Origin of the sequence: Micromonospora sp. NPDC049274, from assembly GCF_040678875.1 — a bacterium.
In the GTDB taxonomy this organism is placed as follows: domain Bacteria; phylum Actinomycetota; class Actinomycetes; order Mycobacteriales; family Micromonosporaceae; genus Micromonospora.
In genome coordinates this window covers 1-55837 of sequence record NZ_JBFAQS010000017.1, presented here as the reverse complement: position 1 = coordinate 55837, position 55837 = coordinate 1, and the positions used below count along the sequence as shown (strand labels likewise).

Genomic DNA, 55837 nt, shown 5'->3' with positions numbered 1-55837 from the left:
CGGGCCACCCCGTCCGGGTCGAGTGCGTCGTCGGCGTCGCCGGAGTCTTCCCGGAGCAGGATCTGGTTGCCGGCGAGCATCCGCCGCTTCACCGGGGTGGGCCGACCGGGCTGGTTGACCGTACGGTCCCAGACACCGGCCCGGTCCAGACAGTCGTGCAGTTCGTCGCCGGCCACGTCCGCGCCGACCGGCGCCACCAGCACGGCCCGACCGCCGAGCGTGGCGACGTTGACGGCTGTGTTCGCGGCCCCACCGGCTGCGGAGATCCGTCGACGCAGGGTGAGGACCGGGGCGGGCGCCTCCCGGCAGAGCCGGTCGGAGTCGGCGAACCGCCACTCGTCCAGCATGGCGTCGCCGACGATGAGGACCGGGCGTCCGAGCCAGCTCTCCACGACGGTCGCGAGCCGGCGCTGTTCCGCTGCTGCTCCTGCCATGCCTCCCCGGGTCCCCAGCGGCCCTCGGGACAAACCTGCGCCGAGGACGGCTGCGCCGCAGGTCCGGCGGCCTTTCGTCCCGCCCTCGTCGACGCGGTGCCCGTCCTTACCGGCGTGGGGTGTTTCGCGCGTTGGGGGGCGGGAAGGACATTGAGGTACCCCGGAAAGGAGATGTACCGAGATGGCAGCGACATTGCAGGGCAAGAGGATCGCTTTCCTGGCCGCCGACGGCGTCGAGGAGGTCGAGTACGTCCAGCCGCGCGAGGCCGTCGAGAACGCCGGCGCGACGGCCGAGCTGGTCTCGCTCAAGCCCGGTTCCATCCAGTCCTTCAACCACCTGGACCAGTCCAAGACGTACGACGTGGACGTCACCGCGGACAAGGCGGACGCCGCCGGGTACGACGCGCTGGTGTTGCCGGGCGGGGTGGCGAACCCGGACTTCCTGCGTTCCGACCCGGACGCGGTGCGGTTCGTGAAGGCGTTCTTCGACGCCGGCAAGCCGGTCGGGGTGATCTGTCACGGCCCGTGGACGCTTATCGAGGCGGACGTGGTGCGTGGTCGGCGGATCACCTCCTGGCCCAGCCTGCGGACCGACCTGACCAACGCCGGCGCCACCTGGATAGACGAGGAGTGCGTGGAGGACGGCAACCTGATCAGCAGCCGCAACCCGGACGACCTCCCCGCCTTCTGCGCGAAGATCACCAAAACCTTCGCAGCCTGACCCCCGGCCCAGACCCCGTTGATCATGAAGTTATTGCCTCCCCGTTCGGCGTGTCGGGGCAATAACTTCATGATCAACGCATGTTCTGGGGTGGTCGGGAGCATGTTCTGGGGTGGTCGGGAAAGAGGGCTTGATGACCACCGAAGCCTCTGCCACGCCGGTACTGAATCGCCAGCAGATCCGGCTGCTCATGTTGGGCCTGATGACCGGCATGCTGCTGGCCGCCCTCGACCAGACCATCGTCGGTACGGCCCTGCCGACAATCGTCGGTGAGCTGGGCGGGATCAACCACTACTCGTGGGTCGTGACGGCGTACCTGCTCGCCTCGACCGCGTCGACCCCGCTGTACGGCAAGATGGCCGACCTGTACGGGCGTCGTCCGGTCTTCCTCTTCTCGATCGGCACGTTCCTGCTCGGGTCGCTGCTGGCCGGCCTGTCGCAGAACATGACCCAGCTGATCGTCACGCGGGGCATCCAGGGCCTCGGCGCCGGTGGTCTGCTGACGCTGGCGTTCACCATCATCTCGGACGTGGTCTCGCCCCGGGAGAGAGGCCGCTACCAGGGTCTCTTCGGGGCGGTGTTCGGAATCGCGTCGGTGGCCGGCCCGCTGGTCGGTGGGTACTTCGCCGAGACCGACTGGCGATGGATCTTCTACATCAACGTGCCGCTGGCGATCCTGGCCATCGTGGTCTGCTACCACGTGATGCGGCTGATCCCGTTCGAGCGGCGGGACCACGCGATCGACTGGCTCGGCGCCGGGCTGCTGGTGGCCGGGGTGAGCTGCCTCCTGCTCGCGCTGAGCTGGGGCGGCAACGAGTACCCGTGGAGTTCCGGGCTGATCATCGGCCTCTTCGTCGCCGGTGCGGTGCTGGCCGTGCTCTTCGTGCTCCAGGAGGCGCGGGTCGCCGAGCCGATCCTGCCGCTGCGGCTGTTCCGCAGCGCCACGTTCGCGCTCGCCAACTCCGCCGGCTTCGTGCTCGGCCTGGTGATGTTCGGGTCGATCATCTTCATCCCGCTGTACCTGCAGATCGTCAAGGGCGCCTCGCCGACCCGCAGCGGTCTGCTGATGCTGCCGATGATGGCCGGCATCATCGTGACCTCGATCCTGACCGGCCGGGCGATGAGCCGGATCGGCCGGTACAAGTGGTTCCCGGTGGCCGGGTCGGCGACCCTGCTGGTCGGCATGCTCCTGTTCACGAGGTTGCAGGTGGGCACGTCGCTCTGGGTGGCGTTCGGCTTCATGGTGGTCATCGGCGTCGGCCTCGGCCTGTGCATGCAGTCGCTGGTCCTCGCGGTGCAGAACGCGGTGTCCGTCCGCGACCTGGGCGCAGGCACCTCCTCGGCGACGTTCTTCCGGTCGCTCGGAGGTTCGTTCGGGGTGGCGATCCTCGGCACGGTGCTGTCGTCGCGGCTCAACTCGCAGCTCGCCGACCGGTTGCCCGGCGCGATCGCCCAGCTCCCGCCGGAGCAGCGGGCGGCGGTCGCGGCGAGCGGCGGCACGAACATCTCGATCAACGACCCGGCCACGATCATGGCGCTGCCCGGCACCGTCCGGGCGGCCATCCAGGCGTCGTTCGTGGAGTCGCTGCACCTGGTCTTCCTGACCGCAGGGCTCGTCGCCATCGTTGCGGTGCTTGTCACACTGGCGATGCCCAACAGCACGCTGCGCGGGGCCGGCCCCGAGGGCGCGACAGGCGGCGCCGACCCGCTGGGCGGCAAGGCAGCCGCCGCGGGCGGTAAGCCGCTGACGCGGGAGTCCAAGGAGGAGGCCGCCGCGGACATGGAATCCAAGTCCCAGACGATGATCTGACAGGTGCCTGCCGACCGCCCCGAACCGGGGCGGTCGGTGTCACCCGGCCACGAGACGTAGCGGCTGCGGGTGTTGGCCGTTGAGGCGGTCGAGCGCGGCGGAGGTCGCCGCGTCGGCGGCGGCCTGACGAAGCCGCCCGGCCGACATGATCGACTCGAGATCGCCGAAACCGGGGTATCCGAGCGCCGGGGACACCCCGACTTCGGCGATCTCGAGTCGATCAAGCAGCTCTACTTCTGAAACATCACTGAAGCGACGTCCGCCATGAGCGTGATGGCCCAATCGAGCTGCGGACAGTCGTCGCGACCCCGGCACTCCAGGCACCCACCTGCCCGCCACGGTCGGTCGAGTGCCCTTGACCAGTGAGCATCGAGAACCTGCTTCGCCACGAACAGTTCGGTTGCCTTGGACGCCGGTTCGTCGATCGGCATGGTCGGCACCTTCCCCCGGGTGGACGCGAGTGGCCCGCCCAGGGGGCAGAGTCCATGCGTCGTGCTCCCCAGGGCGGAGAGACTGGAGAAACTCCCAGGGTGCTGAAGTCCAGGAGCGGACCAGTCACTGTCTCACTGTATCTACTGTCTCACTGTAGTCAAGTTCTCACTGTAGCCACTCTGCTGGATTGTCGGGTTGTCTGAATCGGACCTGGGCTGGAAACATGATCTCCGCTGAAGTCCAGGAGAGCCGCCATGCCGACCAGGCCACCGCACTACCGCCGAGTTGCCGACGACATCGAGCAGAAGATCAAGTCCGGAGACTATCCGCCCGGCCATCAGTTGCCGTCGGTCTCCGAGATCGGCGAAATCTACAACGTCGCGCGCTCGACGGCCTATCGCGCCGTGAAAGAGCTGCACGAGCGGAACCTGGTCTACGGCCAGCAGGGACAAGGTGTCTTCGTGGCGGGAGCGGAATAGTTCGGAGCGCTACTTGAGGATCAGCCGGTTCGTCTGCTCGAAGACGTCCAGGTCGGCAAGGGTCTCCAACACCGAGCCGGAGAGTGGGGCGGGAAACCGGTCGCGGGGGAAGAAGCCGGCGTCGGTGGTTTCGTCGGTGATCCGGGTCAGTTGCCCGTCCCACTCCTCGACCTTGAACGCCGTGGTGAAGACCTGGTACGTGTGCCCGTACATGTTGGTGCTGGTCCGGTCCGGGCCGGTGTAGAGGGCGAACGCGCAGACCCGCAGTGCCCGCAGGCCGGTCTCCTCGCGGACCTCGCGGACCGCGCAGTCGGCGATCGACTCGCCCAGTTCCATCGCCCCGGCGGGCATGGCCCACTGGCCGTTGTCCGAGCGTCGGATGAGCAGGATGCGCCCCGCGTCGTCATTGACCACGGCTCGGGCGCCGACGAACATCAGCGTCCGGTCCCCGGCGAGCGCGCGTAACTGCCCCACGTACGAGTCGGCCCAGGAGATGCTCACCTGCGACAATTTACGGGGGTTCCCAACGTGTGACCGCCGACACTAGCTTGTTACCCATGCGTAGCACGATGATGGACGCCCCCCTGCAGGTCTCCCGGATCCTCGATCACGGCGCGGGGGTGCACGGCACGGCCGAGGTGGTCACCTGGACGGGCGGCGAACCTCGTCGGATGACGTACGCCGAGGTGGGTCGCACCGCCGCCCGGCTGGCCCACGCGCTGCGCGACGAGTGCGGGGTCACCGGCGACGAGCGGGTCGCCACCTTCATGTGGAACAACAACGAGCACCTGGTGGCCTACTTCGCGGTGCCGAGCATGGGCGCGGTGCTGCACACCCTCAACCTGCGGCTCTTTCCCGACCAGGTCGCCTACATCGCGAACCACGCACAGGACCGGGTGGTGCTCGTCGACAGCACGCTCATCCCGCTGCTGGCCCGGGTGATCGGCGAGTTGGCCACGGTGCGGCACGTGGTGGTGGTCGGCGGCGGCGACCCGGCGCCGCTGGTGGCCGCCGCCGGCGACCGGATCACCGTGCACCACTGGGACGCGCTGCTGGCCGATCGCCCCGAGGTCTACGACTGGCCCGAGGTGGACGAGCGGGACGCCGCGGCCCTCTGCTACACGTCGGGCACCACCGGCAACCCGAAGGGCGTCGCCTACTCGCACCGGTCCATCTACCTGCACTCGTTGCAGGTCTGCATGCCGGAGGGCTTCGGTCTCGGGCCCACCGACCGGGAGCTGGCCATCGTGCCGATGTTCCACGCCATGTCCTGGGGTCTGCCGTACGCGGCGTTCCTCTCCGGCGCGTCGTTGATCATGCCGGACCGGTTCCTCCAGGCCGCGCCGATCGCCGAGATGATCGCCGCTGAGCGGCCCACCCTGGCCGGGGCGGTGCCGACCATCTGGACCGACCTGCTGGCCTACCTGGACAGCCACGACGTGGACACGTCCTCGCTCACCGAGGTGATCGTCGGTGGCTCGGCCTGCCCGCCGGCGTTGATGCACGCGTTCGACGAGCGGCACGGGATCGACGTCATCCACGCCTGGGGGATGACCGAGATGTCGCCGCTGGGGTCGGTCTCGCGTCCGCCCGCCGGCGCGACAGGTGAGCAGGCCTGGCGTTACCGCTACACCCAGGGGCGGGTGCCGGCGGGCGTGCAGGCGCGGATCGTCGGCCCGTCGGGCGAGCCGCTGCCCGCCGACGGCACGGCCGTGGGCGAGTTGGAGGTCCGCGGGCCGTGGGTGACCGCGCGGTACGTCGGTGACGACACCCCGGACGAGGAGAAGTTCCGCGACGGCTGGCTGCGTACCGGCGACGTGGGCACGCTCTCCTCGGACGGGTACATCACGCTTACCGACCGGGCGAAGGACGTGATCAAGTCCGGCGGTGAGTGGATCTCGTCGGTGGAGTTGGAGAACGCGCTGATGGCGCACCCGGCCGTGCTGGAGGCGTGCGTGGTGGGCGTGCCGGACGAGCGGTGGGACGAGCGGCCACTGGCGACCGTGGTGGTCCGTGAGGGTGCGTCGGTGACCGCCGAGGAGCTGCGGGACTTCCTGGCTGGTTCGGTGGCCCGGTGGCAGTTGCCCGAGCGGTGGGCGTTCATCGACACGGTGCCGAAGACAAGCGTCGGCAAGTTCGACAAGAAGGTCGTCCGTTCGCGGTACGCCGACGGCGAGCTGACTGTCCGGGAGCTGACAGCGCCGTAACGTTTCACCGGGCACTGTCGCCTGTTGGCAGAGGAGTGCTCCTGACCTTCCTCCCCGGGGGCGGCCCCGGCGTTCGCACCGCGCCGGGGCCGCCCGCTCCACACGGGGTGACCCCGCACCGTCATTGTTGCGAAAATTGTTCGGGTCTGTCCCGATGACGGGGAAATCGGGTGTCCAGCGACCCGTTAGGCGTCGCTGGTGCTGATCAGGACCTTGCCGACCGCCGCGTCCTCGACCGCCTGGTGCGCCCCGGCCGTGTCGGCCAGCGGGTAGTGGTGCAGCGGCAGGCCGGCGTCCGCGCCGACCCGGACGCCGCCCTGGTTGGCGGCCGCCGCCACGTCGACCACACCCTGTGCCTTGGCCGCCTTCGGCTCCGTGTAGACCAGCACGAACTGCCAGCGGGCGTTCACCACGTACAGCGGGCGGATCGGGAGCGTCACCTCGGTGCCGCCGTTGTCGGCGTACACGCAGACCGCGCCGCCCTGCCGGAGCATCTGCACGTCCGCCGCCGCGTTCGCGGCCGGCGCGACCTCCACGATGGTGTGGACCCCGTCGCGGGCGATCTTGCCGACCTCCTCGACGACGTCCTGCTCCCGATAGTTGATCACGTAGGAGGCGCCGGCCGCCGCCGCGAGCTGTGCCTTCTCCGCGCTGCTCACGGTGGCGATCACCGTGGCGTCGGCCCAGCGGGCGAGCTGGATCGCCGCGTTGCCGACCGCCCCCGCCCCGCCCTGCACCAGCACTGTGTGGTCGGCCAGCGCGCCGGCGCGCAGCGCGTCGGGCATGAACTCGCCGGCCGTCAGACAGCGGTGCGCGGTGAGGAACGGAATGCCCAGGCTGGCACCCAACTCGAACGAGGCGTCGCCCAGGGGAACCGCCTGCCGCACCGGCACCAGCGTGTACTCCGCTGCGGTGCCCCACGGCCGCTGCCAGGCCGCCTCCCAGATCCAGACCCGCTGGCCGATCAGCTCGCGGTCGACGCCCTCGCCGACCGCCTCCACCACACCAGCACCGTCCTGCCCGGGGATCTGCCACCCGTCCGGCGGGAAGGCCCGCCGCGACTTCCAGTCCGTCGGGTTCACCCCCGACACCGCCAGCCGGACCAGCACCTCACCCGCCCCCGGCTCCGGCACCGGGCGGTCGACCAACTCCAGCACCGAGGGGTCACCGGTGCGCTCGTACACGATGGCTTTCATCAGTTGTTCCTTCCCCACTCTGCTCGCGTCAACCCAGACCCTCCACCAGCTCCGGCGTCAACTCACCGATCGACCCAAGCGTCACGGCCGCGAGCCCGGCGGCGTCCCGATCGAGGGGGTACGACAGGTGTGGCACCGCCACCACCCGCATCCCCGCCGCCGCGGCCGACCGCACGCCGTTGGACGAGTCCTCCACCGCCGCACAGCGGGTCGCGTCGACGCCGAGGCGAGACGCGACGCTCAGGTACACGTCCGGCGCCGGCTTGCCCCGCTCGGTCTCCTCGGTGGACAGGGTGGCGAGGAACGCGTCGGTCAGGCCGGTGGCGTCCAGCGCCGCCGCGATCAGCCGGGTCGGAGAGGAGCTGGCCAACCCCAGCGGCCACCGTTCGGCCAGCCGGCGCACCACCTGGTCGGCGCCGTCGATCAGGGGTACGTGCTCCCGGTAGCGCTGGGCCATCTCCCGCACCACCTCGTCGGCGACCTGCTCGGCGCTGCGCCGAACGCCCAGCTCACCGCTGAGGTAACGGGCCCACTCGCCGGTGCTCATGCCCATCAGCCGGCGCTGGGTGTCCGGCTGCCAGGCGCCACCGTGTGTCGCCACGTACGCCCGCCGGACCTCCTCCCAGACCGGTTCGGAATCCACGATCACGCCGTCCAGGTCGAAAACCACCGCATCCACCACGGGCCCATCCTGCCCGAGAGACCGGCCTCCGGTCAGCCGGGCAGCGCGGGCAGCATGATCGGGCTGTTCGGCGGGATCACCGTGTGGCAGGACCGGGCGATCGGTTCCAGCAGCTCACGCAGCCGGTCCGTGTCGTCCGGGCCGAGGGCCCGCCACGGATGCTCCGCAGCCAGGTCGGTGGCGTCCTCGATCGCCTGGAACCCGGCGCGACCGACGTCGGTGGCCGTACCGTCGGCGGTCAACCACCCGCGCTGCGTCAGCCGCTCGCGGGCGGCCCGCCACTGCTCCTCGGACCAGCCCCGGCCGAGCAGGTTCTCCGCCGACATGTCCACGGCGACCCGCCAGGCCAGCGTCTCCACCGGGTCCAGGCCGGCGGCCACCAGGGCGGCGTTGTGCCCGTCGCCGCGCAGCTCCCGCAGCGTGGTGGCGGCCTGCCAGAGGCGGGCCAGGGGGTATTCCCCGACCGGCAGCGCCGCGTTTGCCGCGCCGAGCACCCGGCCGGCGGTCTGCGCCGCCGAGGCGGCCCGTTCCAGCAGGTCGGCGGCCTCAGCCAGGTGCGTTTCGGGTAGCTCGTAGGTCAGTTCCGCGAGGGCCTGCACGGCGCCGGTCAGCCGCGCGCGCAGCGACTCCTGGGGGGTCGCCAGCCGCCAGATCGCCGGCAGGGCCCGGCTCACCATCGGCGGCGCGAAGTTGAAGAACGCGGCGATGATCGGAGCGGCCTCGACGGCGCCCAGCGGCGCGGCCCGTCCGGCGAAGTAGCCCCGCCAGTAGCCGCGCAGGCCGACTGCCTCGGTCGCGGCCCGGGCCCGGGGATGGAAGTACGTGACCGCGTGCACCGGCTCGAAGTGCGTCCACAGCAACCGGGCGGTCCGCCCGGGCTCGTCCAGCGCCGTCACGTGCACCTCCACCGTCCTGCGTCCATGGTCACCCCGGACGGCGGGCCGCCCGGGGTGACGCCGAACCTACTGCCGGAGGGTGACGGCCAGGAAGCCCCATGTGAACAAGTCCATCGCGCCACGGCGACAACCGGGGCGATCCGGACGGGTCACTTGGCGGCGAGCACGTCCACGACGAAGCGCAGCGGCCCGGTCGGACGACCGTTGGCCTTGGCCGCGTCATTGCCGTACCCCAGCTCACCCGGAATGTCGAGCTGCACCCGGCTGCCCACGGTCACGCCGACCAGGCCCTGGTCCCAGCCGGGGATGACCTGACCCACGCCGATGGCGAAGGTGGCCGGCTCCCCGGCGTTCCAGGACGAGTCGAACTCCTTGCCGTCCTTGTAGAAGACACCCACGTAGTTGGTGGTGATGGTCTGGCCCTTCTTCACCGCCGGGCCGCTGCCCTTGATCACCGGGGTGACAGTGAGCTTCTTCAGCTCGCCCTTGCCCGCCGCCACCGTCGGCTTGCTGCCCAGCGCCGGGTCGGCGCCCTCGGGCAGCTGCGGCGCGGGGGGCGCGGTGGGGACGTCCGCGGCCGGAGCGGAGGCGGACGGGGTCGCGCCTGCCTGGTTGGCGGGCTTGTCATCGCTACGGTTCCGGTCGATCCACACGAAACCGCCGATCAGCAGCGCCATCACGGCGACGCCGGCGAGACCGCCCGCCCACGCCTGGCGGCGACGCTTCGCCTCGGCGGCCTTCTGCGCCGCCAGCTGGGCGGCCAGCCGCCGCCCCGCCTTTGTCGCCGGGCTCTGGCCCTCCGACCGGTTCTCCTGCGTGCGCTCGCTCACGTCGTCGACTCCCTGCTGCGAAGGTGTGGCCGGCACCCGGTGCCGGGGGGAAAGCCGACGCACACGGTACTCGCCCGGCGGCCCGCCGTGCCCGCCCCGGATGCCTCGGATCGCCCACCGACGCCCTCGCGGGACGTTATTTCGGGATCACCATGAAGTCGGTCACGAACGAGGTCACGCCGCCGTCGGCCGCGCGCCCGATCCACGTGCCGTAGCAGCCGTCGCCCCAACCCGTGGCCACGGTGACGACGTTGGCGCCGGTGGCCTCGTCGAGAACGGCGGTGATCAGGCCCCGGACCGGCGACATGGGCAGCTCGTTCGGGATGAACACCTCCTCCACCTGGTCGTAGTCCCAGCCGTCGAGGACGGCGAGCGCCGTCGGGTCGGCGAGCGTTCCGGCGCCCGCGTCCACCCCGTACCCGAAGTAGTCATCCGGGCCGAGCGCGGCGATGTCCTGGTCGCCCGCGACGGCCGGCTCCCAGCGGACCGCCGGCTCGTCCGAGATCACCAGTTGCAGCGCGGCCACCCGCCGGTCCACCTCGGCGCCCTCCCGGAGCACCACGGCCACCCAGGCGCGGGCGGGATACCGCCCCGGCGCCACTGTCACCGTGTACGGCTCGGCCTCCGGGCACACCAGAGGGTCGCACCCGACCACCTGACCGGTGGGCAGCACGACGTCGTCCACCCGATGGGCCTCGATCAGGTACGCGCCGTACTCGTCGGTGAAGCGGGCACCGGGCGTCAACAACCGGTCCAGGTCAGGGGTGTACGGCATGGGGGCTCCTCCGGTGGCCAACGGCCGGCGGAGCGTACCCGGTCCGGCGGACACCCTTCGTCGCCGCCGTACGGTCAGGCGCTCTTGCGGGGTGCGGTCTTGCGCGCGGTCGTCTTCTTCGCCGGCTCCGCCTTCTTCGCCGCGGTCTTCTTCGCCGGCTCGGCCTTCTTCGCGGCGGTTTTCTTCTCGGCCGTCTTCTTCGCCGTGGTCTTCTTCGCGGGCGCCTTGGCGGCCTTCTTCTCGGCCGCCTTCTGGGCCGAGCGGGCCGACGAGATGGGCGTCGGCTCGCCACTGCCCCCACCTCGTGCGGGCTGTTCGCCGCGTGCCGCTCGGGCCCGGTCCACCGATGCCTTCAGCGCGGCCATCAGGTCCACCGCCGCGGCCGGCGCCTCCTCGGCCTCCTCCGGCTGGACGACCTCACGACCCTCCACCTTGGCGTCGATGACCTCCTGCAACGCGGCCCGGTAGTCGTCGGTGAAGACGTCCGGCTCGAACTCGCCTGTCATCGAGTCGATGAGCGAACTGGCCATGGCCAGCTCAGGTGGGCGCACCTTCAGGTCCTCGTCGAGGAAACCGAAGTCCGGCGTACGGATCTCGTCCGGCCAGAGCATCGTGTTGAGCAGCAGCACGCCCTCGCGTACCCGCAACGTGGCGAGCTGTTCACGTTGGCGCAGCGCCACCTTGACGATGGCCACCCGCTCCGAGTCGATGAGCGCGTCGCGCAGCAGCACGTACGGCTTGGTGGCGGTGCCCTCCGGCTCCAGGAAGTACGCCTTGTTGTACAGGATCGGGTCTACCTGCTCGGCGGGCACGAACTCCAGCACATCGATCGCGCGGGAGCTGGTCAGCGGCAGGTCGGCGAAGTCCTCGTCGGTGAGGATCACCATCTCGCCGCCGCCGATGTCGTAGCCCTTGGCGATGTCGTCGTAGGTGACCTCCTCGCCGCAGACCGAGCAGGTGCGCTTGTAGCGGATCCGGCCACCGTCCTCACGGTGCACCTGGTGGAACCGGATGTCCTTCTCCTCGGTCGCCGAGTAGAGCTTCACCCCGATCGAGACGAGCCCGAACGACACGGCTCCCTTCCAGATGGCACGCATCCTGCGCTCCCTTCCCCGGTATCGACCATGCTCGCATCCGAAAGAACATGGCGCGAGGTGTTCGGCCTGCTACTACAGTCGGGTCGTGCCCGGCGCGCCGCTCAAGCCGATGCTCGCGATGACCGGGCCGCTCCCGGCGGGTGACGGCTGGGCGTACGAGTTCAAGTGGGACGGGGTCCGCGCGCTCGCCGACATCGCAGGCGGCGTCCAGCACCTGTACGCCCGCTCCGGCGTGGAGATCACCGCCGCGTACCCCGAGCTGGCCACTCTTCCCGAGCAGGTCGACGACGTGCTGCTCGACGGTGAGGTGGTGCTGCTCGGCCAGGGCGGGCAGCCCTCGTTCACGGCCCTCGCCGAGCGGATGCACGTGCGGGACCGCAACAAGGCGGCCCGGTTGGCGGCGGTCATGCCGGTCACGTACATGATCTTCGACCTGTTGCGCCGGAACGGTGAGGACCTCACCGGCTGGCCGTACGAGCGCCGCCGCGAGGCCCTGGAAGCGCTCGGGCTCGGCGGCGCCCGGTGGGCGGTGCCGCCGGTCTTCGCCGACGGCCCGGCGACGTACGAGGCGGCCGGGGAGCACGGCCTGGAGGGCGTGATGGCCAAGCGGGTCGGCGCCGTCTACCGCCCCGGGGTGCGCTCCCCGGACTGGGTGAAGGTCAAGCTGGAGGTGACAGGCGACTTCGTCGTGGGCGGCTGGCGGCCGGGCGCGCGCCGCATCGGTGGGCTGCTGGTCGGGGTGCCCGGCCCGGACGGCCGGTTGATCTACCGGGGTCGGGTCGGCGGCGGGATCGGCGCGGCCATCGAACGGCAGCTCCTCGCCGAACTGGAGCCGCTGCGCTCGGGCGTGTCACCGTTCGCGCCGGGCGTGCCGCGCGAGGATGCCCGGGGCGCCATCTGGGTAGAACCCCGGGTGGTGGTGGAGGTGAAGTACGGCCAACGCACCCCCGACGGCCGGCTGCGCTTCCCCCGGGTGCTGCGGTTGCGCCCGGACAAGCCGCCGGAGGAGGTCGACGATGCCGGTTGAGAAGCTACGGGTGGACGTCGAGGGCCGCCCCCTGGAGCTGTCCAACCTGGACAAGGTCCTCTATCCGGCGGTCGGCTTCACCAAGGGTGAGGTGATCGACTACTACACCCGGATCTCCCCGGTGCTGCTGCCGCACCTGGCCGACCGCCCGGTGACCCGGATCCGCTTCCCCAACGGGGTGGACGACAAGTCCTTCTTCGAGAAGAACAAGCCCGCCGCGACCCCGGACTGGGTGCGGGTGGAGACGCTTCCCGCGCCCGGGTCGACAAAGGGCCGGGAGACCATCGACTACGTGGTCGCCGACGACCTGCCCACCCTGGTCTGGCTGGCCAACCTCGCCGCGTTGGAGCTGCACACACCGCAGTGGAAGGTGGGCGAGGACCCGGACATGATGGTCGTCGACCTGGACCCGGGGCCGCCGGCCGGGCTCGCCGAGTGTTGCCCGGTGGCGGTGCTGATGCGCGACCGGCTCGCCGACGACGGCATCGACTCGTACCCGAAGACGTCAGGCAAGAAGGGCATGCAACTGTGCTGCCCGATCGCCGGCACCCAGTCCGCCGATGACGTCTCCGCCTACGCGCGCCGGATCGCCCAGGAGTTGGAGAAGGCCCACCCGAAGCTGATCGTGTCGAAGATGGCGAAGAACCTGCGGCCCGGCAAGGTCTTCATCGACTGGAGCCAGAACAACGCGGCGAAGACGACAGTGGCGCCGTACTCGCTGCGCGCCCAGTCGGTGCCATCGGTGTCGACGCCGCTGACCTGGGACGAGGTCGAGGCCGGCGCCCGCGGCCGGCGGCCGGCCGTCCGCCCGTTCACCGCCGCCGAGGTCCTGAGCAGGGTCGAGGAGTACGGAGACCTGCTGGCCGCGCTGCTCGACGGCGGGCCCGAACTGCCCGACTGAGACCGGTGAGGCACCTGCCGCTACAGTTCGTCAATGCATCAGAGTGAGCTTGTCGATGCTCTGAGTGAGCTTTCGGCGCTGCGGGTCGAGCTCGACGGCCCCGCCCTGGTCGTCACGGTGCCGGCCATCGGTGAGAGCCTGCGCCTCTACGCCGAGGCGGTGACCTGGCTGAAACGCGGAGCGCTGCCCGAGGGGGATCCGCTCCTACAGATCGTGGTGCACCACCATGGCCAGGTGCTGCGGATGATTCTGCTGAACGACGATGTCGTGTGGCAGCCGGCCGATACCGAGTCGGTGCTGGACGCGCCGGTGCCGGTGCGGCTCACGGACGCGCCGGATCTCGTGGCGTACACCGAACTGGAACAGCAGTCCGTCGCGGCGCTGCGTGCCGTCGACGCGCCGAAGGCGAACCTGGCCACTCTCGCCGCGACGCTGCTGCTGCATCGGTGCGTGATCGTCGCCGCCCTGCGACTCGGCCTCCGGCCGCTTCGTGCCGTGCGGCGGTGGCATGAGCTCTGGTGTGAGGTGGGCGAGTTTTTGCCCGGGTCGTTCTGGCCCGACCCGGACTGGGACCGGCTCCTGGTGCAGGCCGGAGTGCCGTTGGCCCCGTACGAGGAGGCCCGGGCCCGGGACCGGCCCGCCGGGATCAAGGCGCTGACGGTGGCCGACCTGCGAGCGACGGAACCGAAGCTGACGATCGACCGGGCAGACGACACGACACTCGCCGCCTGGCGGCAGTGGATGAAGCTGACGCCGCGCCAGTTCTACGAGGTGCTGACGGCGGAGCTGCCCGAGGCGCGGGTCGAGGTATCGCTCTATGCCGACGGCGGGGGAGCGGTCTCGCTGCGCATCGTGGCGGGCAGCGCGCTGCGGGCACTGCTGGAGCTGCGTCTCTCCTTTCCGCGCAAGATGACGTATCTCGACGAGATCCGCATCGCCGACGAGGCGACCAACACCGGGCTCTTCCAGCGCCTACTGTCCAACGTGAAAGATCTGAATCGCGCACTGGGGCTACAGTCGATCAAGGTCTATGCCACAGGTGAGGGCAGCGTCGCTTTTGCCCTTGCCGGTTTCGACTGGGATCGCGGCGCACCCGAGTGAGCTGAGTCAGCGCCGTTCTGCCCGGCCTGCCAGAGTCCGCCGCAGCTGGGCCGTGGCGTCCGGGCCGATGGCCTCCTGGGTCGCCCCGAGCAGTCGGGCACACAGCTCCCGTGCGGTGTCCAACCCGGCGCGGGCCTGCAGCACCTCGCCCCGCAGAGTCGCGCGCTCGTCGTCCGCGACGGCACGGATATCGGCCACCTCCCGCCGCCGCGCGCCGCGCACCTCGTCCGCCACCACCAGAACGAAGTCCGTCCGTTCGAGGTCGAGTGCGGTGGCGCTCGAGCCGGCCGGGGTGGCGGCCACCGCGCGGGTGAGGGCCTCGGCGGGCAGGAAGAACAGCGTGGTGGTGGAGAACCGACTCAGGGCGGCCTGTTGCTGCCAGCGGGTGAGCAGCCCCGACTTGGCGTCGAGGAAGGGCGCCATCGCGAACGCGAATTCCACGTCGACGGTGGCGAGCAGGGCGCGGGAGGCGTCCAGGCCGGTCCGGAGCTGGTTGATCAGCGCGGACTGCCGGCGCAGCAGAGCGGCGAACTCCGTCTGGTCGTCGGCCCGGGGCTCGACGCCCGAGATCATGGTGTCGGCCAGTCTCAGGAGACGGTCGCCGTTGAGGCACAGCTCCTGCAGCGTGAGGACCACGTCGAGCAGGTGGGCGCCGACCTTCGCGTCCTTCGCGACCGCCCGCCGGTCCAGCAGTCTGGTGACGTACGAGCTGACGACCTGAACCACCGTGGACAGCAGTTCACCCACTGCGCCGCCCCCTCCGAAGTGGTGTGAGCGCGAGTGTAATCGCCAGGTCACAGCGGTTGGCCGCTGACGTCTCCGCCTACGTGTGATCGGCTGGCACGAGCGACTCGGCGAGCCGGGCGTAGCTGTCGCCGCCGTGGCCCGCCGCGATGGCCCGGTCGATGATCGACTGCACGGCCCGCAGCGGTGCGGTCTCGATGCCGCGCGCAGTGGCGGCGTCGACGACGTGGGTGACCGCCGAGCCCGCCGACGCGATGCTGGAAACCTGGGCGGCGAAGGTCCCGGACGTGAGTTGCTCGGCGAACCGGTCGGCCATGTCGGGCAACAGGCCGCCGATTCCTCTGGCGAAACGGGCGAACTCTGCCGGCGCGATGCCCTCGGCGCGGGCCAGCGCGAAGGCGTGCGCGAGTCCGCCGACCGACATGGTGAACAGGTCGAGCAACGCCATCTCGTACGCCGCTGCCGTGCCGGCGTCCGGACCGAGGTAGACGCTGGCGCCGCCGAAGCTCTCCACCGAGGTAAGGCTGTCGTCGAAGAGGGCCCGTGGACCGCTGTAGAGAATGGTCGCGGCCGGTGTTCCGATGGTCGGCGCGGGCGTCAGGATGGCGCCGTCCAGGTAGTTGATGCCCCGCTGTGCGGCCCAGGTCGCCAGGTCCCGCGCCTCGGTGGCGTGCCCGCTGCTGAGGTTGACGAACGGTCCTGACGGCGGGCTGTCGAGGCTCGACAGGACGGCGCGAGCCGCCTGGTAGTTGATGACGCAGGCGATGACTACCGATGCCCGGTGTGCGGCATCCTCAGCCGTCGGAGCGAGCACCGCCCCGGCGGCCACGAGCGCGGTCGCCCGGCCGGGTGTGCGGTTCCAGACCACTGTGGGGTGACCGGCTGCGAGCGACGCGGCGGCCAGCGCTTGGCCCATCGGGCCGAGCCCCAGGACGGCGACGGTGGCGGGTTGGTTGTCCTCATGATTGCGGTGAGTCACAGCGACGACGCTAAACCTTGCCGTTGACGTGAAGGTCAAGCGCTGATCTGCTCTTGATGTGCGGATCAGTGAACTGGCGCGGCAGGCCGGCACCACACCACGCGCCCTGCGCTACTACGAGGAGCAGGGCCTGTTGCGACCGGCCCGTCTCGCGAGCGGCTACCGCCACTACGAGCCGCAGGCGGTGGGCACGGTGCGGCACATCCAACTGTTGCTGTCCGCCGGATTGAACACCGCGGCGATCGCCGAGATCCTTCCCTGCATCCCCGACGACGTGACCGTGCTGGCCCCCACCTGCCCCGAACTCCTCGACGCTCTTGCCGTGGAGCGCAACCGGATCACCACGTCCATGGATCGACTCGCCGCCGCTCGTGCCGTCCTGGACCGCCTCATTCAGGCCGGCTCAGTCCGCGACCAGCCCTGAGCACCGTCCTGCCTGCTCAGGGGCGGTTCAGTTCGCGGCGACGTGCGGCGCGGGCGAAGCGCGGCGCAGCCGCCACCGGGCACCGCCGACCAGGGCCACCGTGACGACGCTTACCGCGATGTCGCCGGCCAGGGCCGCCGCCGGGCTCGCCGGGGAGTACGGCGGCACCAGGTACGCGAACGCGGCGGCGCTGACCACGCTCGCCGAGCCGGATGTGGTTGCCCACGTAGTCGAACGCCTGCCGCAGGCTGAACCCGAGCCCCGGCACCAGCGTGGCCTCGGCGGCGGCACGGGTGTCGGCGTACTGCGTGTCATTCAGGTAGCCGGGGTTGAACAGGGACTGGTCCACCAGGCCGGCCTGGAGCACACCGAACGCGGCGGCGAGCAGCACGATTGTCGGCCAGCCCGCGCCGAGACGCCGGGCGGTCTCCCGGATCAGGATCGCCGCCCCGCCGTACATGGGAGCGAGGCCGATCACCACCGGAAGGAAGCCGTCGATGGCGAAGCCGCCCCACGAGCACTCGGCCGCCCACGGCGCGACCAGCAGCAACGCCAGCACCGGCAGGAGCCGCCGGCGCAGGGGCAGACGTTCAGCGGCGGCGGGGTCGTCAGTGGTGGCGGGGTCGGGTCCGGTCGACATGGGGCTCCTCGGCGGCGTCGCGGGGGTCACCTGTCACCGTGCGCGGGCCATCCGGCCACCCGATATGGCCATCGGCCGACGAGGCGTACGACCAAAGTCGTTGCGTAGGGTGGTGGCGACGTCGTCACCCGGGGAGCACGCAGATGCAGTCACACGCCACGGCCGACCTCACGGTCCCGCCCGCCGCCGAGAGCCCACTGCTCAGCTACCGCGACGAGGCGACCGGCGAACGCGTCGACCTGACCGCACAGCAGGTAGGCGTCTGGTCGGCGCGCAGCGCAAGCCTTCTGCGGGACGGCTGCGGTCTCGGACCCGGCAGCCGCGTAGCGGTCCTGCTGCCGCCGCACTGGCGTACCGCCGCGGTGTTGTTGGGCGCCTGGGCCTGCGGCCTGGCGGTGTCGTTCCGGCCGCGCGCCACGGCGGGCCTGGCGGTGCTGGAGCCCGGCGGCGACCGGCCGTTCGACGCGGTCTTCGTGACTCCCGAGCGGCAGGACGACTGGCTGGAGGACGTGCCGGACGCCCCGCACCGCTACCTCGTCGGCACCGGGCCGGGGCGGCTGGCCGACGTGCCGTTGGGCTGGCTGGACTGGTCCGCCGAGGTGCTCCGCCACTCCGACGTGACGCCCGACCACACCGCCATCCACCCGTCGGATCCGGCCACCGCGGACGGCACGACGTACGGCCAGTGGGGAGCGCTCGCGCGGGAGTTCGCCACGATGCTGGGCCTGCGCGCCGGCGACCGGCTGCTTGTCGACGCCGCCGAGACCGAGCAGCCGCTGAAGTGGTTGCTCGCGCCGCTGTCGGCGGGCGCGTCGGTGGTCATCAGCGCCAACCTTGACCCGGCGCGACGGGACGCGGTCGTCGCCGCCGAACAGGTCACCCGGGTCCTCTGAGCGTGTGCCCGGCCCGGGATCGGATGATCCCGGGCCGGGTCCGTTGCCGGTTCAGCCGAACGCGGCGGCCAACGTGCCGACCTCGTAGGAGCCACCCCGCTGGTGCACGATCACGGCGAGCCGGTTGGCCGCATTGATCAGGGCGACAAGCGCGACAAGCGCGGCGACCTGGTCGTCGTCGTAGTGCTTGCGCACCTGAGCCCAGGTCTCGTCGGACACGCCCTGGTAGGCGTCGGCGAGCCGGGTGCCCTCCTCGGCGAGCGCGAGCGCGGCCTGCTCGGCCTCCGTGAATACGGTGGACTCGCGCCAGGCGGCGACCAGGCTGAGTCGAACCGCGCTCTCGCCGGCCGCCACGGCCTCCTTGGCGTGCGTGTCGATGCACCAGCCGCAGCCGTTGATCTGGCTCGCGCGCAGCGACACCAGCTCCTGCGTGGACTTCGGCAGCGGCGACTGCTGCATCACCATGCCGACGTTCGCGAACCGCTTGAAGAACTTCATGGCGAACTCGTTGCCGAACATGTTGAACCGGGCGTCCATGGTTCCGTCCTTTGCTGTGGTGGTCGATCGGACGACCATGAGATGCCGGCGAGCACAGCCCTGTGACGGCCGGGCAGGGTGACGACCGCCACAGGCCGGGAGGTGTCACAGAACGGCCGGCTCCGGCATCTGGTGGGTGACGCAGTCGACAGCGAACAGGAGTTCACAGTGGTGGACATGCCGCAGACCGCAGCCGACGGCCGGCCGGACCGGGCCACCGAGGCTTTCCTCGCCCACCGCAACCTGCTCTTCACCGTCGCGTACGAGATGCTCGGCTCGGCCGCCGACGCGGAGGACGTACTCCAGGACACCTGGCTGCGGTGGGCGGGCGTCGACCTGGGCGCAGTCCACGACCAGCGCGCCTACCTGGTCCGCATCACCACCCGCCAGGCGCTCACCCGGCTGCGGACGCTCGGTCGCCGCAAGGAGTCCTACGTCGGATCCTGGCTGCCCGAGCCGTTGCTCACCGCGCCCGACGTGGCCGAGGACGTCGCGCTGGCCGACAGCGTCTCGATGGCCATGCTGCTGGTGCTGGAGACGCTCGCGCCGACCGAACGGGCGGTGTTCGTGCTGCGCGAGGTGTTCGACCTCGAGTACGACGAGATCGCCGAAGCCGTCGACAAGAGCCCCGCTGCCGTCCGCCAGATCGCGCACCGGGCACGGACACACGTCTCGGCCCGCAGGCCCCGCCAGGTCGTCTCCGCGGCGGAGGCCCGGCACGCGCTCGACGCGTTCCAGCGGGCGGTCGACATGGGCGATCTGCAGGGCCTGCTCGACATCCTCGCGCCGGATGTGGTGTTCCTCGGCGACGGTGGCGGGATCAAGCAGGCCGTCCCGCGGCCCATCCTCGGTGCCGACAAGGTGGCCCGCGCGCTGGCATCCGGTTGGGACAGGTCCCTGGGCAGCACGTCGTGGCGGTCGGCGCAGGTCAACGGCTACCCGGCGCTGGTCGTCCACCTCGACGGCGAGCTGGACACCGTCGTGGCCGTGCGCATCGAGGGCGGCCTCATCACGGGGATCTACGCTGTCCGCAATCCGGAGAAGCTGTCCCACATGCAGCGGGAGAACGTCCTGAGCCGCTGACGTCGGGCCCTTTCTCACGGTCGGTGCAGCCAGGGCGCGCTGGGCGAGCAGGGCACGGTGTGGTCGGCGGGCAGGGCACACCGGCCGCCGCCGGGCATTCGCCTGTCGCAGAAGACCCAGTGGCGTACGCCCTGCTGGTCCTCGGCCGACACGGTCACCCCGCCCGGCTCGATGCGGGCGCTGAGCCGGGCCAGCACCCGGGCGGCGGTCCGGGCGAGGATCCGGGCCCGGAGCAGGTCGGGTGCGGTGACCGGCAGGTGGATCACCCAACGCTCGGTCATCGGTAGCGGTGGTTCGCCGGCCGGGCGCTCTGCCAGGGCTTCTGGCTGGCTGCTTCCATCGGTTGTCTCTTGTCGCGTCGGCTCAGCAGCCGGCGGATCAGGTCGCCCATGAGGGACCGCCCTTCGTCGGGCCGCGTCGGAGTGGAGGGGGGCGGCCTCCGCCGGTTGCGGTCGGCGGAGACCGCCCCACCCTGCGACCGCCGCCTCGATCGGCGGTACGGCAGCAGGGCCGCGCCGGGGGAGCGCGGGTGTCGAAACGGCTGATCAATACTGGGTGGGCCAACCGACTGCAAGGGGCCCCAGGTGCCTATTCCGCCCACGATGGACGAGCTGCTCGACGCTCTCATGGGAAAGATCAAGGACGGGACGTACCCGCCTGGGTCGCAGCTTCCTTCCGGGCGGGCGCTGGCGGATGCGTACGACGTCTCGCAGTCGACGATCAGCCGGGCGGTGGCGAGGCTGCGCAAGCAGGGTGTGCTGGTTGGCCGCCCGGGTCGCGGCGTCTTCGTTGCGGAGTCCAGCTAGACGAGTAATTCCTAACCTTGGCTGGGGCGGCGGGCGCGGCCGGCGGCCGGCGGTGACCCTCGGTCACCTCCGTGGGGGTCGGATGCGGTCGTCAGCGGTATACCTCAGAGTCATATTCATACCTCTGAGGTATACCGCTCAACAGCACATCGACACGTCGGGCAGCCGCAGCGGATGGCCAGCGAGCCCCTCGCCGCAACCCCAGCCCCGTCTTGAGTGAGGGACCTAGTCGTCTAGCGCTGACCTTGCACTGGCTGGCGGCGAGTTGGTTCGCCCAGGTCGTTGCCGACCTAGCCAAGCAGGAGGCGGCCGACTGATTCGTTGACGCCATCAGCTCGACAGCGCGTGAGATACCTGCGCCGGCTGCTCATCAGTCGACCGTCGGGAGTTTCGAGCCGAGGACGTCAGCGCCGCCTGAGCGGTCGGGCAGACCGTGTTGCGGTAGAAAGCGCAGTTGATCAACTAACTGTTCATCCCCGCTGCGCCCGTTTCTCATCAAGCTCGCCTGGCGAGTTCGCCAACGGCCGGCAGGGTCACTGAACGGCCGCGCCCACCGGCGTGCCACAGCACCTGTAGACCGGAGCGCTGGCATGCCCTCAACCGCACCGTGGCCCCGCCGCGTCGTGATCGCGGTGGCGTTCGCAGTCACTCTGCTCGCCATGGCGGTTCCCGCCGGAGCACACCCGTACGGCTATCCGCAGACCGTGACCGTCGCGGCGGACGCGGCCCGCCCCGAGGTGGTCCACCTGCGATGGAAGGCGGGCGGTGTCGACGAACTGACCCTGCTCGGCGCCAAGCTCGGCCTGCTGCCGCAGGACCGCGTCCTGCTCGACGGCGCGATCTCCTTCCAGGCTTCGGACGCGACGGTGCTCGCCTCGTCCGCGCCGTTCACGAGCTACCTGCTCACGCAGATGACAGTCAGCAGCGACGGCCATGCCTGCGCCGGCACCGTCGACCCGCCGCGCGACCTCACCGGCTCCGGTGTGGACGTCGACTACACCTGCACGGGGCCGGTCGGCGCCGCCCGCGTCGAGGTCCGGATGTTGAGCGATCTCGACCAGGCGTACCAGACGGTGGCGACCGGCCCGCAGGGCCAGCGCCAGGTGTACGGCCCCGGCCGGTACGCCCATGACTGGGCGCTCGGCGACGTGCCCGCGGCGAGCGAGGCGAGCGTTGCCGACCACGACCACGACCGCGCGACCGCCTGGAAGGTCGCCGGGAGCGTCGGCCCCCTGCTGCTCGTCGCGGCCGTCGTCGCTCTGCTGCGACGTCAGGTACGTCGCCGGCGGCTCGCCCGCCCCCGACCGTCCTGAGACCGGCCACCCGCTCTGGCCCCCCTGCCCGCGGCGGTCGGCATTCCGGTGCTCGGCGTCGGCGGTTCCTCACACCCAACAAACTCGCACCCCGACGAAGGAGAAATCTCGCCATGACGCACGCACCACGTGCGCGTAGGAAGCGAACACGCGGACTCCTGTCCGCGGTGGCGCTCCTGCTCATCGCCGGACCGGCGACGACCCTCAGCCCCACCCTCGCAGGAGCGCAGACCGTCCCGACCAGCGGTAACGCGCCGCTGATCAGTTTGAGCGACGGGCAGAACGTCGAGGGTAAGGTCCCCGTCGTCGTCGAGCCGGTCACCGAGAACGACTCGGTCACCACCCTCGCCGTCGACGGCGACCGGATCGGCGCCGTCAAGACCGCCGGCACCGCCCACTTCGCCTTCGAGATGGGCGGCAACGGCACCGAGGCCCGCTACCGCAACTACATCACCGTCAACGGTCACACCGCCGAGGCCGACCGGGTGTACCTCCCGGACATCCCGGGCGGGCAGGTCGGCACCCTCGACTTCCCCGGTGACTGGTTGCAGCCCGGCACGAACACCGTCACCGTCCAGGCCGGAGCGAACTGGGTCGACACGACCACCAAGACCGTCGTCGGCTACGAGGAGTTGCCGAACGGCGAGGGTGGCCGCTGCCCCAACTACGACGACTACGCGTTGAGCAGCATCAGCCTCAGCCTGCTCGGCGTGGTCGCCGACGGCGAGCAGAACCTGTTCAGCTACAGCTTCGGCGACGGCACCTGCGGCAGCTCGGCGAAGCTGCTCAACCAGGCCCTGACCTTCGTCATCTCCGGCGAGCCGGGCAGCACGTCCGGCCTGCGCGCCGACCTGGACACCACGAAGCTGACAAACGGTACGCACACCGTCAGCGCGACCACCCTGTCGGGCGCGAAGACGTCCGTGACCGTCGACGTCAACAACGCGCCGGCCGGCGCGGCGGTCGTCACCCCCGGCGACGGTGCCCGTGTCCGTGGCACCCGGCCGGTGATCGCCGCGCTGCCCAGCGGCGGCAAGGACCACGTGGAGTCGCTGGCCATCGACGACAAGCCCGCCGAGAACGCGGAGGCGCTGGCCACCGGCACCGCAACCCTCGGCCTCCGGGTCGAGGCCGGCAACTCGATCGAGGCCCGCTACCAGAGCTACGCGCTTGTCAACGGCCACCGGGTCGACCTCGGCGGCGACTACGGCGCGGCCGGAGCCGAGGACGTCAGGCTGGCGTTCCCGAACCGGTTCCTGCACCTCGGTGACAACGTCGTCGAGGTCCGCACCGGCGACTACAACGGCACCCTGAACGGCGCGACTTGCGCCAACCACGACGACTTCACCCTCAACCGGGAGGCCACGAGCCTCACCCTGAGCACCGCGGGCACGGTGACGGCCGGCACCACGTACGTCGTCACCACCAGCGGCACGACGGTGACGAAGGCGGAGACGACCGCCGCCACGCTGGCGTTGGGCGACGGCACCTGCGCGGCCAACAGGGACGCCGAACTCCACTTCACCGTCGCGGGCGCGCCGACGACCCGTACGGTCGACACCCTCGGCAGCGGCGGCGACGCGCACCTGAAGATGTTCGTCGGCGGTAACGGCAGCGACAACGGGTACGACAACAAGGTGCTGATCAACGGCATCCCGCTGGAGATCGGCATGTGGGAGAAGGAGACCGCCGACCTCGCGTTCCCGAACGAGTGGCTGGTGCCGGGCGTCAACGCCGTGGAGTTCGTCGTGGGCAACGACCATGGCAGCGCCAAGCCGGGCGGCTGCGACAACTTCGACGACTACACGCTGCGGGACTTCCAGCTCCTGCCGACCGACGCGAAGGCGACCCTGCTGACCCGCTCGATCGCGCAGACGACTGTGACCATTGGTTCGGCGAGTTACCCCGCAGGTTCCCAGGTGACCACGTACCTCGGTGACGGCACCTGTGGCAGCAGCTACAACTCGGTGCTGACCAAGGTGGTCCTGTTCGACGTGACCGCGCCTGACGGCGCGGCGCTGCCGGCGCTGGGCATGCGTGCCGACGTGGACACGACGAAGATCGCGGACGGCGTCCACACCATCAAGGCGGTCGTCGGGGACAAGACCTCGACGCGGCGCTTCACCACCGACAACACCGCCCCGGAGGTCGAGAGCAGTGTGCCGGCGGCCGGGCAGCGGCTGACCTCGACAGTCGCGCTCAACGTCAAGATCAAGGACGCCTCCGGCGTGGTCGGTACGCCGGCCATCACCCTCGACGGCGCGGCCGTGAAGCAGGGCGACCAGATCGGCCACGGCCTGCCGGCCGGTGAGCACACCATCGCGCTGACGGCGACCGACGCGCTCGGCAACACCGCCACCCGCGAGGTGCGGTTCAGCAGCGCCAGCATCCCGGACGTTCCGACCGAGCTGAGCTCGACGGTCAAGAGCACCGATCCGCTCTCGGCCGAGCTGTCCGCCCGGATCCCCGGCGCCGAGGGCGTCGGGCTGACCGCCACCTTCACCAGGGCGGACGTGGTCCTGCCGACTGGCGGCTACCAGGGCGAGGCGGCCGACGTGCCGACCACGCTGGACGTGCAGCACGACAAGAGCGTGGACGTCGCCTCGCTGCGTCCGCTCGACGGGGCGACGATCGACACTCCGTCCAGCCGTGGGGTGATCTTCCAGCGGTACGACCTGCCGCTCGGCGCCACCAAGCAGGAGCCGACACTGCGCTGGTCCGGCACCATCGACCCGGCGCGAATCGTGGCGCTGCGGGCGTGGGATCCGGCCACCGGGAAGTGGGTCGTGCTCACCAGTTCGCGGGGGCAGGCCGGGCAGGACACCGTCCTGACCGCGCAGATCGAGGCCGGCTACCGCGACGGCGGTGTCGTGCACGTGCTTGTCACAGGCGAGGACCCGTTCGCCGACGACCTGTCGCCGCACGACGCGTCGGCGCAGAACGACAAGGACCGCTTCGAGGATCCCGCGTCGTACGACTTCTCGTTGGCGCACTTCACCGACACCCAGTACGTCACCGAGGGCGCGGCCGGCGGCACGTACGACGACTTCGACGGCAACGCCGAGCCCTCGGACGTCGAGACGGCCGAGGAGCAGGCGATCTGGTCTGCCGCGTACCGCGACCAGATGCAGTGGATCGCCGACAACGCGGCCAGCCGCAAGATCGCGTACGCGGCGCACACCGGCGACGTCATCGAGAACGACTACTACGACCCGCTGGCCAAGAACCCGGACGGCTCGCTGAAGCGGCCCGGTCTGCACGAGCAGGTCGAGAAGGAACTCGCAACGGCCTCGGGCTTCCAGAAGATCCTGGACGACAACGGCGTCGTCAACCAGGTCATCGCGGGCAACCACGACGACCAGTTGGGCGCCGAGACGGGCCCCACCTCCCGGTTCAGTCGGACCTTCAGCGCCGACCGGTACTACGGCACGGCGAAGGGCTGGCCGAAGGGCACCGAATACCACGCCTGGGACGAGAAGACGAACGCCGACGGCTCCGTCACGCCGGGCAGGGACAACCAGAACAACTACCTGCTGTTCTCCGCCGGTGGACTGGACTTTGTGGCGGTCGGCCTGTCGTACGGCGTCACGCCGGCCGAGGCCAAGTGGGCTGACTCGATCTTCAAGCGGTACAAGGACCGCAACGGGATCCTGCTCTCCCACGACTACCTGAAGCCGTCGCCCAACCCGGACGGTCGTGGCGCGGACTTCTCCGCACCGGACGGCTCGCCGCTGTTCAAGCAGGTCGTCGAGGTCAACCCGAACGTCTTCCTGGTCCTCGCCGGTCACGAGCACGGCGTCGGCACCAACCTGAAGTCGAAGATCGGTGTCACGGTCAGCCACGACGTGGTCGAGCTGCTCGCGGACTACCAGTTCTACACGGTGACAGCCGCCGAGCTGTGGCCGACGCGGGTCGCCCCGGACGGCACGATCGACGTCAACGGCGACGGCACCCCGGACCACAAGGCCACCGACCGGCTGCAGTTCGGGGCGAGCTTCCTGCGCCTGCTCCAGTTCGACGTGGACCGGGCCGAGATGCACATCGACACGTACTCGCCGTTCCTCAAGAACTTCGGGGCGACCGAGTACGACGTCCGCCAGGACGGCAGCCAGCCGAAGCCGCGCTACAACGGGTCCGAGGACAACCTGACCCTGCCGGTGGACCTGAGCACCCGCAAGACGTCGTTCACCACCGACTCGCTCGCCGCGTACGTGCCGTCCGGCACGATCGGCACCGACGAGGTGACCTCGAACGGCGTCGCCACGGCGACCTGGGACAAGCTGCTGCCGGGCACCTCGTACGGCTGGATCGTGTCGGCGAAGAGCGCCGACGGTGGCGAGGCGGTGGCCCAGCCGGCCGTGTTCACGATCGCCAAGCAGGTCCCGACGATGACCGTCACCGCCGCCCCGACCAACTGGGGCACCGCGGCGACGGTGACCGTGCGCGTCGCGGCCGGCGGCACGCCGGTAACCGGCGCGGTGGAGCTGCGCGAGGGTACGACAGTTCGCGGTTCGACCACGCTTACCAACGGGACCGCGACGTTCACCCTCCCGGTGGGCCTCGCGGGCGGCCAGCACACGCTTACCGCGTCGTACGCGGGCGACGCCCACCTCACGCCGGTGGAGGCCACCGCCGTATTGACGGTGAACCTGCCGGCGCAGTGGAGTTCGTCGACCGTCTACAACGACGGGGACCGGGTCACCTACCAGGGTCGGGTCTTCCGGGCCTCCTGGTACACGAAGAACCAGAAGCCGGGCGCCGATGCCAACGGCGCGTGGCAGGAAATCGCCATGACCGAGGACGGCACGGCGATCTGGACCGCGTCGCGGATCTTCAACTCGGGTGAGTTCGCCATGTACGACGGGAAGAAGTGGCGAGCCCAGTGGTACACCCGCAACCAGAAGCCGGGTGACCGCAACGGCTCCTGGGAGGAGATCGCCCCGACCCCACCGGACAACAGCCCGGCGGCCTGGACGCTCACCAAGGTCTACAACGCCGGTGACCGGGTGTCCTTCAAGGGCCACGTGTACGAGGCGAAGTGGTGGACGCGCGGCCAGGAGCCGGGCGACAAGTCCGGCCCCTGGAAGCTGATCAAGTAGTAGGTTCGCGTCAACACCGGCCCGGGACCGTAAGCGGTTCCGGGCCGGCGTGCGTGATCGACTCGGTTTCCGTGAAACCGGGGCATCGTCCCGCGTCGGATGCCGCGACTTCCTGGAAACCGAGTCGATCAGAACGTGCGGCTACAGGGCGAACAGGAGGACGGCGTCCAGGAGCACGACCACGGCGGTGGCGAAGTGGATGCCGAAGGCCACGGCCTTCGTTCCACCGTTGCGGAGCACGATGAGTGTGTCGCCCAGCGGGACGAGCGCCACGATCAGCATGAACCAGGCGACCGCGTCGGCCGTGGTGAAGGCGATCAGGGCGAGGCCGAGCAGGCCGTAGCTGAGATCGCGTACTCCCTTGACCGTGAGGTAGGCGGGGTCGCCGTCCGGTCGGGCCGGCACGCCGTACCCGGCGGCCGCGGCCTGGGGTACCAGCAGGAAGCGCGCGCCGATGAAGACGACGAAGAGGCTGAGCACGATGGCGAGCCCGTAGGCGAGGGGTGACAACATGATCCGCTCCAATTGCTAGCGCCGCTAGATGTGGGAGCGACGCTAGCAGAGCAACGACAGCAACGCTAGCGGTGCTAGAGTTTCGGTCATGTCGACTCAGACGCGCCGGGAGCGCGAGCGGGCGGAACGGGAACGGGCCATCATCGCCGCGGCTCGCGACCTGGCCCTGGCGGAAGGCTGGGACGCGGTGACCACCCGCCGGCTCGCCGCCGAGATCGAATACAGCCAGCCCGTCCTCTACAGCCACTTCAAGGGCAAGGACGCCATCATGGCGGCGGTCGCCGTCGAGGGCTTCGCCGAGCTGGCCGACGCACTGGCCACGGCGCGGGCCTCGGCCGCCAGTCCCCGGCAGGCGGTCGCGGACGTCGCGGCGGCGTACACCACCTTCGCCGAGCAGCGGCCCGCGCTCTACGACGCGATGTTCACCCTCGCCGTGGACCTGCCGTTCGCCAGCCAGGACGTTCCGACCGACCTGGCCCGGGGCTTCGCCGAGCTGGCCGACGCGGTGCGTCCGATCGCCGGTGACGACGACCTGGAGGCGGTCACCGAGACGTTCTGGAGCGGCCTGCACGGGCTGGTCACGCTGATGCGCAGCGGCCGACTCCGCCGCGAGGGCCACGGCCGGCGGCTCGCCGTCCTGGTGGACCGCTTCTCCCGCTGACCGCCGCCGGTCGGTACCCACGCATTGATCGACTCGGTTTCCCGGAAACCGCGGTATCAACCTGCTCCGGACACCGCGACTTCCTGAAAACCGAGTCGATCAAGGAGGCAACAACTCAGTCGAAGGTCGGGAGGGACGGGCCGAGGACGTCGTCGGCGTCCACGATCGTGTACGCGTAGCCCTGCTCGGCGAGGAAGCGCTGCCGGTGCGCCGCGTACTCCGTGTCGATCGTGTCGCGGGAGACCACCGTGTAGAAGTGCGCCTGCCGGCCGTCGGCCTTGGGCCGGAGCACCCGGCCCAGCCGCTGCGCCTCCTCCTGCCGCGACCCGAACGTGCCGGACACCTGGATCGCCACCGCCGCCTCGGGTAGGTCGATGGAGAAGTTGCCGACCTTGGAGATCACCAGGGTACGGATCTCCCCGGTACGGAACGCGTCGAAGAGCCGCTCCCGCTCCTTGTTCGTGGTCGAGCCCTGCACGATCGGCGCGTCGAGGTACTCGCCGATCTGGTGCAACTGGTCGATGTACGCGCCGATCACCAGCACCTGGTCATCCGGGTGCCTGTCCACGAGCGCCTTCACCACCGGCAGCTTCGTGCGGGCGGTCGCCGCCATCCGGTAGCGCTCCTCGGCCTCCGCCGTCGCGTACGACATGCGTTCCGCGTCGGTAAGCGTCACCCGGACCTCGACACACTCGGCCGGGGCGATCCAGCCCTGCGACTCGATGTCCTTCCACGGCGCGTCGTAGCGCTTCGGCCCGATCAGGCTGAACACGTCGCCCTCGCGGCCGTCCTCGCGTACCAGAGTCGCAGTGAGGCCCAGCCGACGGCGGGCCTGGAGGTCCGCGGTGAACCGGAAGATCGGCGCGGGCAGCAGGTGCACCTCGTCGTAGACGACCAGGCCCCAGTCGCGGGCGCCGAACAGATCCAGGTGGGTGAACGCGCCGCCGCGTCGCGAGGTGAGCACCTGGTACGTGGCGATGGTGACCGGGCGGATCTCCTTGCGCTCGCCCGAGTATTCGCCGATCTCCTCCTCGGTCAGGGACGTGCGGGCGATCAGCTCCCGCTTCCACTGCCGGCCGGCGACCGTGTTGGTGACCAGGATCAGGGTGGTCGCCTTCGCCTCGGCCATCGCCGCCGCACCGACAAGCGTCTTGCCGGCACCGCAGGGCAGCACCACCACACCCGACCCGCCCGCCCAGAACGCCTCGACGGCCTCCCGCTGGTACGACCGCAGCGTCCACGGCTTACGCCCGTCCTTGCCGGCCTCGGCCAGCTCGATCGGGTGCGCCTCACCGTCGACGTAACCGGCCAGGTCCTCCGCCGGCCAGCCCAACTTGAGCAGCGCCTGCTTGAGCCGGCCCCGCTCGGACGGGTGCACCCGGATCGTGTCGTCGTCGATCTTGTCGCCGAGCATCCCGGCGAGCTTCTTGCTCTTGGCCACCTCGATCAGCACCAGCCGGTCCAGCGCGCGCAGCACCAGCCCGTACGCCGGGTCGTTGGCGAGCTGGAGCCGGCCGTACCGGTCCATCGTGTCGGCCACATCCACCAGCAGCGCGTGCGGCACCGGGTACCGCGAGTACTTGATCAGCGAGTCGACCACGCCCTCGGCGTCGTGCCCCGCCGCCCGGGCGTTCCAGAGCCCGAGCGGGGTCAGCCGGTACGTGTGCACGTGCTCCGGAGAGCGCTCCAGCTCGGCGAAGGGAGCGATCGCCATCCGGCAGGCCTGCGCGTCGGGGTGGTCGATCTCCAGCAGCAGGGTCTTGTCCGACTGCACGATCAGGGGTCCACCACTCACGCCAGCGTCCTCTCCTCGGTTGGCCGTCCGGCCGGAACGGGTCGCATACCCGCCGCTGGCCGACCATCCAGTGTTGCACGGCGAAGAAGCTCCCAAGAAAGATGCGCACCGCGTGCAACCAGGACGGCACTCACGAACGTCTAGGAAAGGGACAACCGTCCAGGGGAGGTGCCATGAGGCGTGTCCGGAGCATTTCCCGGTTGGTTGCCCTGGCGGTGGTCGTGCTGGTCGGTGCCGGCGCGTGCACGTTCGATCCGCAGTCCGGCGGGAGTGGTGGCGGGGGAGCCGCCCCGGTCGGCGCAGCGGAACAGGCATCGGGGGCGAGCGGCACGTCCGGGCCGGACCAGCGCGGCCGGCCCACACCGGCCGCGCCCACAACGAAACCCACCCGGAAACCCACCCCGAAGCCGACCCGCACGGCTTCCACCCCGACCCCCGCCAGCAGTACGCCTACCGTCGCCGGCTGCCCCCAGGGCCAGCACCAGCGCGCCGTGGAGACGTACCTCGCGCGGCTGGGCGGGTTCGGTTCGGTGACCGTGGACGGGCGGCAGTCCGCCGCCGACTGCGCCGCCATCAAGAAGTTTCAGAAGAGGTACGGGATTCGCCCCGTCGAGGGACGCGCCGGACCGACCACCCTCGACGTGGCCCAGCGCCTCGCCACCACCGACACGACTCGCTGCAAGGCCGGCGCCGGCACCACCTTCTGCGTGGACCTCACCCGGCAGACCGTCTGGGCCCTCCGGGGCGGCAAGGTGGTCCTCGGGCCGACGGTGACCCGCACCGGCATGTCCGGCTACCGCACCCCGTCCGGCACCTACACGGTCAACTACCGCAACCCCAAGGAGTGGTCCAACCCGTACGAGGTGTGGTTGCCCTACTGGCAGCACTTCACCCAGGGCATGGGGTTCCACGAGACCACCACCTACCTGCACGACAAGTCGATCGGCTCGCACGGCTGCGTCAACCTGCTGCACGCCGACGCCGTCCGGATGTGGGAGCTGGGCAAGGTCGGCACCCGGGTGGTGCTGATCGGCCGCCGCCCCGGCACCTGAACATCCCGCCCGACTCGGGGTTTATCCCCTGTCACACGCGTCCCGGTAGTGACACTCTTGGGAGTCCAGGGCCGCACCGGGCGGGGAGGCTGGGCATGACTGTCGACCGTGACGTGATCGCAGAGCATGAACAGGCGCCACCCGACGAGGTGTCCCGCGCGACAGTGGTCGCGTACGCCCTCGCGGCGGCGCTCCTCGTCGGATGGTTCCTCTTCGGCTGGCTGGTGCTGCGTCAGGGCTTCGTCGACTCGGTCGGTGAGTCCGCCGGCGCCGGCTTTGCCCTGTTGCTTGTCGTCTCGGTGGTCGGCACCTTCCGGCGCAGCCGCCGCTGACCGAGCGACCAACCGCCGCTGACCGAGCACGGCCGGCGGCGGCGGTGCCCCTGCTCAGTCCGCCAGCACCGCCGCCGTGATCCGGTGCAGTGCGAAGGTGTGCAGCATCTCGGTCCGCTCGTCCTCGGCCCGCAGATAGCCCGCGCCGATCGACACCGGCTTGACCAGCCGAGACGCGGTCGCCCCGTGGGCGTCGACATACCCGACCCAGACCAGCGCCTTGTCGCGGACAGCCTGCTGAAGCACCGCCAGGGCCTCGGTGTGGGTGTGCGCGGGCACCGGGCCTCCGCCCAGCCCCGCCGCCCCGCCCCGGACGACCGCCGGCGCCCGCCGGGCCGCCCGCGCCGCCGCGTCGCCGCGCCGGATGTGCTCCACCACCCCGAGCAGCCGGGGCATCGGCAGCTTCGGCGCGGCCAGCGGGTCCAGCGTCCGGGTGGTCACCGGTACCCGCGCCGGAGCACGCCGGATCCGTGGCCGGGACAGCATCGTGCCGCCCGTGCCGTCCTCCTGCACCGGGGCGTACCCGGCGTCCCGCAGCGCGACAAGCATCCGGCTGACCTGGTAGGGGGTGCTCAGCACGGTCGGCGCGAGCCGGCGCAACGTCAACGGCTCCAGCCGACGGTCCGCCAGCACCTCGGTGAGCAGCGCCTCGTCGTCGCTGCGCAGGTACGCCCCGGCCGCTCCGACCCGCAACCCGCCGTGCTTACGAGCCACGTCGTCCACCAGGTAGCTGAGCCCCTGTGGCACCGGGGTGCGCGACCGGCGCCGGAACAGCTCGTGCAGGTCGTCGGCCGTGTAACCGGCGTCCAGTGCCCGCCGCACGCTCGCCGTGGTGACCCGGTGCACACTCGCCCCGCCGGCCGACTCGGGTTCGGTAGTCGCCTCCAGTTCGGCGGCGAGCCCCGGCTCCGGCGGCCCGGGCACCACAACTGTCAGGTCGGCCTGCACCAGGAAGTGGTCGACCGGGGCGGGCAGCAACGCGTCCAAGGCCCGCGCGGCACTCGACGGGTCGCCGCTCTCCGCGTCCACGTGCAACCCCAGCGGGTCGCCGTCCGGCTCATCGGCCGACGTCAGCTCGCCCAGCAACAACCGCCCGTACGAGGTGAGCGCCCCCAGGCCTGTCACACCGAGCTGCGTCGCCTCGGCCAGCACCTCCCGATGGGCGGCCTCCCGACCCCGGCTGCGCCGCGGCGCCCGCCAGTCCAGCAGGGCCTGCACCTCCTCCGAGGTGGGCGCGGTCGCCGGTTCCAGGTCGGCGAGCACCCCGAGCACCGCCCGCCGGGTGGCCGGTGCGCCGGCACGCTCGGCCTCGGCGGAGAGCGCGGTGATCGGCCGGTCCCGGTCGTCACGCCGGCCGACCAGGCCGACCTGCCGGGTCATCGTCAGCCAGGCGCGAGCCAGGTGCTCCCACCGCTGGGCCAGCGAGGCGGCACGCCACACCTCGTATCCACCGGTCGGCAGCACCTGCTGATCCGCGCCGTACCGGCCGGTCGCCGAACCGGACAACTCCAGCTCACCGGCGAGCCCCGCCGCGTACGCCACCTCGAGCAGCAGGGCGGTTGTCGGCTCGTCCAGCCCGGCGGTACGCGCCAGTCGGCGCAGGTCCCGAACGCCGATGCCACCCGACCGCAGCACCGGCGCGGGTTCGGCGGCCAGCTGCTCCAGCAACCCCTCGGTGTGCCGTACCGCCTCCATGGTCTGGCCGGCGCCGGCCGAGTCGACGGCCTTCGGCTCACGTGGGGCGGCGGCCACCGGCGGGGGACTGCTGCGCAACGGCCCGAGCGGGCCGCTGTCGCGGCGCAGCAGCAGGCCCACCTCGCGGGGCAGCTCCACCGTGCCGCTGGCCGTCGACGAGCCGGAGGAGATGGGGACCAGCAGCCTGTTGTCGACCAGCCAGCGCACCGGTGAGCCGGTCGGCGCGCCACCGTTTGTCGGGTCGGCGAGTACGGCGTCCTGCGTGCCGATCGGCGGCGCCTGCAACGCGCCCGGGGGCACGCTGCCGACGGGTGGTCCGGCCGCCAACCGGTCCAGGATCGCCCGGGCCGACGGGGGCGCGGCGAGCAGCGTCCGGCGCAGCTTCGCCGGGTCCGCGCAGAGCGCGGCCGTGCGCGGGTCCAGGTCCGCGGCCGGTCGGCCGAGACCGGCGGGGTACGGGGTCGCCTCGTCGACGGCGCCCGCCACGTGCATCGCGTGCTCCGGGCCGTACAGCAGGAATAGCGCCCGTAGCCGGCCCACGGCGGCCCGGACGGCGGTCGGTGCCGGCGGGTGCGGCCCGGCGGTCGCCATGGCGAGCACCGCGTCGGTGGCCGTCGTGCCCTCGTCCGGGTGTCGGGTGAGCCGGGCGGCGTCGAGGATCAGAAGGGTGAACTGGTCCAGTCCGTCCAGGGCGCGGGCTACCGAGACCCGGGACTGGGCGCGGATGGCCAGGGCGGAGACATCGGCGGGCACGGGCACGACGAGGTCCGGCCGGAGCTGGAGGAGCGCGGCCAGCGACTCGTCGGGCAGCGACCGCAGGTGGTCGGCGAGTGAGGTGGTCATCGTCTTTCCACGCTAGCCCGGGGTGGGGCTGTCGCGCCCCTCGGACGTCCGGCCGGTTGGGGGTCACCGGTACGTTTCTCGACATGCCCGCACTGACCGTCGGATTCGACCTCGACATGACCCTGGTGGATTCCCGTCCCGGCATCGCCGCCGCGTACCGGGCGTTGACCGCGAGGACCGGTGTGCCTGTCGACGCCGAGCTGGCGGTGTCCCGGCTCGGCCCGCCGCTGCGCACCGAGATCGCGCACTGGTTCCCGCCGGAGCAGGTCGAGTCGGCCGTGCTGACGTACCGCGAGCTGTACCCGGCGTACGCGATCACCCCGACGCTTCCGCTGCCCGGGGCGCGGGAGGCCGTCGACGCGGTCCGCGCGCGGGGCGGCCGTGTGCTTGTCGTCACGTCCAAGATCGGCCGGCTGGCCCGGCTGCATCTGGAGCACCTCGGTCTCACGGTCGACGAGCTGGCCGGTGACCTGTTCGCCGAGCAGAAGGCGACAGCCCTGCGGGAGCACGGCGCGACCCACTACGTCGGTGATCACGTGGCGGACATGGTGGCGGCGGGCGCGGCGGGGGTGCCGGGAATCGCTGTCGCGACCGGGCCGTGCTCCCCGGATGAGCTGCGGGACGCTGGCGCGGCAGTGGTGCTGGACGATCTCACCGGATTCCCAGCGGCGCTCGACGGCTTGATCCAGCTAGCCTGGGAGCAGTAGCGGCTCAAGTGAAGCAGGGGTTTTCAGGTGCCTACGGGTCGAGTGAAGTGGTACGACACGGCCAAGGGATACGGCTTCGTCACGAGTGACGAGGGCGGCGACGTGTTTCTGCCCAAGGCCGCGTTGCCGGCGGGCGTCACCGACCTCAAGGGTGGTCAGCGGGTCGACTTCAGCGTGGTCGACAGCCGCCGGGGCGCACAGGCCATGGGCGTCAAGCTGCTGGATGCGCCGCCGTCGATGGCGGAGCTGCGACGTCGGCCGGCCGAGGAGCTGCACGGCCTGGTCGAAGACATGATCAAGGTGCTGGAGGCGAAGGTCCAGCCGGACCTGCGTCGGGGCCGGTACCCGGACAAGAAGGCGGCGCAGAAGATCGCTCAGCTGGTCCACGCGGTGGCCCGCGAGCTGGAGGTCTGAGGCACCAGTCCGGCGGTGGCGGCGCGATCGAGGAGCGCCGTCACCGCGGCGAAGCCGGCCTCGCCCAGGTCGGCGGTGAACTCGTTGACGTAGAGGCCGATGTGCCGGTCCACCACGTCGAGTTCCATCTCCTGGGCGTGCGCGAGGACGTACTCCCGGCTGACCGTCGGGTCCGCCCAGGCCTGCCGGACCGACTCGCGGATCCAACCGGCCGCGGCCACCGGGTCGACCGCGCCGCGCCGGGCCAGGATCGCGCCGAGGGGGATGGGCAGCCCGGTGTCGGCCTCCCACCACTCGCCGAGGTCGACGAGCGCGGTGAGCCCGTGCCGGTGATAGGTGAACCGGGCCTCGTGGATGACCAGCCCGGCATCGTAGCGACCAGCCGCGACGCCCGGCATGATCTCGTGGAACGGAACCACCTCGATCCGGGCCGGTGGCTGTCCGGCCGACCAGAGCCGGAACAGCAGGTACGCGGTCGTCCGATCGCCGGGCACCGCCACTGTGGCGCCGGCCAGGTCCGCGCGGTCACCCTTGGTGAGGACCAGCGGCCCACACCCGCGACCGAGCGCGCCCCCGCAGGGCAGCAGGTGGTAGTCGTCGAGCAGCCAGGGCAGCGCCGCGTAGCTCACCTTCACCAGGTCGAACGCACCCCGCTCGGCAGCAGTGTTGGTGACGTCCACGTCGGCGTACGTCACCTCGACGGGCGGCGCGCCGGGCACTCGCCCGTGCACCAGGGCGTCGAAGACGAACGTGTCGTTGGGGCAGGGCGAGATCGCCAGGGAGAGCGCCACACCCTCACGTTAGCCCCACCCCTGCGCACCCGGCCGGCGCGGTCCGGCCCTGTGACGCCGCCCGCTGAACAGGGCCCGAAGCCTGCGCGCCAGCGCGCCTGCACGGTGCCTGCGCGCCTGCCCGACGACTGCCCGACGCCTGTGCGCCAGCGCGCCTGCACGGTGCCTGCGCGCCTGCCAGCGCGCCTGCCCGACGCCTGTGCGCCAGCGCGCCTGCACGGTGCCAGCGCGCCTGCCAGCGCGCCTGCCCGACGCCTGCGCGCCAGCGCGCCTGCACGGCGCCTGCGCGCCAGCCTGCCCCTTGGATGCAGCCCCGTCGAGGTGCAGCCGCCCGGAGTGCTGGGGCATTGCGCCTCCTGTAGAGCTGCCCCATTGGTGGGGCACGGTGCCAGTGACGGCGGGCGGGGTGAACGACGGCGTTGTGTTACCGGCGCTGGTGCGGTGGGCGTCGGCGGTGGTGCGGTGATGGTCGGTGGGTTGGTGTGGTGGGCGTCGGTGACCGGCGTTGTCTGCTCCGGGGTTCTCGGGTTGTCGATGCGCAGGCCGGGCCGAGGGGCGCTACCGGACGCGTCTCCGGCCTCCGGCGTGTACGCCCCGGGGTGAGGGTTGACCGGTTCGGGCTCGATGAGGAGCGGACGACTCGCCCCATTGATGGGGCAGCTCTACAGGCGCTCAGCAATGGGACCCACACAGCGAGGCGGTGTTATCAACAGGGTTATCCACAGGTGGATGACACCCTGTTGACGACGCGGGGCTGAATGAAAACCATGGATGGGTGGCTACCGGCAGAGGTGTGATCGACCTGGGGGAGGCCCTACGGGAACTTCGCCGGTGTGCCGACCTGAGTCAGCGCGAGTTGGCCGAGCGGTCCGGGGTGCCGAAGAGCACGTTGGCTCGCATTGAGGCGGGGCAGGACCCCCGACCGGCGTTCCGGACGGTGGAGCGGTTGGTCAGCGCGGCCGGGGGCGAGGTGGTCCTCGGGCAGCCGCCGCCCGCGCTCGACGAGGAGCCTCCGGCCGAGCCGCCGGCCGAGCCGCCGGCCGAGCCGCCGGCCGAGCCGCCGGCCGAGCCGCCGGCCGAGCCGCCGGCCGAGCCGCCGGAAGAACTGCGGGACGAGGCCGGTCGTCGGTACCCCGCGCACCTCGACGTGCGTCGGGTCCGGACCCTCAAGGACTGGCCGGCCGCCTGGTGGGTGCACTCGTACACGCTCCCGGAGCGCATGTGGCCGGTCCGCGTTCCCGAACTGACCTACGACCTGGACCGGGCTCGGCGGGACGAGCGGCGACGGCGGAGTTGGACGCGCGCCCGGGTGCGGTTTCGACGAGCGTCCGAAGGGCTGCCGGCCACGTCCTGGCGGCTTCTCGCCGAGGTGCCCGGAGCCGGGCCGGTCGGTGAGCTGAGGGCGCACGAGCGGAGCGTGGATCTTCTCCTGGGCGAGGATTGGGGCGACCAGCGTGAGCTGGTGTTGGAGGGCGTCATCGTGGCGCCCGGCCTGCGGACTCTGGGCATCGGGCGGGGTCTCATCGAGCTGTTGGCCAAGGAGATGGCTGCGGCCGGACTGCGGGCCGTCCACGCGATCGCCGAGGCCGGCGACGTGCAGTTTCTGCTGGCCTGCGGGTTCGAGCTGCAGGCAAGTCGGCCGTCGGCGCTAATGCTGGAAGTCTGAAGGTCGCTCCCCGACGTGGCCGCCTGCGTGCGGATCGCTGCCGGGCCGTGGCTCGACGCAGCGCCGAGCCGCTGTGGTCACCGCGGCGCCAAGGTTGCTCAGCGCAGTTCGGCCAGCCGCACGGTCAGCGCAGCGCCGGAGCCGCTGTGGTCAGCGCGGTGAGGGCCTCGCGCAGCCGCCAGGCGTTGCGGTCGCGAGGGCCGATCGGGTTGGAGATGGTGCGCAACTCGGCGAAGGGCACCCCGGCCTGCGCGGCGGCGACAGCGACTCCGTACCCCTCCATGGCCTCGGCGACCGCCTCCGGATGCCGGCGGCGCAGCTCGTCGGTGCTGGCGGCGGTGCCGGTGACCGTGCTGACGGTGAGCACCGGGCCGGTCGTCGCCGCCGGCAGGGCCGCCCGCAGCGCCGCGAGCAGGCCCGGGTCCGCGGGTATGACGCTGCCACCCCCGAGCAGCGCGGGTGGCATGCCCAGCTCGTCGACAGCGATGAAGCCGTCGGGCGACTCGGCGCCCAGGTCGGCGGCGATGCTCGCGGTGCCGAGCACCGTGTCGCCGACGCCGGCCCGCCCGGTGAAGCCGCCGGCCACGCCGGCGCTGACCACCGCGCGGTACGGGCGGCCGGCCGCCTCGGCCAGGGCCAGCAGCCGTGCGGTGGCGGCGCCCGCGACGGCCGGGCCCACCCCGATCGGGGCGACGGTGACGCTGGCGTCGGTCAGGCCGGCGCGTACGGCGTCCGCCTCGGCCGGCACCGCGGTCACCACCAGCAGGCCGGTCACGAGAGCGAGCCGGGGGACTCCCGGCGGGTCTCGTCGTCCGCTCCGCCGCCCGGGCCGCCGACCGACGAGGAGGGGCGGTAGATGTGGTAGCCCGGGGGTGCGAGCCCCGGCTCGTCGTGCTGCGACGAGCTGGCCTGGGCGGGTGCCGGCGAGGTGGGCGCGACGTCTGGAGGCTCGGCCACCGGCTCGTCCTCGGCCAGTTCGTCGTCGCCCAGCGGCCGGCCGGCGAGCTTCTCGGCGCGCAGCCGGGCGGCGACAAGCACCCCCCGGACGGCGGCCAGGATGCCCACGCCGGCGGCGACCGCGATGCCGGTGCGGCCGTCGAACGGGACCAGCCCGAGCCCGCCGCCGACGACGAAGGCGAGCATCAGGACCGTCTCGGAGTGGGCGAAGGAGCTGGCCCGCAGCCGCTCCGGGATGCGCTCCTGGATCGAGGCGTCCACGGCGAGTTTGGCCACCCCACTGACCAGCGCGGTGACCAGACAGAGCAGGGCCACCATCAGCAGCGAGAACTGGATGACGGCGAGCACCCCCACCCCCGCCACGATGATCATGCTGCTGGACTGGATGGCGGTCGGCCGGTGGATGCGCAGGCGGGTGCCGACTGCGGTCGCCAGGAAGCTGCCGACGGCCAGCGCGCCGCCGATCAGCCCCAGCGCCCACTCCGCGCCCAGGTCCCGGCCGAACACGCCGGTGGTCAGGTCACCCTTCTTGATGGCGAAGGCGAGGAACAGCAGCAGGAAGCCGTACACGGCGCGCAGGGTCGCGGCGCCGATCAGGGTGGCGATCACCAGTCGCCCGGCCGGTCGGCCCCGGCCCAGCGGCCGGTCTTTACGGCGGCCCAGCACGCGCAGCGCGCGGGGCACCCGCTCCGGCGGCTCCGAGTCCGCCTTCGGCGGCAGCCGCAGGGAGATCACCATGCCGATCAGGAAGATCACCGACGCGACGCGCAGCGGCCACTGCGGCCCGAACCAGAAGGCCGCCAACCCGATCGGCGCGACGAGCGCACCCGCCACCGTGCCGTAGACGCTGGCCCGTGCGCCCACCTGGGAGAGGCCCAGCCCTTCCGGCAGCAGCCGGGGCACCGCCGCGGACCGGGCCACGCCGTAGGCACGCGACAGCGCGAGCACACCGAACGCGGCCGGATAGAGCCCGAAGCCGTGGATGTAGTCGGAGATCAGCCAGGCCAGGAACGCCCGGCCGAGCATGGTGGCGGCCAGCGCGTACCGCCGGCCGTGCCGGAAGTGGTCCAGCAGCGGGCCCACCACGGGGGCGAGCATCGCGAACGGCACCATGGTCACCAGCAGATAGAGCGCGACCTTGCTGCGGGCCTCACCAAGCGGCACGTTGAAGAAGATCGTCCCGGCCAGGCCGATGGCGATGAGCGTGTCACCGGCGCAGGAGACGGCGTGCAGGTCGAACAGGCGGATCATGCCGACCTCGCCGCCGGCGCCCCGGGTCCGGGCCCGGCCGGCCCGGCGGGTCACCCAGCGGCCGCCGCCCACCGAACCACGCAGGAGCAGGCGAACGGCCCGAATGCCGGTGCCGACGGTCCGCCCGAGGACGGATCGCCCGGAGCGGGAGTACGACGGCATGTGCACCATCCTCGCCCATCTGATCCAGGTACGCCGCACCACTGCGGTGAAAGGTTCCCCGGGAGTCCCTGTCACCCCTGCGGGGAGCATGGGGAACAATGGTCGGGTGACCAGGCCCGTCTCCACCCGTGCCGCCCGTCTCGACCAGGTCTGCGCCGCCGCCGTCGAGGTGGCCCGCGCTGGCATCACCGAGGTGGACGCCGACGACGTCGGCGACCACCTGCAGGTCGTGGCCGAGGGTGAACGGCTGGTCACCCACTACTTCGAGTGCCTCCTCGCCGGCTATCGCGGCTGGCGGTGGGCGGTGACCGTCACCCGCGTGGCGCGCAGCAAGACGGTGACCATCTGCGAGACGGTGCTGCTGCCCGGCCCGGACGCGCTGCTCGCGCCCGGCTGGCTGCCCTGGCAGGAGCGGCTCAAGCCGGGTGACCTCGGCCCTGGTGACCTGCTGCCGACCTCCCCGGAGGACGAGCGGTTGGCCCCCGGCTACCTGCTCTCCGACGACCCGGCGGTCGAGGAGACGGCCTGGGAGCTGGGTCTCGGTCGGGCCCGGGTGCTCTCCCGGGAGGGGCGCGCCGACGCGGCACAGCGCTGGTACGACGGCGACCACGGCCCCACGGCGCCCATCTCCACCGCCGCCCCGGCCGCCGCCCGCTGCGGCACCTGCGGCTTCTACCTGCCGCTGGCCGGCTCGCTGCGGCAGGCGTTCGGCGCCTGCGGCAACTTCTACGCCCCGGACGACGGCCGGGTGGTCAGCGCCGACCACGGTTGCGGCGCCCACTCCGAGACGCTGATCGAGGCCGCCGAGACCGCGGTGGAGGATCTTCCGACGGTGTACGACGACAGTGCGGTGGAGGCCATGTCGGTGAGCCGTGCCCCGGGTTCGGTGGAGGCGGCCGAGCCGGCGGAGCCGTACGGGCACCCCTGAGCGTTCGCGCCGGCGTGGCCGGGTGCGCTCAGTTCGCGCGGCGGCGGCGTCGGTTGGCGTCGTGACGCAGCATGACGGCGAGGCCGGGGAACCCCCACAGGAAGCCGGCCAGGCAGGTCCAGAGCCAGTTCTCGTGATCGTGCTCGGTCAGCCAGCCCCGGAAGAAGACCAGCAGCACCAGTCCGACGACCGCCCAGGCGATCAGCCCGGCGACGGCGAACGGCACCATCGGCGGGTCCAGCGGCGCGGGGCGCGGTGGCTGGTCTTTCGGCATCGGGCAAGCGTACGCGATCCGCTTCCCCTGCCCGCCGGTGATCTGGGACGATGCGCGCGACAACCGGAAGATCACCTGCGAGGACCTGATGGCAGTAGCGCCGCCCGAGAACGGCACACCTCCCGACCCCGCTCACCCGCGTAACGGCTTCGACCGGTTCTTCGAGATCTCCGCCCGCGGCTCGACGTTGAGCCGTGAGGTACGCGGTGGCCTGGCGACCTTCTTCACGATGGCGTACATCGTGGTGCTCAATCCATTGATCCTGGGCGGCGCCGTCGACGGTGACGGCAAGTCCCTCCCGATTCCGGCACTGGCCGCGGCGACCGCGCTGGTCGCCGGCCTGATGACCATCCTGATGGGTGTGGTCGGCCGGTTCCCGCTGGCGCTCGCCGCCGGCCTGGGCGTCAACGCCCTGGTGGCGTACGAGATCGCTCCCGAGATGACCTGGGCCGACGCGATGGGCCTGGTGGTGATCGAAGGTGTGATCATCGCCGTGCTGGTGCTCACCGGCCTGCGTACCGCGGTGTTCCGCGCGGTGCCGACACAGATGAAGACGGCGATCGGCGTCGGCATCGGCCTCTTCCTGACCATCATCGGTCTGGTGGACGCGGGTTTCGTCCGACGGATCCCGGACGTCGCGAACACCACAGTGCCGGTGGGTCTGGGCATCGGCGGCAAGCTGGTGAGCTGGCCGCTGCTGGTCTTCGTGGTGGGCCTGCTGCTCACGCTGGTGCTGGTGGTCCGCCGGGTGAAGGGGGCGATCCTGATCGGGATCCTGACCTCCACCGTGTTGGCGGTCATCGTCGAGGCGGTCGCCAACATCGGCCCGTCGTTCGTCGACGGGAAGCCCAACCCGAAGGGCTGGGCGCTGAACGTGCCCGAGCTGCCCAAGACGGTGGTGGACGTGCCGGACCTGTCGCTACTCGGCAAGTTCAACGTGCTCGACTCGTGGGGCCGGGCCGGCTGGGTCGTCGTGCTGATGTTCGTCTTCACCCTATTGATCACGGACTTCTTCGACACGATGGGCACGATGGTGGCGGTCGGCCAGGAGGGTGGCCTGCTCGACGAGCGGGGCACCCCGCCGAAGGCCAAGGAGATCCTGCTCGTCGACTCGATCGCGGCGGCGGCCGGCGGTGCGGCGAGCACCTCCAGCAACACGTCGTACATCGAGAGTGCCGCCGGTGTCGGGGAGGGTGCCCGGACCGGTGTGGCCAGCCTGGTCACCGGCGTGCTCTTCCTGCTGGCGATGTTCCTGGCGCCGCTGGTGGTGATCGTGCCGTTCGAGGCGGCGTCGACAGCCCTGGTCGTGGTCGGCTTCCTGATGATGACCGCCGTGCGGACGATCGACTGGTCCGACTACGAGATCGCCATTCCGGCGTTCCTCACCATCGTGCTGATGCCGTTCACGTACTCGATCTCCAACGGGATCGGCGCCGGTCTGATCACCTTCGTGGTGCTGAAGCTGGCCCGGGGTAAGGCCCGGGAAATCCACCCCCTGCTGTACGGGGTGGCAGTGCTCTTCGTGCTGTACTTCCTGCGCGGGCCGATCGAGTCGCTTGTGCTCTGACCTGCCGTCCGGGCGGGGAACCGCGTAGGATTCCCCGCCCGGAACAGCACAAACGTCCCCGTGAGCCTGGTCATAACGGATGTCGTTAGCCAGGCTCATTAGTTAAGCTAACTATCGTGACGGAGCGGACGGTGACGGCGGAACGCGTGCCACCGGCGCAGCTGGCTCCCCAGCTGCGAGATGCGATCACCCGACTCAACCGGCGGGTCCGCCAGGCCCGACCGGTCGGCGACCTCACGGTCACCCAGCTCTCCGCGCTCACCAGCCTGCGGCTGGCGGGCGCGTTGACGCCTCGGGAACTGGCCGATGTCGAACGGGTGCAGCCACCGACGATGACCAAGATCGTCGCGAAGTTGGAGGACCGCGGCCTGGTGCAGCGGACCCCCCATCCGACCGACGGCCGACAGGTCATCCTCGCGGCGACCGAAGGAGGGCAGGCCGTGCTCGACCAGTTCGAGCGGGCCCGCAACGAATGGCTGGCCCGCCGGCTGGCCGAGCTCGACGAGAACGACCGGGAGACCCTGCACAGGGCCGCCGAGATTCTCCAGCAGCTCGCTCGCGCCTGAGCCCGCGCCCGCGCCACTCCGGCCGTGCCGTCACCTGTCGATGACGTGTACGTCCGAAGGAGGCGCACCAAGAGTGCAGGCCAAGCTGAGCACGATGTTCCAGTCCCTACAGGTCCGCAACTACCGGCTCTTCGCGTCCGGGCAGCTGATCAAACTGATCGGCGTCTGGATGATGTTCATCGCCCAGGACTGGCTCGTCCTCGACCTCTCCGACAACTCGGCCACCGCGCTCGGCGTGGTCACCGCGCTGCAGTTCACCCCGGTGCTGCTGCTCACCCTGCTCTCCGGCCGCCTCGCCGACCGGTACGACAAGCGGGTGCTGCTCTTCGCCGCCAACGCCTTCTGGACGGTGCTGGCACTCGGGATGTCCCTGCTGGTGCTCACCGATCTGGTGCAGCTCTGGCACGTGTTCGCGTTCGCCGCCCTGCTCGGCACGGCCAACGCCGTTGAGACCCCGGTCCGCCAGGCGTTCGTCTCCGAACTGGTCGGCACGCCCCTGCTGCCCAACGCCCTGTCGCTGAACGCCGCCGTGTTCAACTCCGCCCGGATCGTCGGCCCGGCGGTCGCCGGCCTGGCCATCGCCGCCTTCGACGTGGGCCCGGTCTTCCTCTTCACGGCCGTCAGCTCCATCGCGCCGCTTGTCAACGTGGTCCGGATGCGGACGAGCGAACTGCAGCGCGACGCGCTCCCACCGCGCGACGAGCGGGCGTCCGCGAAGGTCGTCGACGGGCTGCGGTACGTGTGGCGCCGGCCGGACCTGCTGTTGCCGATGGCGGTGATGTCGGTGATCGGCATGTCGCTGTTCAACTTCCAGCTCACCCTGGCCGCGCTGGCCAAGACGGTCTTCCACACCGGCGCCGCCTCCTTCGGCCTGTTCAGCACCGCCCTCGCCGTCGGCGCGCTGTGCGGTGCGCTCAGCGGCACCGGTCGGCGCAGCCGCCCGTCGGTCTGGTTGGTGCTCGGCGCCGCGATCGCCTGCGCCAGCTTCGGCACCCTGGTCGGCTTCGCGACGACGTACTGGCTGGTCGTCGTGCTGCTCGTGCCCACCGGCTTCTTCATGGTCTTCTTCGCCCAGGCCGCCAACCAGCGCGTCCAGCTCGGGGTGGACGCCGCCTTCCGGGGTCGGGTGATGGCCCTGTGGGTGCTGGTGTTCCTGGGCACCAACCCGGTCGGCGCGCCGCTCATCGGATGGGTCGCCGAGCACTTCGGCGCCGGCGCGAGCATCTGGATGGGCGGGCTGATCTCGCTGGCCACCGCGCTGATCGCCCTCACCTGGCAACTGCGCCGCGCCGGTGCGCGACTGCGCTTCCGGGTGCTGCCCATGCCCCGCTTCTACGTCACCTCCACCGACTGCTGAGCCGCGCGTGGGGCCCCTTCCGACCGGAACGGGGCCCGCGTGCACGGCCGGGAAACGTGCCGAGGTCCGGATCGGCGGATAGCGCGGATGCGGCCAATTCGCTGGCGGGGCGGCACGACGGGGCTTAGCGTCGATATGTGGGAGTCGAACGCGCGCTGATGCTCGCCCTGGCGTTCCTCGCCGTGGCCAGCCTCCCGGCGGCGTTCGCCCTGCTCTTCTGCGCCGACGAGATCATCGACCGCGTGGTCTGCGGCTGGTCCGAGTGGCGCGAGCGCCGGCGGGAGCGCCGCACCATCGCCCGCCTCGACCGGGCCATCGAAGCCGACGCGCTGACCCGCGACATCGACCTCAGCGAGTTCGACCGTGCCGACCGCCGCCCACTGGAACAGCTCGCCGCCGACCTGCGCCGCCTCGGCGGTCAACGGCTCGGCGGCAACGCCCGGTCCATGGTCTGGCACGGCGCGGTGCTCCAGGCGTACGACGACCGACTCCGGCTGGCCTGCCGTGCCCTCGGCATCGCCGAACACCTCGCCGAGCTGACAGGCGTCGACCAGCAGATCGAGCGGATACGCGTGGAGGGCGTGCTGCACGCCGCCGGCCTGACCCTGCCTGCGGCCCGCGCCGGGCACCGGCAACGGCACCGCTGACCGGCCAGAACTCGTGATCCACTCGGGTTCTTGGAAGTCGGGGCTTCTTGTTCGGATCGATGGCCCGGTTACCTGGAAGCCGAGTTGATCACGCAGTGACTGCCGCGTGTCGGCGGTAGCGGTCAGCCGACCGCCGACGTCACGCGTCAGGAGGACTCGCGGGCCGCCGGGCCGGTGCCGAAGAGCACGTCGTCCCAGCTTGGCAGGCGCTTGCGCGGCTTGCCGCTGGCGTCGGTGGACTCGCCACCGGCCGCCGCAGCGGCCGTACCGGTCCGCCGGGGCCGCAGCACCGCCAGCGACGGCACGGCCGGGACCTCCTTGGGCGCGTCCGAGTCGTCGTCGAAGGCCGAGCCCTGGCCGCCGCCCAGCAGCGCGGCAGCACCGCCGCCGACCGGCCGCTGCCGGGGAGAGTCCGACCCGGCCAGAGCAGCCGGGGTACGCGGCTCAAGGCCACGACCCGACGAGCCGCCGAGCGGACGGTCCAGCGAGGCGAGCAGCGCGTCCCGGCCGGCCCGGATCGGATCCCGGCCGGGGCGCGGGTGCTCGGACGCGGCAGGCAACCCGTGCCCACCACGGCTCGGCTCGCCACGCGACGGGCCGGGCAGGCCGTGCCCGGTCCGCTCCGGTGCCGGCTCCTGGCCGAGGATCGGCGTGGGCCGCTCGGCGCACAGGTACTGCGCCATGTCGTCGTGCGGCGTGACCACCTGACGGGCCTTGTCCATGTCCCAGATGGCCTGCGCGGTGGCCTTGCCGGACGGCCAGGTGGCGATGATCCGCCAGGTGCCGTCGTCGCGCCGGTAGGCGTCCCAGGAGATCTTCTCGGTGTCGATGCCGTGCTGGCTCAGCCGGCCGTTGACCACCTCGGCGAGCGGGGTGGGCTTCTCCGCGCCCTTGAGGCGGGTGCGGCGGGCGTGCTGGGCGAGCATCGCCCGCTCCTGCAACACCGGGCCGGCGTAGCGCAGCACCCGGTCGACAGGCACCCCGGCGATCCGGGCGACATCCTCCGCGGACTCACCGGAGCGAATGCGGGCCTGGATGTCCCGAGGAGACAGTGAGGGAATCGGATCGGCCGTGGTCGGTGCCACCGCGAGCGGCGGGGCACCCGGCTCGGGGTGCATCACACCGGCGATGCGTTCGTCGATCGGCAGGGCAAGGAGTCGCCCGACCTCGTCGGCGAGCACCAGGGCCTGGCCGTCCTCGGAGAGGGCGACGAAGCGTACTGGGCGCATAGCGTTGCCTCCGTCCCGCTTCGCTGGCCGCACGCCACGAGTCGGCCACCCAGGCGTCTCGGACCACCGTACGCGCATCTGTCTCGGGGTGGGGGAAGCGACACCCCGCATGTCGCGACTGAGCTGCGGCGATGATCACGGTGGGTGGCCGTCGAAGGTCCGACGGACACCCACCGTGACGATGCTCAGAGGCGCTCGACCACGTAGTCGATCGACGCGGTCAGCGCCTCGACATCGGCCGGCTCGACGGCCGGGAACAGCGCCACGCGCAACTGGTTGCGGCCGAGCTTGCGGTACGGCTCCGTGTCCACGATGCCGTTGGCCCGTAGCGCCTTCGCGATCGCTGTGGCGTCCACGCCGTCGGCGAAGTCGATTGTCGCGACCACATTGGATCGCAGCGCCGGGTCGGTGACGAACGGGGTGGCCACCGTGGACCGCTCCGCCCAGCCGTACACCGTCGCGGCGCTCTCGGCCGTGCGCTTGGCCGCCCAGGCCAGACCGCCCTGCGCGTTCATCCAGTCGGTCTGCTCGGCCGCCAGGAAGATGGTGGCCAGCGCCGGGGTGTTGTACGTCTGCTCCAGCCGCGAGTTGTCGATCGCGGTCACCAGGTCCAGGAAGGCCGGGATGTAGCGCCCCGCCGCCTTGATCTCGGCGGCCCGCTCCAGCGCGGCCGGCGACATCAGGGCCAGCCAGAGGCCGCCGTCGGAACCGAAGCACTTCTGCGGCGCGAAGTAGTAGACGTCGGTCTCGCCGACGTTGACCTCCAGGCCACCGGCGCCCGAGGTGGCGTCGACCAGGAGCAGCGCGTCGTCGTCCGCGCCGGCCACCCGGCTGATCGGCACCGCCACACCTGTCGACGTCTCGTTGTGCGGCGTCGCGTACACGTCCACGCCGGCCTCGGCGACCAGGGTGGGCGCGCTGCCCGCCGCGGCCTTGCGGACGGTCGGCTCACCGAGGAACGGGGCGTCGGAGACCGACTTGGTGAACTTCGCGCCGAACTCGCCGAAGCTGGCGAACTGCGCCCGCTCGCGGACGAGACCGAAGGTGGCGACCTCCCAGAACGCGGTGGTGCCGCCGTTGCCGATCACGACCTCGTAGCCCTCGGGCAGCGAGAAGAACTCGGCGATGCCGGAGCGCAGCCGGGCCACCTGGTCGCGGACCGTCTTCTGCCGGTGCGACGTGCCCAGGTAGCTGGTCGCCACCTCGGCGAGCGCGGACACGGCCGCCGGACGGACCTTGGACGGGCCGCAGCCGAAACGTCCGTCGGCGGGCTTGATCTCGTCGGGAATCCGGATGATCGGTGCGTCAGCCACGGTCTTGAAGGTCCTTCCGCATGGGCGAGGGAGGGCTCGGTGCGGACCGGCGGGCGCGTACGGGGCGCACGGCTGCCGGGATCCGTACCGGCGATCCGGCGACACTGCCGGCCCTCATCCTCGCACCCGGGCCGGGCCGGGGAAGTCGCGGTCCCGAGGGCCGGCCTGAGTCCTTCGCCACATCCCGGTGTCGATGTCCGGGCCGCACAGAAAGGGCCCCTCCTGGACGTGAGTCGCCAGAAGGGGCCCTGCGTGCCGGTCAGACGCCGTGCGGGCTGGCCGCCCAGCCCTCGACGTCGCTGGGCTTGCGGGTGTCCGGGCCGACGTAGCGGGCGGACGGGCGGACCAGTCGCTGCAGACGCTTCTGCTCCAGGATGTGCGCGCTCCAGCCGCCCATCCGGGCGCAGGTGAACATCGACGTGAACATGTGCGCCGGCACCTCGGCGAAGTCCAGGACGACGGCCGACCAGAACTCGACGTTGGTGGCCAGCACCCGGTCCGGGCGGCGGGCCTGCAGCTCGGCGAGGGCGGCCTTCTCCAGCGCCTCGGCGATCTCGAAGCGCGGTGCGCCCAGCTCCTTGGCGGTGCGCCGGAGCACGCGGGCGCGCGGGTCCTCGGCGCGGTAGACCCGGTGGCCGAAGCCCATCAGCCGCTCGCCGCGGTCCAAGACGCCCTTGACGTAGCCCTCCGCGTCGCCGCTGCGCTCCACGGCCTCCAACATGCTGAGCACACGCGACGGCGCGCCGCCGTGCAGCGGCCCGGAGAGAGCGCCGATGCCCGACGAGATGCAGGCCGCGGCGTCTGCCCCGGTGGAGGCGACGATGCGCGCGGTGAAGGTGGAGGCGTTCAGGCCGTGCTCGGCGGCCGAGATGAAGTACGCGTCGACGGCCTTGACGTGCCGCGGGTCCGGCTCGCCCCGCCAGCGCTTCATGAACCGCTCGACGATGGTCTGCGCCTTGTCGATCTCCTTCTGCGGCACCGCGGGCAGGCCGAGGCCACGGGCGGACTGTGCGACGAAGGAGAGCGCGGTCACCGACACCCGGGCGAGGTCTGCCCGGGCCTGCTCGTCGGAGATGTCCAGCAGCTGGCTGAGCCCCCAGTACGGGGCCAGCATCGCGACCGCCGACTGCACGTCGACCCGGATGTCGCCGGAGTGCACAGGCACCGGGAACGGCTCCGCAGGCGGCAGGCCCGGCCCGAACCGGCCGTCGACAAGCAGCGCCCAGACGTTGCCGAACGAGACCTGGCCGATCAGATCCTCGATGTCGACCCCGCGATAGCGCAGCGCGCCACCCTCGCGGTCGGGTTCGGCGATCTCGGTCTCGAAGGCGACGACGCCCTCCAGACCGGGTTTGAAATCGGCCATGTCGCTCTCCTGGATCTGCTCGGTGCGCCTGATCAGCTGAGCCGGCCCGGTCGGCCGAGCGCCTTAGGCGACCCTCAGGGATGTGTTCGGAACATCTTGCCTGCTGCGTAACCGGATACGCGACCCGCTGCGACTGTGCTGCACACGACATCTGAGGACGCGCATTCTCCGCGTCGCTCGGTGAGACTGGGCGATGCGGACTGGCCAGCGCGGGAGGGTGCTGGTCGGGTCGCCGAGGAGGAGTGGGGACGTGACGGGCGACACACCCGGCCCGGCCGCGATGCGTAACGAGTACGCCGCGGACCTGGGCCTGACCGAAGTTGACCTGGCGGCCGACTGGCACACCCAGTTCGACAGCTGGTTCGCCGACGCGGTGGCCTTCGGGCTGCCCGAGCCGAACGCGATGGTGGTGGGCACCGCCGACCCGGCCGGCCGGCCGAGCGGGCGAACGGTGCTGCTGAAGGGGTACGACCCGGAGGGTTTCGTCTTCTTCACCAACCACCTGTCGCGCAAGGGCGTCGAGGCGACCGCCAACCCGTACGCCAGCCTGGTCTTTCCGTGGTTTCCCATGCAGCGTCAGGTGGTGGTCGCCGGGTCGATCGTCCCGGTCGACCAGGCGGTGACCGAGTCGTACTTCGGGAGCCGGCCACGCGGCTCGCAGGTGGGCGCCTGGGCCAGCCCGCAGTCGCAGGTGGTGCCGGACCGGGCCGCGCTGGAGGAGCGCTACCGGGAGGTGGCCGACCGGTACGCCGACGCGGACGTCATCCCGACCCCGCCGCACTGGGGTGGTCTGCGCGTCCGGCCGGACTCGGTGGAGTTCTGGCAGGGTCGGGCCGGCCGGTTGCACGACAGGCTCCGCTTCCGTCGCCTCGACGCGGGCGACTGGATCGTCGAGCGGCTGGCGCCGTGACGGGCGTACAGGAGGCCCGGCCGCGCGGAGCGCGCCGCTGGGCGATCGACGTCCGCCCGCTGGGCGTTCCGGCGTACCGGCGACTGTGGCTCGGCAACACCGTGGCGATGTTCGGCTTCCAGTTCACCGCCGTAGCCGTGCCGGTGGAGATGTACGCGCTGACCCGGGACTCGTTCTGGGTGGGCCTGCTGGGTGTGGCTGCGTTCGTACCCCTGCTGATTTTCGGGCTCTGGGGTGGCGCGGTGGCCGACGCCCGCGACCGCCGGGCGGTGCTGCTCGGCGGGTCATTGTTGCTTTGGGCATCCACCCTCGGGCTGCTGGTCCAGGCGCTGCTGAACGTGGGCAGCCCGGTGCTGTTGCTGGTGTTGATGGCGGTGCAGTCGGTGGCCTTCGCGATCACCTCGCCGGCCCGCAGCGCCATGCTGCCCCGGCTGGTGCCGGACGACCTCGTCCCGGCCGCCAGCACCCTGAACTACACGACCTTCACCGCCGCCTCGGTCGCCGGCCCGCTCGCCGCCGGCCTGATCCTCTCCGCCTCGCCGGACACCAGCGTCGTCCTGCCGATCGCCTACGGCGTGGACGCGGTGCTGTTCACCGCGATGCTCTGGGCTGCGCTGCGGCTGCCCGCCCTCCCGCCCGAGCCGACCGCCGACGGCCAGGCCCGACGTGCCGGCCTGGCCAGCGTGATCGACGGATTCCGGTACCTCGCCACCACGCCGGTGCTGCTGCTCTCGTTCGGCGTGGACCTGATCGCGATGATCCTGGCCATGCCGAGGGCGCTGTTCCCGGAGATCGCCCACGAGCGGTTCGGCGGCGGCGGCTCGGTCGGCCTGCTCTACAGCGCCATCGCGATCGGCTCCATGATCGGCGGACTGACCTCCGGCTGGATCGGTCGGCTCCGCCGGCAGGGGGTCGGCCTGGTGGTCGCGGTGATCGGCTGGGGCCTGGCGATCGCCGCCGCCGGGTTGGCCCACCAGCTCTGGCTGATGGTCCTGCTGCTCGCCGTGGCCGGCGCAGCCGACCTGGTGAGCGCCGTACTGCGCCAGTCCATGCTGTTGGTGTACGCGCCGGACCGCATGCGCGGTCGGCTCCAGGGCGTCAACACGGTGGTGGTGGCCGGCGGGCCGCGCCTGGGTGACCTGCGGGCCGGCACCATGGCCGCCGGTTTCGGCGGTGGGGTGGCCTGGGTCGCCGGTGGGCTCGCCTCGGCGGTGCTCGTGGTGGTGCTCGCGGTCGCCTTCCCGGCGCTGCTGCGCTACCGGGCCACGGCGGCGTCGAGCGGCGACAGGCCGTGACCGGTTAGGGTCGCCGACATGGAAAGCCCCGACCAGCGCCCCTTCTCCGGCGCACAGTGGACCATCGCCGCCGCGGGCCACGAGGCCGTCATCGTGGAGGTGGGCGGCGGGCTGCGGACGTACCGGCACGACGGCGTCGACCTGCTCGACGGGTACCGCGCCGACGAGGTCTGCCCCGGCTGCGCCGGGCAGGTGCTCGCGCCCTGGCCGAACCGGATCCGCGACGGCCGCTACCCGTTCGCCGACCGGACGCACCAGCTCGCGCTGACCGAGCCGGAGCGGCACGTCGCCATCCACGGGCTGGTCAACTGGGTGCCGTGGCGGCTGCTGGAGCAGTCCGAGGACGCGGTGACCCTCGGCTACGACCTGCCGCCGCAGCCCGGCTACGAGTGGCCGCTGCGACTGGTCAGCCGGTGGAGCGTGAGCGCGGACGGCCTGCGTGCCGAGCACGAGGTGACGAACATCGGCGCCGAGGTGGCCCCGTTCGGCTTCTCCGTGCACCCGTACCTGCAACTGCCGGGTGTCGCGGTGGACGACCTGGTCATGCGGCTGCCGGCGCGTACCCGTGTGCTGGTGGACGGTCGGCTGCTCCCGGTCGGGGCGACCCCGGTGGCGGGCACCGAGTACGACTGGACCAGCCCGCGTCGGATCGGCGACGCCGAGCTGGACGCCTGCTTCGGCGAGGTGATCCGCGACGCCGACGGCGGTTCCTCGGTGAGCCTGGCCGCGCCGGACTCCTCGTCCGGGGTGAGCATCTGGGCGGACGCGGAGTTCGGCTGGTGGCAGGTGTTCACCGGGGACGCGCTCACCGGCGAGCGGCACCGGCGCTCGGTGGCGATCGAGCCGATGACCTGCCCCCCGGACGCGTTCCGTTCGGGCAAGGACCTGCTCACCCTCAAGCCCGGCACGACCTGGCGGGGTGCCTGGGGCATCCGTCCCGGAGCCTGATGGAGTTCGCCGAGGTCGTCCGCCGTCGGCGGATGGTGCGCAACTACGACCCGGACCGACAGGTCCCGCCCGACGTGGTGGATCGGCTGCTCGACCACGCCGTCCGCGCCCCGTCGGCCGGGTTCGCCCAGGGCTGGGGCTTCCTGGTGCTGGAGGAGGCGGCCGACCGGGAACTGTTCTGGGCCGCCACCACACCCGAGGGCGGGGGTCGGGAGCGCTGGCTGGCGGGAATGCGCCGGGCGCCGCTCATCGTGGTGCCGCACGCCAACGAGTCCGCCTACCTGCGGCGGTACGCGGAGCCGGACAAGGGTTGGACGGACCGGTCGACCGACCGCTGGCCGGTGCCCTACTGGCACGTGGACACCGGCTTCGCCGCGCTGCTGATGCTCCTCACCGCCGTGGACGAGGGGCTGGGGGCGTGCTTCTTCGGGATTCCGCCGCAACGGTTGGCCGCGTACCGGGACGCGTTCGGCGTGCCGGAGGAGTACCAGCCCATCGGGGCCGTCACAATCGGTTACCGCGCACCGGACCATCGGTCACCGTCGCTGCGCCGGGGGCGGCGCGGCATGGACGAGGTGGTACGGCGCGGACGGTGGAGTTGAGTGGGCCGTCCCGATCGTCCGGCTCGAGGATCGGACGAGCGGTAGCGAAACTGACATCGGGGAGCAGAACGACTCGTGCGCTGGGCGGCTAGGCTGGCACGGTCATCGGTGCCGCGCCACGCGGTGCCCGCCGCGGCCCGGCTCGGCGTCGTCGGTCGGCCCGGCCACGGGGAGGGGAGCGTGCCGTCGTGATCTTCAGAGCGGTCCGGGACGGGCGTCCCTACCCGGAGCACAACCTGACGCTCAAGCAGTGGGCGGAGATTCCGCCCCGTCCGCTGCGCCTGGATCAGTTGATCACCACCAAGCGCGAGTTGGCGCTCGACAAGCTCCTCGCCGAGGACTCGACCTTCTACGGCGACCTCTTTCCGCACGTGGTCCAGTGGAACGGTGGGCTCTACCTGGAGGACGGGCTGCACCGCGCCCTGCGCGCCGCCCTGCAGCAGCGCAACCAGATCCACGCCCGCGTGCTGGTGCTCAGCGGACCGATCGAGTGAAGCGACGCTGGCTGAGGCTTCGTTAAGGTGACGGCATGACTGCCCTCGATCTGCTCGACCTGGACCCGTCGCTGAGCGCGGAGGAGCGGCAGATCCGCGACGTCGTCCGCCAGCTCGTCGACGACCGGGTCCGCCCGCACGTCGCCGACTGGTACGAGGAGGGCCGCGTGCCGGCCCGCGAGCTGGCCCGGGAGTTCGGCAAACTCGGTCTGCTCGGCATGCACCTGACCGGCTACGGCTGCGCCGGCGCCTCCGCCGTCGCGTACGGGCTGGCCTGCCAGGAGTTGGAGGCCGGTGACTCCGGGCTTCGCTCGCTGGTCTCGGTCCAGGGCTCACTGGCGATGTACGCCATCTGGCGTTACGGCAGCGAGGAGCAGAAGCAGCGCTGGCTGCCGGCGATGGCCACCGGCGAGGCGATCGGCTGCTTCGGCCTTACCGAGCCCGACCACGGCTCCGACCCGGCGTCCATGACCACCCGCGCCCGCCGCGACGGCGACGACTGGATCCTCACCGGCGCCAAGATGTGGATCACCAACGCGCCGATCGCCGACGTGGCAGTCATCTGGGCGCGCACCGACGAGGGCGTACGCGGGTTCGCCGTACCCATGGACACGCCCGGCGTCACGGCCCGCGAGATCGGCCGCAAGATGTCCCTGCGCGCGTCGGTGACCGGCGAGATCGTGCTCGACGATGTCCGGCTCCCGGCCGACGCCCAACTTCCCGAGGCGGTCGGGCTCAAGGCGCCGTTGAGCTGCCTCACCGAGGCCCGGTACGGCATCGTCTGGGGCTCGCTCGGCGCGGCACGGGACTGCCTGGAGACCGCCCTGGCGTACGCCACCAGCCGCACCCAGTTCGGTCGGCCGCTGGCCGGGTTCCAACTCACCCAGGCCAAGCTCGCCGACATGGCCGTCGAACTGGTCAAGGGCCAACTGCTCGCGCTGCACCTCGGCCGGCTCGCCGACGCCGGCCGACTCCGCCCCGAGCAGGTGAGCGTGGGCAAGCTGAACAACGTGCGGGAGGCCCTGGCCATCGCCCGGCAGTGCCGCACCATCCTCGGCGCCAACGGCGTCTCCGGGGAGTACCCGGTGATGCGGCACGCGAACAACCTGGAGAGCGTGCTGACGTACGAGGGCACGTCCGAGATCCACCAGCTCGTCGTCGGGCAGCGGCTCACCGGGCTTTCCGCGTTCGCCTGACCTGCCCGTTTACGCATTCCGGCCGCTCGACGCGCGGCTGTCGTACGGGGGCCGTACCGTCATTGGTAGACGACGTGTCTGACGAGGACGGTGAGTGTGATGGCCCGCGAAGCTGGCATCAACGAGCCCACGAGGGAGTTCCCCGGTTACCCGACCGGCGACGACCTCAAGGAGCGCTCGGCGGCGACACCCGACCCGATGACGGACACACCCGGTGGCACCGGCGGCCCCCCGAGCGATGGGGTCGGCGGAGCCGGTGGGGGCGGTGGTGGCGGTGCGGCCCGTGGGCTGCTCCTGCTGCTCGGTGCCGCCGCGCTGGCCGTGGTGGTGCTGCTCGGCGTGCAGGCGACCGGGTTCCTGCCCGATTTCCGTAACCCGTTCGCCAAGGAGCAGACCGACCGCAGCCAGCCGCCGCTGCTGAAGTCGATCCAGGACCTCAGCCGCTACGTGGCCGCCGAAGGCAACTTCCAGGTCGTGGTCGACACCCAGAACGACAGGAAAAATGTCCCGGACTTCCTGCTCAACGAACGCACCCTGTTCGTCGGGGCCGGCAGCGTCGAGGCGTACGTCGACTTCACCAAGATCGGTGAGGGCGCCATCGTGCAGTCCGCCGACGGCAAGTCGGTCGAGATCAAGCTGCCCGCGCCGCAGCTCGGCGATACCAACCTCGACATGGAGAAGAGCTACGTCTTCGCCGAGAAGCGCGGCCTGCTCAACCGGCTCGGCGACCTGGTCGGCAACGACCCCAACCGGCAGCAGCAGGTCTACCAGCTGGCCGAGGAACGGATCACCGCCGCCGCCCGGGACAGCGGGCTCTCCGCCCGGGCCGAGGAGAACACCCGCAAGATGCTGGAGGGGCTGCTGCGCTCGCTGGGCTTCCAGCAGGTCACGGTCACCTACACCGCACCCTGACCCCGGCACCCCCCACCTCCGCTGTACCGCGGAAGCGCCCGCCCCGACGACCGTCGGGGCGGGCGCAATCGTTTCGCGACCCTCAGCTCCGTCTCGCGGCCCCTGAGCTCCGCTGCCCGTCCCCGTGCGTGCCGGTGCCGCGCAACGACTCGCGCGCCTTCCCATTTGCAGACCTTGGACAGTTTCCGTTAACAGGGCGGGCTCAACTGGTGGTTGCAACACTCAGGAGCTGGGTCATCTTCTCACCTGGGGTGGCCCAGCCCAGGGTCATACGGGGGCGGTCGTTGA

General features: G+C 71.4%; 56 protein-coding genes (1 of these 56 cut by a window edge). 32 read left to right on the top strand and 24 right to left on the bottom strand.

Going from position 1 to position 55837, the window contains the following annotated elements; all coding sequences use genetic code 11:
• Positions 1 to 434: the start of a D-glycero-beta-D-manno-heptose 1-phosphate adenylyltransferase gene (gene rfaE2 / locus AB0K10_RS26525; protein ID WP_363687783.1), read on the bottom strand. The gene continues 1363 nt to the left of window position 1, outside the view; 434 of the gene's 1797 nt are visible here — the first part of the coding sequence; it begins with the start codon at positions 432 to 434; the stop codon falls past the left edge of the window.
• 181 nt (positions 435 to 615) lie between these two features.
• Between rfaE2 and AB0K10_RS26520 the strand changes: the two genes are divergently transcribed.
• From AB0K10_RS26520 to AB0K10_RS26510, 3 genes are all read left to right on the top strand, one after another.
• Positions 616 to 1155 (top strand): type 1 glutamine amidotransferase domain-containing protein, encoded by a 540-nt coding sequence (locus tag AB0K10_RS26520; RefSeq protein ID WP_363687781.1) that lies wholly within the window; start codon positions 616 to 618, stop codon positions 1153 to 1155.
• A 133-nt stretch (positions 1156 to 1288) separates the two neighbouring features.
• Positions 1289 to 2965 (top strand): MDR family MFS transporter, encoded by a 1677-nt coding sequence (locus AB0K10_RS26515; protein ID WP_363687779.1) that lies wholly within the window; start codon positions 1289 to 1291, stop codon positions 2963 to 2965.
• Positions 2966 to 3034: 69 nt separating this feature from the next.
• Positions 3035 to 3205 carry a hypothetical protein gene (locus AB0K10_RS26510; RefSeq protein ID WP_363687778.1) on the top strand — a complete coding sequence of 57 codons (171 nt, stop codon included), beginning with the start codon at positions 3035 to 3037 and terminating at the stop codon, positions 3203 to 3205.
• Here AB0K10_RS26510 and AB0K10_RS26505 read toward each other — a convergent pair.
• Positions 3196 to 3396, bottom strand: coding sequence for a hypothetical protein (locus AB0K10_RS26505; RefSeq protein ID WP_363687776.1), 201 nt, complete (start codon positions 3394 to 3396; stop codon positions 3196 to 3198). The genes AB0K10_RS26510 and AB0K10_RS26505 overlap by 10 nt on opposite strands.
• Positions 3397 to 3651: 255 nt before the next feature.
• Here AB0K10_RS26505 and AB0K10_RS26500 point away from each other — a divergent pair, with 255 nt between their 5' ends.
• Positions 3652 to 3876, top strand: coding sequence for a GntR family transcriptional regulator (locus AB0K10_RS26500; protein WP_363687774.1), 225 nt, complete (start codon positions 3652 to 3654; stop codon positions 3874 to 3876).
• Positions 3877 to 3885: 9 nt separating this feature from the next.
• On the opposite strand, the gene AB0K10_RS26495 is transcribed toward AB0K10_RS26500, so the two are convergent.
• A complete protein-coding gene (locus AB0K10_RS26495; protein ID WP_363687772.1) occupies positions 3886 to 4377 on the bottom strand; it encodes an NUDIX domain-containing protein in 492 nt (163 codons plus the stop codon).
• A gap of 56 nt (positions 4378 to 4433) precedes the next feature.
• Between AB0K10_RS26495 and AB0K10_RS26490 the strand changes: the two genes are divergently transcribed.
• Positions 4434 to 6083, top strand: coding sequence for a fatty acid--CoA ligase (locus tag AB0K10_RS26490; protein ID WP_363687770.1), 1650 nt, complete (start codon positions 4434 to 4436; stop codon positions 6081 to 6083).
• Between the two features lie 185 nt (positions 6084 to 6268).
• Here AB0K10_RS26490 and AB0K10_RS26485 read toward each other — a convergent pair whose 3' ends face one another.
• The 6 genes from AB0K10_RS26485 to AB0K10_RS26460 form a co-directional block, all read right to left on the bottom strand.
• Positions 6269 to 7279, bottom strand: a complete 1011-nt coding sequence (locus AB0K10_RS26485) for an NADPH:quinone reductase (RefSeq protein ID WP_363687768.1) — start codon at positions 7277 to 7279, stop codon at positions 6269 to 6271.
• Between the two features lie 28 nt (positions 7280 to 7307).
• Positions 7308 to 7961 (bottom strand): HAD family phosphatase, encoded by a 654-nt coding sequence (locus tag AB0K10_RS26480; RefSeq protein WP_363687766.1) that lies wholly within the window; start codon positions 7959 to 7961, stop codon positions 7308 to 7310.
• Between the two features lie 32 nt (positions 7962 to 7993).
• Positions 7994 to 8818 carry a hypothetical protein gene (locus AB0K10_RS26475; protein WP_363687934.1) on the bottom strand — a complete coding sequence of 275 codons (825 nt, stop codon included), beginning with the start codon at positions 8816 to 8818 and terminating at the stop codon, positions 7994 to 7996.
• Between the two features lie 188 nt (positions 8819 to 9006).
• Complete coding sequence (locus tag AB0K10_RS26470) at positions 9007 to 9723, bottom strand: FKBP-type peptidyl-prolyl cis-trans isomerase (RefSeq protein ID WP_363687932.1); 717 nt, start codon at positions 9721 to 9723, stop codon at positions 9007 to 9009.
• Positions 9724 to 9823: 100 nt separating this feature from the next.
• Positions 9824 to 10462, bottom strand: a complete 639-nt coding sequence (locus AB0K10_RS26465) for a DUF4241 domain-containing protein (protein ID WP_363687765.1) — start codon at positions 10460 to 10462, stop codon at positions 9824 to 9826.
• 74 nt (positions 10463 to 10536) lie between these two features.
• The gene (locus AB0K10_RS26460; RefSeq protein WP_363687763.1) at positions 10537 to 11559 is read right to left on the bottom strand and encodes a Ku protein; all 1023 of its coding nucleotides are present in this window, start codon (positions 11557 to 11559) and stop codon (positions 10537 to 10539) included.
• Between the two features lie 85 nt (positions 11560 to 11644).
• Between AB0K10_RS26460 and ligD (AB0K10_RS26455) the strand changes: the two genes are divergently transcribed.
• The 3 genes from ligD (AB0K10_RS26455) to AB0K10_RS26445 are packed head-to-tail and all read left to right on the top strand — an operon-like array spanning position 11645 to position 14588.
• Complete coding sequence (gene ligD, locus AB0K10_RS26455) at positions 11645 to 12586, top strand: non-homologous end-joining DNA ligase (RefSeq protein WP_363687761.1); 942 nt, start codon at positions 11645 to 11647, stop codon at positions 12584 to 12586.
• Positions 12576 to 13487 carry a non-homologous end-joining DNA ligase gene (ligD, locus tag AB0K10_RS26450; protein WP_363687759.1) on the top strand — a complete coding sequence of 304 codons (912 nt, stop codon included), beginning with the start codon at positions 12576 to 12578 and terminating at the stop codon, positions 13485 to 13487. Before ligD (AB0K10_RS26455) ends, ligD (AB0K10_RS26450) begins: the two co-directional genes overlap by 11 nt.
• 33 nt (positions 13488 to 13520) lie before the next feature.
• Positions 13521 to 14588 (top strand): hypothetical protein, encoded by a 1068-nt coding sequence (locus AB0K10_RS26445; RefSeq protein WP_363687757.1) that lies wholly within the window; start codon positions 13521 to 13523, stop codon positions 14586 to 14588.
• Positions 14589 to 14594: 6 nt separating this feature from the next.
• Here AB0K10_RS26445 and AB0K10_RS26440 read toward each other — a convergent pair whose 3' ends face one another.
• Positions 14595 to 15335 carry a hypothetical protein gene (locus AB0K10_RS26440; protein ID WP_363687755.1) on the bottom strand — a complete coding sequence of 247 codons (741 nt, stop codon included), beginning with the start codon at positions 15333 to 15335 and terminating at the stop codon, positions 14595 to 14597.
• Between the two features lie 76 nt (positions 15336 to 15411).
• Complete coding sequence (locus tag AB0K10_RS26435; protein WP_363687753.1) at positions 15412 to 16311, bottom strand: NAD(P)-binding domain-containing protein; 900 nt, start codon at positions 16309 to 16311, stop codon at positions 15412 to 15414.
• 58 nt (positions 16312 to 16369) lie between these two features.
• Here AB0K10_RS26435 and AB0K10_RS26430 point away from each other — a divergent pair, with 58 nt between their 5' ends.
• Entirely contained in the window at positions 16370 to 16735 is a 366-nt protein-coding gene (locus AB0K10_RS26430) for a MerR family transcriptional regulator (RefSeq protein WP_363687752.1), read from the top strand.
• A gap of 16 nt (positions 16736 to 16751) precedes the next feature.
• On the opposite strand, the gene AB0K10_RS26425 is transcribed toward AB0K10_RS26430, so the two are convergent.
• On the bottom strand, positions 16752 to 17375 hold the full coding sequence (locus tag AB0K10_RS26425; protein WP_363687750.1) for a hypothetical protein: 624 nt from the start codon (positions 17373 to 17375) through the stop codon (positions 16752 to 16754).
• Positions 17376 to 17518: 143 nt separating this feature from the next.
• Between AB0K10_RS26425 and AB0K10_RS26420 the strand changes: the two genes are divergently transcribed.
• Positions 17519 to 18268 (top strand): TIGR03089 family protein, encoded by a 750-nt coding sequence (locus AB0K10_RS26420; protein ID WP_363687748.1) that lies wholly within the window; start codon positions 17519 to 17521, stop codon positions 18266 to 18268.
• 51 nt (positions 18269 to 18319) lie between these two features.
• On the opposite strand, the gene AB0K10_RS26415 is transcribed toward AB0K10_RS26420, so the two are convergent.
• On the bottom strand, positions 18320 to 18805 hold the full coding sequence (locus AB0K10_RS26415) for a carboxymuconolactone decarboxylase family protein (RefSeq protein WP_363687746.1): 486 nt from the start codon (positions 18803 to 18805) through the stop codon (positions 18320 to 18322).
• A 177-nt stretch (positions 18806 to 18982) separates the two neighbouring features.
• Between AB0K10_RS26415 and AB0K10_RS26410 the strand changes: the two genes are divergently transcribed.
• Positions 18983 to 19888 carry an RNA polymerase sigma-70 factor gene (locus tag AB0K10_RS26410; protein WP_363687930.1) on the top strand — a complete coding sequence of 302 codons (906 nt, stop codon included), beginning with the start codon at positions 18983 to 18985 and terminating at the stop codon, positions 19886 to 19888.
• Positions 19889 to 19902: 14 nt separating this feature from the next.
• On the opposite strand, the gene AB0K10_RS26405 is transcribed toward AB0K10_RS26410, so the two are convergent.
• Positions 19903 to 20169, bottom strand: a complete 267-nt coding sequence (locus AB0K10_RS26405; RefSeq protein WP_363687744.1) for a hypothetical protein — start codon at positions 20167 to 20169, stop codon at positions 19903 to 19905.
• Positions 20170 to 20490: 321 nt separating this feature from the next.
• Here AB0K10_RS26405 and AB0K10_RS26400 point away from each other — a divergent pair, with 321 nt between their 5' ends.
• From AB0K10_RS26400 to AB0K10_RS26390, 3 genes are all read left to right on the top strand, one after another.
• On the top strand, positions 20491 to 20694 hold the full coding sequence (locus AB0K10_RS26400) for a winged helix-turn-helix domain-containing protein (protein ID WP_363687929.1): 204 nt from the start codon (positions 20491 to 20493) through the stop codon (positions 20692 to 20694).
• 590 nt (positions 20695 to 21284) lie between these two features.
• On the top strand, positions 21285 to 22007 hold the full coding sequence (locus AB0K10_RS26395; RefSeq protein WP_363687742.1) for a hypothetical protein: 723 nt from the start codon (positions 21285 to 21287) through the stop codon (positions 22005 to 22007).
• Between the two features lie 113 nt (positions 22008 to 22120).
• Positions 22121 to 27106 carry a carbohydrate-binding protein gene (locus tag AB0K10_RS26390; RefSeq protein ID WP_363687740.1) on the top strand — a complete coding sequence of 1662 codons (4986 nt, stop codon included), beginning with the start codon at positions 22121 to 22123 and terminating at the stop codon, positions 27104 to 27106.
• Between the two features lie 141 nt (positions 27107 to 27247).
• Here the strand turns inward: AB0K10_RS26390 and AB0K10_RS26385 are convergent, their stop codons facing one another.
• On the bottom strand, positions 27248 to 27619 hold the full coding sequence (locus AB0K10_RS26385) for a DUF4267 domain-containing protein (protein WP_363687738.1): 372 nt from the start codon (positions 27617 to 27619) through the stop codon (positions 27248 to 27250).
• An 88-nt stretch (positions 27620 to 27707) separates the two neighbouring features.
• Between AB0K10_RS26385 and AB0K10_RS26380 the strand changes: the two genes are divergently transcribed.
• Entirely contained in the window at positions 27708 to 28280 is a 573-nt protein-coding gene (locus AB0K10_RS26380; RefSeq protein WP_363687736.1) for a TetR/AcrR family transcriptional regulator, read from the top strand.
• A 115-nt stretch (positions 28281 to 28395) separates the two neighbouring features.
• Here the strand turns inward: AB0K10_RS26380 and AB0K10_RS26375 are convergent, their stop codons facing one another.
• The gene (locus AB0K10_RS26375) at positions 28396 to 30075 is read right to left on the bottom strand and encodes a DNA repair helicase XPB (RefSeq protein ID WP_007454807.1); all 1680 of its coding nucleotides are present in this window, start codon (positions 30073 to 30075) and stop codon (positions 28396 to 28398) included.
• Positions 30076 to 30248: 173 nt separating this feature from the next.
• Here AB0K10_RS26375 and AB0K10_RS26370 point away from each other — a divergent pair, with 173 nt between their 5' ends.
• Positions 30249 to 31127 carry a L,D-transpeptidase family protein gene (locus tag AB0K10_RS26370; RefSeq protein WP_363687734.1) on the top strand — a complete coding sequence of 293 codons (879 nt, stop codon included), beginning with the start codon at positions 30249 to 30251 and terminating at the stop codon, positions 31125 to 31127.
• 95 nt (positions 31128 to 31222) lie between these two features.
• A complete protein-coding gene (locus AB0K10_RS26365) occupies positions 31223 to 31459 on the top strand; it encodes a hypothetical protein (RefSeq protein ID WP_363687732.1) in 237 nt (78 codons plus the stop codon).
• Between the two features lie 54 nt (positions 31460 to 31513).
• Here the strand turns inward: AB0K10_RS26365 and AB0K10_RS26360 are convergent, their stop codons facing one another.
• The gene (locus tag AB0K10_RS26360; RefSeq protein ID WP_363687730.1) at positions 31514 to 33997 is read right to left on the bottom strand and encodes a helicase-associated domain-containing protein; all 2484 of its coding nucleotides are present in this window, start codon (positions 33995 to 33997) and stop codon (positions 31514 to 31516) included.
• Positions 33998 to 34080: 83 nt separating this feature from the next.
• On the opposite strand from AB0K10_RS26360, the gene AB0K10_RS26355 reads away from it, so the two are divergent.
• A complete protein-coding gene (locus tag AB0K10_RS26355) occupies positions 34081 to 34704 on the top strand; it encodes an HAD hydrolase-like protein (RefSeq protein WP_363687728.1) in 624 nt (207 codons plus the stop codon).
• Between the two features lie 27 nt (positions 34705 to 34731).
• Positions 34732 to 35118, top strand: a complete 387-nt coding sequence (locus AB0K10_RS26350) for a cold shock domain-containing protein (RefSeq protein ID WP_358096360.1) — start codon at positions 34732 to 34734, stop codon at positions 35116 to 35118.
• Here AB0K10_RS26350 and AB0K10_RS26345 read toward each other — a convergent pair.
• Positions 35079 to 35909, bottom strand: coding sequence for a 1,4-dihydroxy-6-naphthoate synthase (locus AB0K10_RS26345; protein WP_007454815.1), 831 nt, complete (start codon positions 35907 to 35909; stop codon positions 35079 to 35081). The two genes, AB0K10_RS26350 and AB0K10_RS26345, sit on opposite strands and share 40 nt — an antisense overlap.
• Positions 35910 to 36684: 775 nt before the next feature.
• Between AB0K10_RS26345 and AB0K10_RS26340 the strand changes: the two genes are divergently transcribed.
• The gene (locus AB0K10_RS26340) at positions 36685 to 37575 is read left to right on the top strand and encodes a GNAT family N-acetyltransferase (protein WP_363687726.1); all 891 of its coding nucleotides are present in this window, start codon (positions 36685 to 36687) and stop codon (positions 37573 to 37575) included.
• A 124-nt stretch (positions 37576 to 37699) separates the two neighbouring features.
• Here AB0K10_RS26340 and AB0K10_RS26335 read toward each other — a convergent pair whose 3' ends face one another.
• Positions 37700 to 38350 (bottom strand): futalosine hydrolase, encoded by a 651-nt coding sequence (locus AB0K10_RS26335; protein ID WP_363687724.1) that lies wholly within the window; start codon positions 38348 to 38350, stop codon positions 37700 to 37702.
• The gene (locus tag AB0K10_RS26330) at positions 38347 to 39945 is read right to left on the bottom strand and encodes an MFS transporter (protein WP_363687722.1); all 1599 of its coding nucleotides are present in this window, start codon (positions 39943 to 39945) and stop codon (positions 38347 to 38349) included. Before AB0K10_RS26330 ends, AB0K10_RS26335 begins: the two co-directional genes overlap by 4 nt.
• Here AB0K10_RS26330 and AB0K10_RS26325 point away from each other — a divergent pair.
• Positions 39944 to 40873, top strand: a complete 930-nt coding sequence (locus AB0K10_RS26325; RefSeq protein ID WP_363687720.1) for a DUF3027 domain-containing protein — start codon at positions 39944 to 39946, stop codon at positions 40871 to 40873. The genes AB0K10_RS26330 and AB0K10_RS26325 overlap by 2 nt on opposite strands.
• A 28-nt stretch (positions 40874 to 40901) precedes the next feature.
• Here the strand turns inward: AB0K10_RS26325 and AB0K10_RS26320 are convergent, their stop codons facing one another.
• Positions 40902 to 41147: a DUF2530 domain-containing protein gene (locus AB0K10_RS26320; RefSeq protein ID WP_363687718.1), complete on the bottom strand. Its 246-nt coding sequence runs from the start codon at positions 41145 to 41147 to the stop codon at positions 40902 to 40904.
• Positions 41148 to 41235: 88 nt separating this feature from the next.
• Between AB0K10_RS26320 and AB0K10_RS26315 the strand changes: the two genes are divergently transcribed.
• From AB0K10_RS26315 to AB0K10_RS26300, 4 genes are all read left to right on the top strand, one after another.
• Positions 41236 to 42714 (top strand): NCS2 family permease, encoded by a 1479-nt coding sequence (locus AB0K10_RS26315; RefSeq protein ID WP_363687928.1) that lies wholly within the window; start codon positions 41236 to 41238, stop codon positions 42712 to 42714.
• A 116-nt stretch (positions 42715 to 42830) separates the two neighbouring features.
• On the top strand, positions 42831 to 43280 hold the full coding sequence (locus tag AB0K10_RS26310) for a MarR family transcriptional regulator (protein WP_363687716.1): 450 nt from the start codon (positions 42831 to 42833) through the stop codon (positions 43278 to 43280).
• A 73-nt stretch (positions 43281 to 43353) separates the two neighbouring features.
• The gene (locus tag AB0K10_RS26305; protein ID WP_363687714.1) at positions 43354 to 44637 is read left to right on the top strand and encodes an MFS transporter; all 1284 of its coding nucleotides are present in this window, start codon (positions 43354 to 43356) and stop codon (positions 44635 to 44637) included.
• A gap of 137 nt (positions 44638 to 44774) precedes the next feature.
• The gene (locus AB0K10_RS26300) at positions 44775 to 45284 is read left to right on the top strand and encodes a hypothetical protein (RefSeq protein ID WP_363687712.1); all 510 of its coding nucleotides are present in this window, start codon (positions 44775 to 44777) and stop codon (positions 45282 to 45284) included.
• 146 nt (positions 45285 to 45430) lie between these two features.
• On the opposite strand, the gene sepH is transcribed toward AB0K10_RS26300, so the two are convergent.
• The 3 genes from sepH to AB0K10_RS26285 all read right to left on the bottom strand — a co-directional run bounded on the left by sepH (position 45431) and on the right by AB0K10_RS26285 (position 49192).
• On the bottom strand, positions 45431 to 46513 hold the full coding sequence (gene sepH / locus AB0K10_RS26295) for a septation protein SepH (protein ID WP_363687710.1): 1083 nt from the start codon (positions 46511 to 46513) through the stop codon (positions 45431 to 45433).
• Between the two features lie 185 nt (positions 46514 to 46698).
• Positions 46699 to 47826, bottom strand: coding sequence for a phosphoserine transaminase (gene serC / locus AB0K10_RS26290; RefSeq protein WP_363687708.1), 1128 nt, complete (start codon positions 47824 to 47826; stop codon positions 46699 to 46701).
• Between the two features lie 259 nt (positions 47827 to 48085).
• A complete protein-coding gene (locus AB0K10_RS26285; protein ID WP_363687706.1) occupies positions 48086 to 49192 on the bottom strand; it encodes a citrate synthase 2 in 1107 nt (368 codons plus the stop codon).
• A 193-nt stretch (positions 49193 to 49385) separates the two neighbouring features.
• On the opposite strand from AB0K10_RS26285, the gene pdxH reads away from it, so the two are divergent.
• From pdxH to AB0K10_RS26250, 7 genes are all read left to right on the top strand, one after another.
• Complete coding sequence (pdxH, locus tag AB0K10_RS26280) at positions 49386 to 50102, top strand: pyridoxamine 5'-phosphate oxidase (RefSeq protein WP_363687704.1); 717 nt, start codon at positions 49386 to 49388, stop codon at positions 50100 to 50102.
• The gene (locus AB0K10_RS26275; RefSeq protein WP_363687702.1) at positions 50099 to 51397 is read left to right on the top strand and encodes an MFS transporter; all 1299 of its coding nucleotides are present in this window, start codon (positions 50099 to 50101) and stop codon (positions 51395 to 51397) included. Before pdxH ends, AB0K10_RS26275 begins: the two co-directional genes overlap by 4 nt.
• An 18-nt stretch (positions 51398 to 51415) precedes the next feature.
• Positions 51416 to 52345 (top strand): aldose 1-epimerase family protein, encoded by a 930-nt coding sequence (locus tag AB0K10_RS26270; RefSeq protein ID WP_363687700.1) that lies wholly within the window; start codon positions 51416 to 51418, stop codon positions 52343 to 52345.
• Complete coding sequence (locus tag AB0K10_RS26265) at positions 52345 to 52947, top strand: nitroreductase family protein (protein WP_363687698.1); 603 nt, start codon at positions 52345 to 52347, stop codon at positions 52945 to 52947. The genes AB0K10_RS26270 and AB0K10_RS26265 overlap by 1 nt, the downstream gene beginning before the upstream one ends.
• A gap of 188 nt (positions 52948 to 53135) precedes the next feature.
• Complete coding sequence (locus AB0K10_RS26260) at positions 53136 to 53441, top strand: type II toxin-antitoxin system VapB family antitoxin (protein ID WP_089002310.1); 306 nt, start codon at positions 53136 to 53138, stop codon at positions 53439 to 53441.
• 35 nt (positions 53442 to 53476) lie between these two features.
• On the top strand, positions 53477 to 54637 hold the full coding sequence (locus tag AB0K10_RS26255) for an acyl-CoA dehydrogenase family protein (protein ID WP_363687696.1): 1161 nt from the start codon (positions 53477 to 53479) through the stop codon (positions 54635 to 54637).
• Between the two features lie 99 nt (positions 54638 to 54736).
• Positions 54737 to 55549, top strand: a complete 813-nt coding sequence (locus AB0K10_RS26250; RefSeq protein ID WP_363687694.1) for a DUF4230 domain-containing protein — start codon at positions 54737 to 54739, stop codon at positions 55547 to 55549.
• The last annotated feature ends 288 nt before the right edge of the window (positions 55550 to 55837 follow it).

Bases quoted from the DNA above. Each gene is read 5' to 3' on its own strand.
- AB0K10_RS26520 (WP_363687781.1), top strand. From the start codon at position 616: ATGGCAGCGACATTGCAGGGCAAGAGGATCGCTTTCCTGGCCGCCGAC.
- AB0K10_RS26515 (WP_363687779.1), top strand. From the start codon at position 1,289: ATGACCACCGAAGCCTCTGCCACGCCGGTACTGAATCGCCAGCAGATC.
- AB0K10_RS26505 (WP_363687776.1), bottom strand. From the start codon at position 3,396: ATGCCGATCGACGAACCGGCGTCCAAGGCAACCGAACTGTTCGTGGCG.
- AB0K10_RS26500 (WP_363687774.1), top strand. From the start codon at position 3,652: ATGCCGACCAGGCCACCGCACTACCGCCGAGTTGCCGACGACATCGAG.
- AB0K10_RS26490 (WP_363687770.1), top strand. From the start codon at position 4,434: ATGCGTAGCACGATGATGGACGCCCCCCTGCAGGTCTCCCGGATCCTC.
- AB0K10_RS26485 (WP_363687768.1), bottom strand. From the start codon at position 7,279: ATGAAAGCCATCGTGTACGAGCGCACCGGTGACCCCTCGGTGCTGGAG.
- AB0K10_RS26465 (WP_363687765.1), bottom strand. From the start codon at position 10,462: ATGCCGTACACCCCTGACCTGGACCGGTTGTTGACGCCCGGTGCCCGC.
- AB0K10_RS26460 (WP_363687763.1), bottom strand. From the start codon at position 11,559: ATGCGTGCCATCTGGAAGGGAGCCGTGTCGTTCGGGCTCGTCTCGATC.
- ligD (WP_363687759.1), top strand. From the start codon at position 12,576: ATGCCGGTTGAGAAGCTACGGGTGGACGTCGAGGGCCGCCCCCTGGAG.
- AB0K10_RS26445 (WP_363687757.1), top strand. From the start codon at position 13,521: ATGCATCAGAGTGAGCTTGTCGATGCTCTGAGTGAGCTTTCGGCGCTG.
- AB0K10_RS26425 (WP_363687750.1), bottom strand. From the start codon at position 17,375: ATGTCGACCGGACCCGACCCCGCCACCACTGACGACCCCGCCGCCGCT.
- AB0K10_RS26420 (WP_363687748.1), top strand. From the start codon at position 17,519: ATGCAGTCACACGCCACGGCCGACCTCACGGTCCCGCCCGCCGCCGAG.
- AB0K10_RS26415 (WP_363687746.1), bottom strand. From the start codon at position 18,805: ATGGACGCCCGGTTCAACATGTTCGGCAACGAGTTCGCCATGAAGTTC.
- AB0K10_RS26410 (WP_363687930.1), top strand. From the start codon at position 18,983: ATGCCGCAGACCGCAGCCGACGGCCGGCCGGACCGGGCCACCGAGGCT.
- AB0K10_RS26405 (WP_363687744.1), bottom strand. From the start codon at position 20,169: ATGACCGAGCGTTGGGTGATCCACCTGCCGGTCACCGCACCCGACCTG.
- AB0K10_RS26400 (WP_363687929.1), top strand. From the start codon at position 20,491: ATGGACGAGCTGCTCGACGCTCTCATGGGAAAGATCAAGGACGGGACG.
- AB0K10_RS26395 (WP_363687742.1), top strand. From the start codon at position 21,285: ATGCCCTCAACCGCACCGTGGCCCCGCCGCGTCGTGATCGCGGTGGCG.
- AB0K10_RS26390 (WP_363687740.1), top strand. From the start codon at position 22,121: ATGACGCACGCACCACGTGCGCGTAGGAAGCGAACACGCGGACTCCTG.
- AB0K10_RS26385 (WP_363687738.1), bottom strand. From the start codon at position 27,619: ATGTTGTCACCCCTCGCCTACGGGCTCGCCATCGTGCTCAGCCTCTTC.
- AB0K10_RS26380 (WP_363687736.1), top strand. From the start codon at position 27,708: ATGTCGACTCAGACGCGCCGGGAGCGCGAGCGGGCGGAACGGGAACGG.
- AB0K10_RS26370 (WP_363687734.1), top strand. From the start codon at position 30,249: ATGAGGCGTGTCCGGAGCATTTCCCGGTTGGTTGCCCTGGCGGTGGTC.
- AB0K10_RS26365 (WP_363687732.1), top strand. From the start codon at position 31,223: ATGACTGTCGACCGTGACGTGATCGCAGAGCATGAACAGGCGCCACCC.
- AB0K10_RS26360 (WP_363687730.1), bottom strand. From the start codon at position 33,997: ATGACCACCTCACTCGCCGACCACCTGCGGTCGCTGCCCGACGAGTCG.
- AB0K10_RS26355 (WP_363687728.1), top strand. From the start codon at position 34,081: ATGCCCGCACTGACCGTCGGATTCGACCTCGACATGACCCTGGTGGAT.
- AB0K10_RS26325 (WP_363687720.1), top strand. From the start codon at position 39,944: ATGTGCACCATCCTCGCCCATCTGATCCAGGTACGCCGCACCACTGCG.
- AB0K10_RS26330 (WP_363687722.1), bottom strand. From the start codon at position 39,945: ATGCCGTCGTACTCCCGCTCCGGGCGATCCGTCCTCGGGCGGACCGTC.
- AB0K10_RS26320 (WP_363687718.1), bottom strand. From the start codon at position 41,147: ATGCCGAAAGACCAGCCACCGCGCCCCGCGCCGCTGGACCCGCCGATG.
- AB0K10_RS26315 (WP_363687928.1), top strand. From the start codon at position 41,236: ATGGCAGTAGCGCCGCCCGAGAACGGCACACCTCCCGACCCCGCTCAC.
- sepH (WP_363687710.1), bottom strand. From the start codon at position 46,513: ATGCGCCCAGTACGCTTCGTCGCCCTCTCCGAGGACGGCCAGGCCCTG.
- AB0K10_RS26285 (WP_363687706.1), bottom strand. From the start codon at position 49,192: ATGGCCGATTTCAAACCCGGTCTGGAGGGCGTCGTCGCCTTCGAGACC.
- pdxH (WP_363687704.1), top strand. From the start codon at position 49,386: ATGCGGACTGGCCAGCGCGGGAGGGTGCTGGTCGGGTCGCCGAGGAGG.
- AB0K10_RS26270 (WP_363687700.1), top strand. From the start codon at position 51,416: ATGGAAAGCCCCGACCAGCGCCCCTTCTCCGGCGCACAGTGGACCATC.
- AB0K10_RS26265 (WP_363687698.1), top strand. From the start codon at position 52,345: ATGGAGTTCGCCGAGGTCGTCCGCCGTCGGCGGATGGTGCGCAACTAC.
- AB0K10_RS26255 (WP_363687696.1), top strand. From the start codon at position 53,477: ATGACTGCCCTCGATCTGCTCGACCTGGACCCGTCGCTGAGCGCGGAG.
- AB0K10_RS26250 (WP_363687694.1), top strand. From the start codon at position 54,737: ATGGCCCGCGAAGCTGGCATCAACGAGCCCACGAGGGAGTTCCCCGGT.